At 59.5% G+C, this 57,671-nt stretch carries 48 protein-coding genes and 1 pseudogene (1 of these 49 running past the window's edge); 21 read left to right on the forward strand and 28 right to left on the reverse strand.

Going from position 1 to position 57,671, the window contains the following annotated elements:
• Positions 1-267: 267 nt before the first annotated feature.
• The 3 genes and pseudogenes from AB8B33_RS28345 to AB8B33_RS28355 form a co-directional block, all read left to right on the forward strand.
• A complete protein-coding gene (locus tag AB8B33_RS28345) occupies positions 268-1,038 on the forward strand; it encodes a siderophore-interacting protein (RefSeq protein ID WP_439017922.1) in 771 nt (256 codons plus the stop codon).
• A gap of 134 nt (positions 1,039-1,172) precedes the next feature.
• Complete coding sequence (locus tag AB8B33_RS28350; RefSeq protein ID WP_113320045.1) at positions 1,173-1,355, forward strand: hypothetical protein; 183 nt, start codon at positions 1,173-1,175, stop codon at positions 1,353-1,355.
• Positions 1,356-1,396: 41 nt separating this feature from the next.
• Positions 1,397-1,606: pseudogene (locus AB8B33_RS28355) on the forward strand (DUF2934 domain-containing protein); the annotation flags it as partial.
• A gap of 33 nt (positions 1,607-1,639) precedes the next feature.
• On the opposite strand, the gene AB8B33_RS28360 reads toward AB8B33_RS28355, so the two are convergent.
• The 7 genes from AB8B33_RS28360 to AB8B33_RS28390 form a co-directional block, all read right to left on the reverse strand.
• Positions 1,640-2,014, reverse strand: a complete 375-nt coding sequence (locus AB8B33_RS28360) for a hypothetical protein (protein ID WP_113320043.1) — start codon at positions 2,012-2,014, stop codon at positions 1,640-1,642.
• A gap of 66 nt (positions 2,015-2,080) precedes the next feature.
• Positions 2,081-2,299, reverse strand: a complete 219-nt coding sequence (locus tag AB8B33_RS28365; protein ID WP_439017923.1) for a hypothetical protein — start codon at positions 2,297-2,299, stop codon at positions 2,081-2,083.
• 170 nt (positions 2,300-2,469) lie between these two features.
• Positions 2,470-4,473, reverse strand: coding sequence for an aldo/keto reductase (locus AB8B33_RS28370; protein ID WP_439017924.1), 2,004 nt, complete (start codon positions 4,471-4,473; stop codon positions 2,470-2,472).
• A gap of 36 nt (positions 4,474-4,509) precedes the next feature.
• Positions 4,510-5,592 carry an ABC transporter ATP-binding protein gene (locus AB8B33_RS28375; protein ID WP_439017925.1) on the reverse strand — a complete coding sequence of 361 codons (1,083 nt, stop codon included), beginning with the start codon at positions 5,590-5,592 and terminating at the stop codon, positions 4,510-4,512.
• An 11-nt stretch (positions 5,593-5,603) separates the two neighbouring features.
• Entirely contained in the window at positions 5,604-6,440 is an 837-nt protein-coding gene (locus AB8B33_RS28380; RefSeq protein ID WP_310390172.1) for a carbohydrate ABC transporter permease, read from the reverse strand.
• On the reverse strand, positions 6,437-7,297 hold the full coding sequence (locus tag AB8B33_RS28385; protein WP_113320038.1) for a carbohydrate ABC transporter permease: 861 nt from the start codon (positions 7,295-7,297) through the stop codon (positions 6,437-6,439). The genes AB8B33_RS28380 and AB8B33_RS28385 overlap by 4 nt, the downstream gene beginning before the upstream one ends.
• 80 nt (positions 7,298-7,377) lie before the next feature.
• Positions 7,378-8,652 carry an ABC transporter substrate-binding protein gene (locus tag AB8B33_RS28390; protein ID WP_310390176.1) on the reverse strand — a complete coding sequence of 425 codons (1,275 nt, stop codon included), beginning with the start codon at positions 8,650-8,652 and terminating at the stop codon, positions 7,378-7,380.
• Between the two features lie 85 nt (positions 8,653-8,737).
• Here AB8B33_RS28390 and AB8B33_RS28395 point away from each other — a divergent pair, with 85 nt between their 5' ends.
• Positions 8,738-9,646, forward strand: coding sequence for a helix-turn-helix domain-containing protein (locus tag AB8B33_RS28395; protein WP_439018868.1), 909 nt, complete (start codon positions 8,738-8,740; stop codon positions 9,644-9,646).
• Positions 9,647-9,857: 211 nt separating this feature from the next.
• Positions 9,858-10,142 (forward strand): acylphosphatase, encoded by a 285-nt coding sequence (locus AB8B33_RS28400; protein ID WP_439017926.1) that lies wholly within the window; start codon positions 9,858-9,860, stop codon positions 10,140-10,142.
• Positions 10,143-10,145: 3 nt separating this feature from the next.
• On the opposite strand, the gene AB8B33_RS28405 is transcribed toward AB8B33_RS28400, so the two are convergent.
• The 5 genes from AB8B33_RS28405 to AB8B33_RS28425 all read right to left on the reverse strand — a co-directional run bounded on the left by AB8B33_RS28405 (position 10,146) and on the right by AB8B33_RS28425 (position 16,561).
• Positions 10,146-11,126 carry an ABC transporter ATP-binding protein gene (locus AB8B33_RS28405; RefSeq protein WP_439017927.1) on the reverse strand — a complete coding sequence of 327 codons (981 nt, stop codon included), beginning with the start codon at positions 11,124-11,126 and terminating at the stop codon, positions 10,146-10,148.
• 3 nt (positions 11,127-11,129) lie between these two features.
• Positions 11,130-11,954 carry a carbohydrate ABC transporter permease gene (locus AB8B33_RS28410; protein ID WP_113320033.1) on the reverse strand — a complete coding sequence of 275 codons (825 nt, stop codon included), beginning with the start codon at positions 11,952-11,954 and terminating at the stop codon, positions 11,130-11,132.
• Positions 11,951-12,814, reverse strand: coding sequence for a carbohydrate ABC transporter permease (locus tag AB8B33_RS28415; protein ID WP_439017928.1), 864 nt, complete (start codon positions 12,812-12,814; stop codon positions 11,951-11,953). The genes AB8B33_RS28410 and AB8B33_RS28415 overlap by 4 nt, the downstream gene beginning before the upstream one ends.
• A gap of 63 nt (positions 12,815-12,877) precedes the next feature.
• A complete protein-coding gene (locus tag AB8B33_RS28420) occupies positions 12,878-14,152 on the reverse strand; it encodes an ABC transporter substrate-binding protein (RefSeq protein WP_439018869.1) in 1,275 nt (424 codons plus the stop codon).
• A gap of 75 nt (positions 14,153-14,227) precedes the next feature.
• Positions 14,228-16,561, reverse strand: a complete 2,334-nt coding sequence (locus tag AB8B33_RS28425; protein WP_439017929.1) for a family 78 glycoside hydrolase catalytic domain — start codon at positions 16,559-16,561, stop codon at positions 14,228-14,230.
• 142 nt (positions 16,562-16,703) lie between these two features.
• Here AB8B33_RS28425 and AB8B33_RS28430 point away from each other — a divergent pair, with 142 nt between their 5' ends.
• The gene (locus AB8B33_RS28430) at positions 16,704-17,723 is read left to right on the forward strand and encodes a LacI family DNA-binding transcriptional regulator (protein WP_439017930.1); all 1,020 of its coding nucleotides are present in this window, start codon (positions 16,704-16,706) and stop codon (positions 17,721-17,723) included.
• A 27-nt stretch (positions 17,724-17,750) separates the two neighbouring features.
• Here the strand turns inward: AB8B33_RS28430 and AB8B33_RS28435 are convergent, their stop codons facing one another.
• Positions 17,751-18,170, reverse strand: a complete 420-nt coding sequence (locus tag AB8B33_RS28435; protein ID WP_439017931.1) for an RrF2 family transcriptional regulator — start codon at positions 18,168-18,170, stop codon at positions 17,751-17,753.
• A gap of 103 nt (positions 18,171-18,273) precedes the next feature.
• On the opposite strand from AB8B33_RS28435, the gene AB8B33_RS28440 reads away from it, so the two are divergent.
• The 3 genes from AB8B33_RS28440 to AB8B33_RS28450 all read left to right on the forward strand — a co-directional run bounded on the left by AB8B33_RS28440 (position 18,274) and on the right by AB8B33_RS28450 (position 29,006).
• Positions 18,274-18,963 (forward strand): DUF1971 domain-containing protein, encoded by a 690-nt coding sequence (locus AB8B33_RS28440; protein ID WP_439017932.1) that lies wholly within the window; start codon positions 18,274-18,276, stop codon positions 18,961-18,963.
• On the forward strand, positions 18,956-20,170 hold the full coding sequence (gene hmpA, locus AB8B33_RS28445) for an NO-inducible flavohemoprotein (protein ID WP_439017933.1): 1,215 nt from the start codon (positions 18,956-18,958) through the stop codon (positions 20,168-20,170). Before AB8B33_RS28440 ends, hmpA begins: the two co-directional genes overlap by 8 nt.
• A gap of 340 nt (positions 20,171-20,510) precedes the next feature.
• Positions 20,511-29,006, forward strand: coding sequence for a GH36-type glycosyl hydrolase domain-containing protein (locus AB8B33_RS28450; protein ID WP_439017934.1), 8,496 nt, complete (start codon positions 20,511-20,513; stop codon positions 29,004-29,006).
• 66 nt (positions 29,007-29,072) lie between these two features.
• On the opposite strand, the gene AB8B33_RS28455 is transcribed toward AB8B33_RS28450, so the two are convergent.
• From AB8B33_RS28455 to AB8B33_RS28480, 6 genes are all read right to left on the reverse strand, one after another.
• Positions 29,073-30,131, reverse strand: a complete 1,059-nt coding sequence (locus AB8B33_RS28455; protein ID WP_439017935.1) for an adenylate/guanylate cyclase domain-containing protein — start codon at positions 30,129-30,131, stop codon at positions 29,073-29,075.
• A gap of 88 nt (positions 30,132-30,219) precedes the next feature.
• Positions 30,220-30,666: an SRPBCC family protein gene (locus AB8B33_RS28460; RefSeq protein ID WP_439017936.1), complete on the reverse strand. Its 447-nt coding sequence runs from the start codon at positions 30,664-30,666 to the stop codon at positions 30,220-30,222.
• A 191-nt stretch (positions 30,667-30,857) separates the two neighbouring features.
• Complete coding sequence (locus AB8B33_RS28465) at positions 30,858-31,229, reverse strand: c-type cytochrome (RefSeq protein ID WP_439017937.1); 372 nt, start codon at positions 31,227-31,229, stop codon at positions 30,858-30,860.
• A gap of 1 nt (position 31,230) precedes the next feature.
• On the reverse strand, positions 31,231-31,818 hold the full coding sequence (locus AB8B33_RS28470) for a GXWXG domain-containing protein (RefSeq protein ID WP_439017938.1): 588 nt from the start codon (positions 31,816-31,818) through the stop codon (positions 31,231-31,233).
• A gap of 112 nt (positions 31,819-31,930) precedes the next feature.
• Complete coding sequence (locus AB8B33_RS28475) at positions 31,931-32,560, reverse strand: glutathione S-transferase family protein (RefSeq protein WP_439017939.1); 630 nt, start codon at positions 32,558-32,560, stop codon at positions 31,931-31,933.
• A 107-nt stretch (positions 32,561-32,667) separates the two neighbouring features.
• Complete coding sequence (locus AB8B33_RS28480; protein ID WP_439017940.1) at positions 32,668-33,084, reverse strand: DUF2000 domain-containing protein; 417 nt, start codon at positions 33,082-33,084, stop codon at positions 32,668-32,670.
• A 132-nt stretch (positions 33,085-33,216) separates the two neighbouring features.
• On the opposite strand from AB8B33_RS28480, the gene AB8B33_RS28485 reads away from it, so the two are divergent.
• The 8 genes from AB8B33_RS28485 to AB8B33_RS28520 all read left to right on the forward strand — a co-directional run bounded on the left by AB8B33_RS28485 (position 33,217) and on the right by AB8B33_RS28520 (position 41,921).
• Positions 33,217-33,684: an Lrp/AsnC family transcriptional regulator gene (locus AB8B33_RS28485; protein WP_439017941.1), complete on the forward strand. Its 468-nt coding sequence runs from the start codon at positions 33,217-33,219 to the stop codon at positions 33,682-33,684.
• A gap of 369 nt (positions 33,685-34,053) precedes the next feature.
• Positions 34,054-35,748, forward strand: a complete 1,695-nt coding sequence (locus AB8B33_RS28490; protein ID WP_439017942.1) for an ABC transporter substrate-binding protein — start codon at positions 34,054-34,056, stop codon at positions 35,746-35,748.
• A 19-nt stretch (positions 35,749-35,767) separates the two neighbouring features.
• Positions 35,768-36,748 carry an ABC transporter permease gene (locus AB8B33_RS28495; RefSeq protein ID WP_310390206.1) on the forward strand — a complete coding sequence of 327 codons (981 nt, stop codon included), beginning with the start codon at positions 35,768-35,770 and terminating at the stop codon, positions 36,746-36,748.
• Positions 36,748-37,650 carry an ABC transporter permease gene (locus AB8B33_RS28500; protein WP_037096740.1) on the forward strand — a complete coding sequence of 301 codons (903 nt, stop codon included), beginning with the start codon at positions 36,748-36,750 and terminating at the stop codon, positions 37,648-37,650. The genes AB8B33_RS28495 and AB8B33_RS28500 overlap by 1 nt, the downstream gene beginning before the upstream one ends.
• The gene (locus AB8B33_RS28505; RefSeq protein ID WP_439017943.1) at positions 37,647-38,462 is read left to right on the forward strand and encodes an ABC transporter ATP-binding protein; all 816 of its coding nucleotides are present in this window, start codon (positions 37,647-37,649) and stop codon (positions 38,460-38,462) included. Before AB8B33_RS28500 ends, AB8B33_RS28505 begins: the two co-directional genes overlap by 4 nt.
• Entirely contained in the window at positions 38,459-39,385 is a 927-nt protein-coding gene (locus AB8B33_RS28510; RefSeq protein ID WP_439017944.1) for an ABC transporter ATP-binding protein, read from the forward strand. Before AB8B33_RS28505 ends, AB8B33_RS28510 begins: the two co-directional genes overlap by 4 nt.
• Positions 39,386-39,398: 13 nt before the next feature.
• Positions 39,399-39,869 (forward strand): GNAT family N-acetyltransferase, encoded by a 471-nt coding sequence (locus tag AB8B33_RS28515; protein ID WP_007823411.1) that lies wholly within the window; start codon positions 39,399-39,401, stop codon positions 39,867-39,869.
• Between the two features lie 30 nt (positions 39,870-39,899).
• Positions 39,900-41,921: a beta-N-acetylhexosaminidase gene (locus AB8B33_RS28520; protein ID WP_439017945.1), complete on the forward strand. Its 2,022-nt coding sequence runs from the start codon at positions 39,900-39,902 to the stop codon at positions 41,919-41,921.
• A gap of 126 nt (positions 41,922-42,047) precedes the next feature.
• Here the strand turns inward: AB8B33_RS28520 and AB8B33_RS28525 are convergent, their stop codons facing one another.
• Positions 42,048-42,509 (reverse strand): winged helix-turn-helix transcriptional regulator, encoded by a 462-nt coding sequence (locus AB8B33_RS28525; RefSeq protein WP_025668273.1) that lies wholly within the window; start codon positions 42,507-42,509, stop codon positions 42,048-42,050.
• An 85-nt stretch (positions 42,510-42,594) separates the two neighbouring features.
• On the opposite strand from AB8B33_RS28525, the gene AB8B33_RS28530 reads away from it, so the two are divergent.
• Entirely contained in the window at positions 42,595-43,410 is an 816-nt protein-coding gene (locus AB8B33_RS28530) for an oxidoreductase (RefSeq protein WP_439017946.1), read from the forward strand.
• Between the two features lie 49 nt (positions 43,411-43,459).
• Positions 43,460-44,461, forward strand: coding sequence for an NADP-dependent oxidoreductase (locus tag AB8B33_RS28535; RefSeq protein WP_439017947.1), 1,002 nt, complete (start codon positions 43,460-43,462; stop codon positions 44,459-44,461).
• 216 nt (positions 44,462-44,677) lie between these two features.
• Here the strand turns inward: AB8B33_RS28535 and AB8B33_RS28540 are convergent, their stop codons facing one another.
• A complete protein-coding gene (locus AB8B33_RS28540; RefSeq protein ID WP_439018870.1) occupies positions 44,678-45,418 on the reverse strand; it encodes a helix-turn-helix domain-containing protein in 741 nt (246 codons plus the stop codon).
• A 277-nt stretch (positions 45,419-45,695) separates the two neighbouring features.
• Here AB8B33_RS28540 and AB8B33_RS28545 point away from each other — a divergent pair, with 277 nt between their 5' ends.
• Positions 45,696-46,607 (forward strand): DMT family transporter, encoded by a 912-nt coding sequence (locus tag AB8B33_RS28545; protein WP_439017948.1) that lies wholly within the window; start codon positions 45,696-45,698, stop codon positions 46,605-46,607.
• 100 nt (positions 46,608-46,707) lie between these two features.
• Here the strand turns inward: AB8B33_RS28545 and AB8B33_RS28550 are convergent, their stop codons facing one another.
• Positions 46,708-47,910 (reverse strand): ROK family transcriptional regulator, encoded by a 1,203-nt coding sequence (locus tag AB8B33_RS28550; RefSeq protein ID WP_439017949.1) that lies wholly within the window; start codon positions 47,908-47,910, stop codon positions 46,708-46,710.
• Positions 47,911-48,207: 297 nt separating this feature from the next.
• On the opposite strand from AB8B33_RS28550, the gene AB8B33_RS28555 reads away from it, so the two are divergent.
• Positions 48,208-49,122 carry a DMT family transporter gene (locus AB8B33_RS28555; RefSeq protein ID WP_439017950.1) on the forward strand — a complete coding sequence of 305 codons (915 nt, stop codon included), beginning with the start codon at positions 48,208-48,210 and terminating at the stop codon, positions 49,120-49,122.
• Here the strand turns inward: AB8B33_RS28555 and AB8B33_RS28560 are convergent.
• The 6 genes in view from AB8B33_RS28560 to AB8B33_RS28585 are tightly spaced (at most 33 nt apart) and all read right to left on the reverse strand, a layout consistent with a single transcriptional unit that may run on beyond the window.
• Positions 49,119-50,264 carry a glycosyltransferase family 2 protein gene (locus AB8B33_RS28560; RefSeq protein ID WP_439017951.1) on the reverse strand — a complete coding sequence of 382 codons (1,146 nt, stop codon included), beginning with the start codon at positions 50,262-50,264 and terminating at the stop codon, positions 49,119-49,121. The genes AB8B33_RS28555 and AB8B33_RS28560 overlap by 4 nt on opposite strands.
• 10 nt (positions 50,265-50,274) lie before the next feature.
• Positions 50,275-52,017: an ABC transporter ATP-binding protein gene (locus AB8B33_RS28565; protein ID WP_439017952.1), complete on the reverse strand. Its 1,743-nt coding sequence runs from the start codon at positions 52,015-52,017 to the stop codon at positions 50,275-50,277.
• Positions 52,014-53,105: a glycosyltransferase family 2 protein gene (locus tag AB8B33_RS28570; protein ID WP_439017953.1), complete on the reverse strand. Its 1,092-nt coding sequence runs from the start codon at positions 53,103-53,105 to the stop codon at positions 52,014-52,016. Before AB8B33_RS28570 ends, AB8B33_RS28565 begins: the two co-directional genes overlap by 4 nt.
• 6 nt (positions 53,106-53,111) lie before the next feature.
• The gene (locus tag AB8B33_RS28575; protein ID WP_439018871.1) at positions 53,112-56,123 is read right to left on the reverse strand and encodes a glycosyltransferase; all 3,012 of its coding nucleotides are present in this window, start codon (positions 56,121-56,123) and stop codon (positions 53,112-53,114) included.
• Positions 56,117-57,295 carry a glycosyltransferase family 2 protein gene (locus tag AB8B33_RS28580; protein ID WP_439017954.1) on the reverse strand — a complete coding sequence of 393 codons (1,179 nt, stop codon included), beginning with the start codon at positions 57,293-57,295 and terminating at the stop codon, positions 56,117-56,119. Before AB8B33_RS28580 ends, AB8B33_RS28575 begins: the two co-directional genes overlap by 7 nt.
• A 33-nt stretch (positions 57,296-57,328) precedes the next feature.
• On the reverse strand, positions 57,329-57,671 hold the end of the coding sequence (locus AB8B33_RS28585) for an NAD-dependent epimerase/dehydratase family protein (protein ID WP_439017955.1). Its footprint extends 656 nt past the window's final position; only the last 343 of its 999 coding nucleotides appear in the window; its start codon lies off the right edge, out of view — the gene reads right to left on this strand; it ends in the stop codon at positions 57,329-57,331.

Here is a 57,671-nt window from a genome sequence, read left to right on the forward strand (position 1 = left end):
TACCGATCGCTTGTGAAAATCGTGCATCCAACAACTTTAGGGTTACGGGCCGAATTTGAGGTCTGGGTAGCACTCAAAAAATGGAGACAATCACTCAAGTTTCTATTGCGTCGTGTTCCGGCCTTCGCTAGAGAAGGATTATTGGCCGGAGACGATCCAGCCACGTAAGCGTTAACGTCACTCAACGCGTATGATCGAACGGCTTTGCGGCTTCGATCTGCGCGACTGTGTCCTGCGGATCGTTTCCCGAAGCCCCGGAAGGACATGATGGATAACAACCATTCCACACATCCCCAGTTCCCTGCACCTGCTATCGAACGGGTCCGCCATGAATTGCGCCGCCGTTCGCCGACGGTCGAAAGCGTGGCCGATATCACGCCCGGGATGCGGCGCATCGTGCTGATGGGTGAAGACCTCGCCGATTTCACCAGCCTTGCACCTGACGATCACATCAAGATCATCGTGCCAGGCGCCGATGGCGCCGAGGAACGTCGGGACTACACGCCGCGCCGCTATGATAACGCTGCCCGCAGCCTGACGATCGACTTTGCCCTGCACGAGGCCGGTCCGGTCACGCAATGGGCAATCGACGCCCAGCCAGGCATGTCTCTTGAAATCGGCGGCCCGCGCGGCTCAGCGGTGGTTGCCGGGAGTGTGAAGACATGGCTTTTGATCGGCGATGAGACGGCTTTGCCTGCCATCGGCCGGCGCATCGAGGAGAGCGGGGCCGATACGACCATTGCGACAATCGCCGCAGTCGCAGGCCCGGAAGAAGAGCAAACCTTCGAGACAGCTGCAGCGCTCAGAACGCGTTGGGTTTACCGTCCTCTGTCCGATGCGACGAGCGCCGAACCGCTGATTGCTGCCCTGGCGGGGATCGATATCGTTCCCCAGACCTTCGTCTGGATTGCAGCCGAAGCGTCGGTGGTGCGGGCAATCCGTACCTATCTCGTCGAAGAACGCGGCTATCCGCTGAGCTGGATCAAGGCCTCGGGCTACTGGGTCAAGGGCAAGGCCGATACGACAGAGAAGTTCTGATAGCCGGGAAAAATTCCTCGGCTCCGCCATCTCGCTCCTGCCAGTCGGCCGGAGCGGCGTGGCAAGGCCCTCATTTGAACTCTGCGGCGGAACCTCGAACGAATGCCGGTGTTTCCTAGGAAAGGAGATGCGTCATGGGCACGAAGGATACCAACGCCAAAGCCGAACAGCGCCGTCCCAGGGATGTCGGACCGATTGTGGAAGCGCCAGATCGTGCGGACAAGGAAGCCAGTGCTCCACCGACGGTCCAGCCGCCGGGTGCCAGGGATGAAAGCGAGCGGGCGATCGTCGATCCGATCACCGGCGTCGCCCACTAACGAGAGAACGCCGGCAGATTGGGGCGATTGGAGGCAACAGAATGGCTAGGGACAAGGAAGAAGCAATTCGGCAGCGCGCCTACGAGATTTGGGAGCAAGAGGGCCGCCCGGAAGGGGCCGCACTTCGCCACTGGCTGCAGGCATCCGACGAGTTCAGCGAGGATGACGAACACGAGACGATGCAGGAATTGATCGATGAAGACGATCGCGACGATGCGGCTCTGCTGCAGGGCGCGGGTGAGAGCGGAGACATTCACACGCGACACTAGTCGCGCATAGGTAGATTATTTCTCGGTTCGCTCCAGGAGAATTCGAGCTTCCTCGAAGCGGCGTTTTCGATCGGCATCATCTTCACTTGGTGAATAACAGCTATTCGACACGCAGAACCGCGCAAGATGATGCGGCTTGTCAACCTTGTCGAATTCGCATTCGAACGTATCGGTCATCTCACCCGGTGCGGTTCCCGATCGCGTCGAATAGGTCATGCGAACGCCGGGTGGCTTGAGTTCGGGGAAGGATTGAACCGTGCCGATCGAAAGCTGATCGCTCATGAAGAAGCCCTTGGCGACTGATTGACATGTCGCCTCCAGATCCGGAGATTGCGCGAAAGCTGTCGTCGGAAACAGGATAATGCCGAATAATACTAGATATTTACGCAAAGGCGTCTCCTCATTGTATCGTTCAGAGTGAGGTAGCGCCAATACGGCAAAAACAAGTGGGGCGCCTCAGGCGGCGCCGGAAAAATCTTCCGAGAGCAGGCCGAGCAACTCTTCGCGATCCCGCACACCGAATTCGAACCAGTCGACCAGCGCTCTCGCCTTTGTCATTCCGAGATTGCTGCTACGGCTGCAACGCGCGGCCGAGCACCATTCCTGGTGAATGCCGTCGAGAAAATTCATCGTCTCTGACGTCAGCGCTTCCTTCGGCCAAACCGTTCGCGTCATCGCCTTGCTCCCTGCTGCGGCCCTACACTAGATGACCTATGGTTGAGGGCAATGGCGAGAATGCAACACCGATGGATTAGTTGTCATTGGCCGCTGCGCCGTCGCGCAACAGAAAAGCGGCAGGCGTTGAGGCCCGCCGCATGTCGTCACGTACTCTCTGGGCGAGGCAATCAGCCCTCCAGCCACTTCACCTGTTCGGGCGTCAGCGTGATGTTCAGTGCCGAAAGGCTGTCTTCCAGCTCGGCGATCGTGCGCGGTCCGATCAGCGGGATAACGGGGAACGGCTGCGCGATAACATAGGCAAGCGCGATATGGATCGGATGCCGGCCAAGCTCTTTGGCAAGCGCGATTGCCCGGTCACGGCGCACGAAGTTGCGATCCGAATACCAGCAGCGAACAATCTCCTCGTCATCGCGCTTGTCGCGGCCGGCCCGGTCGGTGAAGAAGCCGCGGCCCTGGCTCGACCAGGCGAAGTTCGGGATCTGCTTTTCGTTCAGCCACTTTTTCCACTCATCGTCCGAGGCAGCAACGCAGCCGGCCCAGATCGGATCGAGCATTTCGGCGAGCGAGAAGTTGTTGGAAAGGGCGGCAGGTGCTTGCTTCCCGTTCTTCTTAGCATAGGCGATCGCCTCGTCGAAACGCGCACGCGTCCAGTTCGAGCCGCCGAAGATGCCACGGATGCGGCCGCGCTTGACCTCGGCATCCATGGCATCGACGAATTCGCCGACCGGCACGTCGGTATTGTCGCGATGCATGAAGTAGATATCGACATAGTCGGTCTTCAGGCGGTTGAGAGACTGATCGAGTTGCCTGCTGATGACATCAGGATAGCAGAGCGGCGAGTGGGCGCCCTTGCCGATCACCACGATCTCCTCGCGCGGAACCTGCCGGCTCGTGTGCCAGTCGCCGAAAATGCTCTCCGTCTTGCCACCGCCATAGACGAAGGCTGTATCGAAGACATTGCCGCCAGCTTCATAGAAGGTGTCGAGCGTCAGCGAGGCGGCAGCGAAATTTGGGAAGAATTCGAAGCCGAGGGTGACGACCGAGGCCGGCTTGGAAATGCCGGGGATTTGGCGCTGCGGAATCGAGTTGCCGCGCCGGACAACGCCGCCGGCAATGTTCAGGGTGCGCTTGGCTGCTTTCTCGACGCCATATTCGAGACCAACCGAGGCGCGCCACTGGTCGAGCACCTTGAGGTTGTTGATGGAATCTGCCCAGCTCATGCCCGGCGAGCGGAATTCCTGTTCGCCAGCGCGGATCGCGTCACCGGCAGCGTCCGCTTCGAACGAGTAGAGCCAGCGGTCTTCCTTGACTTCGATCGTCTCCTGCTCGCCGTTCCTGAAGATCTCGATTTTGCCGACGCCGCCCTTGTGGCCGGAGGCAAACCAGAAATCCTTGACTTCGATGCGGCCTGCAGACCCGATGATGTGCAGTACGTTATCCTGCTGCGCCATGATCGAGCACGAAACTTCAGCGATTATGTCGTTCGGGAATTTGAGCACGGCCGACGCCCATTCGTCGACGCCGGATTGGCCGAGATGGGCGACACCTGAAACCTTCTCCGGATCCAGGAACGGCTTGCCGGCTGCTGCACCGGCAATCAACCGAGCCATGGAAACGGGATAGCCGCCAACATCGAGAATGCCGCCGCCCGCCGTTTCATTGGCAAAAAGGCGGTGTTCCGGCTTGTAGGTGCCCATGCTGAAGCCGAAGCTGGAGCGGATGATGCGGATTTCGCCAATCGTGCCACTCTTGACGAGCTCGACCAGCTTCTCGGTCTGCGGATGCACACGATACATGAAGGCTTCGCCGGCAAAAACGCGAGCCTTCTTCGCCTCGTAATAGATCGCCTCGGCATCATAGGCCGAGAGAGCGATCGGCTTTTCGACGAGCACATGTTTGCCGGCGCGGATTGCCTTGATGGCCCATTCGGCATGCCCGGTATGGGGCGTGGCGATATAGATCGCGTCGACCTCCTTGTCGGCCAACAGCGCCTCATAGCCATTGACGATGCGCGCACCCGGAAAACCATCGGCAAGGCCTGGCTTGTCGGGGTTGCGGGTGGCGATCGCCACGAGTTTGCCGGTGCGCGAATGCGCGACGCCATCGGCAAAAGTGCGGGCGATGGTGCCGGGGCCGATAATGCCCCAGCGGATCGGATTATCTGAAGTCATGACTATCCTCTTTCGTCTTTCTGTCTTGGGATTGCGTTATCGGAGCCGCTTGCCGGCTGCATCGAACAGGAAGGTGCGGGCGGCGGACAGCGACACGGTCAGCCGCTCAGTCTTGCCGAGGCTGCGGGATTCTGGCTGTTCGATGATGAGCTGCTCACCGCCAAAGTTTGCGTAGATGTAGCTGGTGTTGCCGAGGTGCTCGGCGACATCGACGGCAACCGTCAGATCCGCTTCGCCCTGACCCATCTCGCCGAAATGCTCTGGCCGAATGCCGAGCGTGACGGGCGTGCCCGATGTGATGAGGTCATGCAATGGTACCGCGAGGCGCACCGTTCTGTCGTCCGCGAGCACGACTGTCGCTTTGCCGGCCTGTATCTCGGTCACCTCGGCCTTGAGGAAGTTCATCTTCGGCGAACCGACGAAGCCGGCGACGAACTGGTTAGCCGGATCGTCATAGAGATCGAGCGGCGCGCCAATCTGTTCGATATTGCCGGCGCGCAAAACGACAATCTTGTCGGCGAGCGTCATCGCCTCCGTCTGGTCGTGTGTCACATAGATCATCGTCGTGCCGAGCTGCTTGTGCAGCCTGGAGATCTCGACGCGCATCTGCACACGCAGTTCCGCATCGAGATTGGACAGCGGCTCGTCGAACAGGAAGACCTGCGGTTCGCGCACGATGGCGCGGCCGATTGCGACGCGCTGGCGCTGGCCGCCGGAAAGCTGTTTCGGCCGGCGCTTCATCAATTCTGTGATCTGCAGGATTTCCGCGACATGGCGCACGCGCCGTTCGGTGTCGTCCTTCGGGTTGCCATTCATGCGCAGGCCGAAGCTCAGGTTCTCCTCGACAGTCAGATGCGGGTAGAGCGCGTAGGATTGGAAAACCATGGCAATGCCACGGTCGGCCGGCTCGACATCGTTGACGAGGCGGCCGCCGATCTTCAGCTCGCCGCCGGTGATATCCTCAAGGCCGGCGATCATGCGCAGCAGGGTGGACTTGCCGCAGCCGGAGGGGCCGACGAAAACGACGAACTCGCCGTCCTTCACGTCCAGATTGGCACCATGAATGATTTCAAGCGCGCCGTAACGCTTGACGATATTGTTGAGTGAAAGCTCTGCCATAGGCCCCTCGATTATTTGATTGCTCCGGCCGCAATGCCGGCGATGAAGTGACGCTGCAGAGCCACGAAGACGACGAGGATCGGTGCAGTCAGAAGCACCGCACCCGCCATGATGCCACCCCAGGAAACCTTGGTGAGGCCGATCAGCACGCCGAGCGCCACCGGAGCCGTCATCATGCCGGGCTTCGAATTGATCAGCAGCGGCCAGAGATAATTGTTCCAGGAGGCGAGGAAGAGGATGATTGCCAGTGCCGCCATGGTCGGCCGGGCAAGCGGCAGCGCGATGCGCAGGAAGATCTGCCATTCCTTGACGCCTTCGACGCGGGCTGCATCGAAGAGATCGTTGGGCATCATGGAGAAGGACTGCCGCATGAAGAGCACGCCGAGCGAATTGAAGAGCGGCGGCACGATAAGGGCGATCCAGGTATTGGCGAGCTTGAATTCGCGCGCGACCATGATGAATTGCGGAATGACCACGACGAAATAGGGCAGGGTGATCGTGCCGAGGATGATGGCGATGACCAGCGAACGGCCGACGAAGCGGTAGCGTGCGAGTGCCCAACCGGCCATGGAGGTCAGGAGCACGGATAAGACGGTATAGACGGTGGCAACAACGATGGAGATCACCATTGCGCCGATGAAATTCGTGTCCGCCTGCAGGTTCTGGAAGTTTGCGACGAAATTGGTCGAGGGCCAGAGCACGATCTGCGGGCTGAAGATGCCGTAATCAGGCATGGTCGAGAAAACGAACATCATCCAGAGCGGAAAGAGCCAGATGATTGCGAGCGGCAGCAGGAAAGCGTGCAGGGCGATCTGGCGGATGAGAAGGGATTGCGACTTGGATCTCATTTCGGCTCCCTCCCGACCCAAAGGTTGAGCAACGAGATCGCGACTGCGAGCGCTGCCATCGTATAGGCGATCGCCGAGGCATAACCGAAGTTCAGCGATGTAAAGCCTTGGCGATAGAGCAGCAGGCCAAGTGTCTCGGTGCCACCGCCAGGTCCGCCTCTGTTGGTAATGAGGAAAGGTTCGGCGAAGAGCTGCATCGTACCGATGACGGACAGAACCACGCAGAAAAGAATGATCGGTTTCAGGAGCGGCAGGGTGATGTGGAAGAACTGTTGCAGCTTGCTGACGCGGTCGAGCGTAGCCGCCTCGTAGACATCTTCCGGGATCGATTGCAGGCCGGCCAGGATGATGATGGCATTGTAGCCCGCCCATCGCCAGGTGACGGCAATAATAATGACGACCATGGCGGCATTGGCATTGTCGAACCAGGAAACGGGGGCGAGGCCTGCTGCGCCGATCAGCTTGTTGATGATGCCGAAATCGAGATTGAACATCAGCCGGAAGACAGCCGCATAGGCGACCTCGCCAACCACGACTGGCGCGAAAAATGCGAAACGAAACAGGACGCGTGCTTTCAGAAGCGGCGAATTGAGCAGCACGGCCATGATGGTCGCAAGGGCGATCATGACAGGCACCTGGATGACCAGGATGATGAGCGTGTTATAGACGGCGTTGTAGAAGGCCGGGTCGGCGAAGAGGCGCCCCCAATTGGCCTGAAGGCTGAATTTCCACGGATTGATGCGCGTGTTCTGGAACGAGATCAGGAACGAATTGATGATCGGCCAGACCCAGAAGGCGGCAAAGACCAGAAGATAGGGCGCGAGGAACGCATAGGCGCTGCGGTTTCTGATCGGCATGAATCCTCCTTACCGAAACGAATGTGCCGACCGCCTCCCGCGGCAGGCGAGGCCGGGCGCTTCGGCGCCCGGCTTGCCATTCATTGTGCGATCGGAAGACCGGTCGCCGATGCAATCTGCTTGGCGGCATCGTCGAGGGCCGCCTTCGCATCGGGATAACCGCCGGCGAAATACTTCGTCTGCGTCGTCTTGTAGATGGCATCTGCATCCGTCTGGAAGGCCGTACCGCGGCTCGGCACGATCTTCGGCAGGGTAGCCAGGATGTCGGCCCAGATCTTCTGGCCGCCCCAATAGGGCTGCGGCTCGTTGACGAAGGGATCCTGAACGGCCGACAGCAGCGACGGCACGAGACCGAACGACTTCAGCATGGTGACCTGGCCCTCATTGGTGGTGAGCGCATAAGTCAGATATTTGAAGGCTGCTTCCTTGTTCTGCGAGTTGGCATTGATGGCGAGCGAGGAGCCGCCGAGGTTGGCAGCATGGGGGCTGTCTGCGGTCATGCCCGGCATGGCGTAAACGCCCCACTTACCTGACAGATCGGGAGAGCCGGAACGGATCGTGCCTTCGTACCAGCCGCCGAAGACCTGGCTTGCCACTTTGCCGGCGGTGTTGGAGGAGATCTTCTCATCCCAGTTCGCCGCCGTCAGCGTGCCGGCATCCTTCATCGCCTTGACTTTTTCCAGCGTCTGCACGCAAGCGGGCTTATTGATGGTGATCGATTGGCCGTCGGTCGAGAAATAACCGCAGCCCTGTTCGTTGGCGAGCATGCGGAACCATTCGCTGTCGCCGTTGAAATCGCCCTGGCCCATGACGACGCCGGGATTGGCTGCCGAGACCTTCTTGCCGGCGGCAATGAAATCGTCCCAGGTTGCGATAGACTTCGGATCGACACCGGCCTTTTCGTAATAGTCGCGACGATAGAAGACGGTGACTGGACCGGAATCCCACGGCATGGCATAGGCGACATCACCGATTTCAAGCTCTGTACGCTTGAACTCGGGGAATTTCGCCTGCATGTCGGCGTTGTAGCCGAGGTCCTTCAGATTGGCGAAGCAATCCGGGAAGCGGCTCCAGAAGATTTCCGCCTCGAAATTCTCTATCGTGACGATATCGGGAAGGCCATCGCCGCCGGCAGCGCAGGCGGCGAGTGTCTTGTCGAAGACCTGCTGGTTGCCGAGATCCTGGACATCGACCTTGATGTCTGGAAACTGCTTGTTGAAGCCTTCGACCGTCGATTTGAGAGCGGAAGCTGCGACATTCCAGCTCCAGATGGTAAGTGTTGCGGACTGCGCGTAGGCAGATCCGGATGCAAGCAGCACAAGCGCTGTCGTTGCAGTGATGAGTTTAGAGCGCATGAAAATCCTCCCTTTTCAATTGCCGTCGCTGAGCGAACGTGGCTAATTTAGCGCGGCGGGAGCGGCTGTCTCATAAAAAGGGAATATAGAATTGGCGGAAAGTAAGGTCGTTGGTAAACCTGTTTACCAGCCTGGTGCCAGCACGATTGAAGGCATGCCGATGGCGCTGCAGATGTTTTATGCTCATCCGCCTGTTATGGCGATGCCGCATTGGCATGCCCAGGTCGAGGTCAATTACATCATGCGCGGCAGCGTCCATTATCGCATGAGCGACCATGACATCACGCTCAAAGCCGGCCAGATGTGCCTTTTCTGGGGCGGGCAGCCGCATCAGATGGATGAGTCCTCAGATGATTCCCTTTATGCGGGCGCGCATCTGCCGCTCGTCTATTTCTTCAGGATGCGCCTGCCTCCGACCATAGGCACCCGTCTGATGAAGGGGGAAATCCTGCTGACATCGGCGACCGATGCGGCGGATGAGGCAAATTTCCCGCGCTGGTATGACTATGCGAGATCCAATGATGTCAGAAAGACGCAGCACGCCGTCGATGAATTGCTTCTGCGCATCGAGCGGATTGCCCTGGAATCATATCTGATGGTTCCGGGCACCAGCACAGACGAGCTTGAGCAGCCCAATTCGCATCTTTCCCGCAGCGTCGCGCGTATGTGCGATTTCATAGCGAGCAATTTCCTGCAGGACATCGATACGGTCGAAATTGCTCGCACGGTCGATCTTCATCCGAAATATGCGATGAACCTGTTCAAGAAGACGACAGGCATGACGATCAGCAAATACATTAATTTGCTGCGCCTTTCGCATGCCCAGGCGCAACTGATGGGCGAAGGCGCGAACGTTCTCCAGATCGCGATGGATAGCGGTTTCGGCTCGATCAGCGCCTTCAACAAGTCCTTCCGCAATATTGCCGGCATGTCTCCATCTGATTTTCGGCGGGATATGCGTTCGATGATCGGCGCTATCTCGGCTGCTGGTTGAGACGCCCTGAATTTGCCTTCGAAGACCGATCTCGATCGCGGGCATGGATAGGGTCGGTCCAGTCGCGCCCGGGCGCTAGGTCGACTGCCGATCGTCAAGATCTGCCCCGCAAGAAGACGTGTTGAACGGGGTGCATCTTCCGCCGACGGAAACATGGCCCTTGCAAAGAGCGCTGGGAGCGACATCATCTGGTTGTCGGAGAGGAACCCAGATGACCGCGACCCAGGATGCTTTTCGTGTGCACATCACCGGCGGGGTGCAAGGCGTCGGCTATCGCGCCTGGACTCGCGGCCAGGCCCTCCAACTCGGCCTGACGGGCTGGGTGAGGAACGAGGCCGACGGCTCGGTCAGCGCTTTGATCGTCGGTTCTCAAGGCGCCACCGGCTCCATGCTCGAGCGTTTCTGGAGCGGTCCCGCCGGCTCCTCCGTGGCAGAGGTGAAAGCGGAGCCGGCAAATCTCGATGAGATACCGAGCGATTTCCGTATCGTACGATAGAGATCAGGAGAACCTGTGCTCTTTCCCGGCGAGCGGTGAGGCAAACTGCGTTTCACCGGTTGTCACCGGCCGGTCGCCGTCCGTACGCACGACAAGTGTCTGCAATTCCGGCACATCGAGGTAGACGACCGTATCGGCGCCGAGCCGCTCGATATGGCGCACCTTGCCTTGCCATTTGCCTTCCGTCGGCGAGAGCGTGATATGTTCGGGCCGGATACCGTAGGTCCGGCATCCCTCCCGTGCGGCGATCTCTCCCTCGAACAAGTTCATCTTCGGCGAGCCGATGAAGCCGGCAACGAAGGGGCTGGCCGGATTGTTGTAGAGCGTCATCGGCGTTCCGACCTGCTCGATCTGCCCGCCGTTCAGAACGACGATCTTGTCGGCCATCGTCATCGCCTCGACCTGATCATGGGTGACGTAGATCATGGTGGCGCCGAGCTTGGCATGAAGCTCGGTCAGCTCGATGCGCATCTGCGAGCGCAGCGATGCATCGAGATTAGACAGCGGCTCATCGAACAGGAAGACTTTTGGATTGCGAATAATCGCCCGACCAATCGCCACGCGCTGCCGCTGCCCGCCCGACAGTGCCTTCGGCTTGCGATCGAGCAGGTGCGACAGCTGCAGGATATCTGCGGTCTGCTTCACCCTTTCGGCGATTTCCGCCTTGGGTCGCCTGGCGAGCGACAGGCCGAAGCCGATGTTTTCCGCGACGGTCAGATGCGGATAGAGCGCATAGGACTGAAACACCATGGCGATCCCGCGCTCGGATGGTTCGGCATAGGTCACGTCCTTACTGTCGATGAACACCTTGCCCGAAGTCTGCGTCTCCAGTCCGGAGATGATGCGCAGCAGGGTCGATTTCCCGCAGCCGGACGGGCCGACGAAGACGCAGAATTCGCCCGGCTCTACAGTGAGGTCGACGCCCTTCATGACCTCCAGGTTGCCGAAGCTCTTGCGGACACTTTCGAGAACAACTGATGTCATGGTTTATCCCTTGACTGCACCGGCGGTCATGCCTGCAACGATCTGCCGGTTGAAGAAGATGAAGACGATCAGGGGCGGAATGGTCACCAGAAGGATGTTCATGAACAGCAGGTTGAACTGGGTCTGGAACTGTCCCTGAAAATTATAGAGCGTCAGCTGCACGGTGACGTTTTCCCGGCCCGGCAGATAGTAGAGCGGGTTGGTGAAATCGTTGAAGATGGCGATCGACTGGACAACGATAACAGTCACGGTGACGGGCTTCAGGAGCGGCAGGATGACGCGAAAGAAGATCTGGAATGGCTTTGCCCCGTCGATGATGGCGGCCTCGTCGAGATCCCGCGGGATCGTTGCGATGAAGCTGCGAAACAGGAGAACCGTGAAGCCGAGACCATAGGCAACCTGGATCAACACCATGCCGGACAAGGTCTTGAAAAGGCCGAGGAGTTGCAGCACCCAGATGGTCGGAACAATGGCCGGCGGGATCATCAAGCCGGCGAGCACGCAGCCATAAATGATAGTATTCCAGCGTGAGGGGCGGCGCTGCAGAACGTAGCCGACCATGGCACCGAATAGCACCAGCAGGGTGACGGCGGCCACCGTGATGACGGTCGAGTTGAAGTAGGCGAGCAGCAGCATGTAATTGCGGGTCTGCACGACCTCCATGAAATTCTGCCAGAGCTGCCACTCGACCGGCCAGCTGAATCTCAGCGTTGCCGCATCCTGTTTCGTCTTGGCTGCCGTGACGAAGATGAAGATGAACGGCAGCACGAAGATCACACCGCAAGCGGCCAATGCCGCAATCCCGGTATAGAGCTGGCGGCGGCTCATAGATCCACCTCCTTGCGATTGAACCAGGCCGTCAGCGGCAGGACAATGAGGCCGATGAGCAGGAAGAGGATGACATTCCCAGCCGTCGAAAGGCCGTAGAAGCCCGCCTGGTACTGCTTGTAGATGACGCTTGCGAGCACATCCGAGGAAAAACCGGGGCCGCCGCGTGTCATTGCCCAGATCAAGTCGAAGCTTCTGAGGCCACCGATCAACGAGAGCGTCACGACCGTCACCGTCGCGGGCTTGACCAACGGGACAGTCACGCGGAAGAACATCTGGGTGCGGGTCGCACCATCGATGCGGGCGGCCTCATAATAGTCGGGACTGATCGATGCGAGCCCGGCGATATAGATCACGGTCGCAAGCCCGATGCCCTTCCAGAGGTCGACGAAGACGATGGAGTAGAGCGCAAGATCCGGATCGGTCAGCCAGCCGGGGCCGTGGATGCCGATGGCGGCGAGCGCCACGTTGATCAACCCGCGTGTGGGATGCATGAGCACCGAGAAAGTGATGCCGACGCCGATCGTCGATACCAGAACCGGAAAGAAGATCACGGTGCGCAACAGGCCTTGTCCCCAGAGGCCGGAGGTCAACAGCACCGCGAGCAGGAGACCGAGAACGGTTTTCGTGCCCGAGGTCAGCACAGCATAGATGACGGTGTTGACCAGGCCCTGGATCAGAAAGGGTTCGCGGAAGAATTGCCGGTAGTTTTCCAGGCCGATGAACTGCATGGTGAACAGGTCCCAGCGCGTGAGGCTGAACCAGAAGGAGGCGACCGTCGGAGCCAGAAAGAGGACGGTGAATATCACCGCCGCCGGCAGGACGAACCAGTAGGGATAGGGTGACTTGCGTTTTATCATACGGACACCGTGAAGCGTCCCCCACCCAGGCTCCAAGAGGTGAGTGAGGGATCGGCTGGAAGGTTACCAGTTCGGCAGGCCGAGCTGCTTGGCCTGCTTCTCGACATCCTGGTCGTAGAGCGCGGCCGCATCCTTGGCGGAGCGTATGCCGGTTCCGACCTCGACCGTGATCTGCTCAAGCGCCGGTCCCTTGACGGGCGAGAGGAATTCGAGCGCCGGACCGTTGCGTCCCTCAGTATCGAAATAGGGCAGCATGTCGGAAACGACCGGCGGAATGTCCTTGGGAAGTTCACATCCCTTGACGAGGTAGGGACCCGAGGGAACGGCCTTGGCCATCAGGTCGCACGCTTCCTTGGAGCCGACGAAATCAAGAAATTTCTTGGCCTCTTCGAGGTTTTCGGACTTTGCGGAAGCATAGAGCGCGGAAGGCATCCAGACGGTGAGGCCGTTCTTGGCAGCGTCCGTTCCGGGCTGGGCGAAGAAGCCCAGATCCTTCAGGTTGTCAGGGAAATTCTGCTGGATGTTGCCGATACCGAAGGTAAGGTTCGGATAGTGAGCGGCTTCGCCTGTGGCGACCATGCGCATGCCGTCGTCAAAGGTCGCCGCGCCGAAGTCCGCGTTGAGGAAACCGCCTTTCGCGACCTCCTCAAGATGTTCGAAGCCGCGAAGCGCAGCAGCCGTATTGGCATATTTGATCTTGTTGGCGGTATAGTCGGCCGCGAAATTCGGAACCTCGGCCTGGACGTTATAGAAGTCGGCAAGCACGAAGAGTTGCGAAGTCCAGGTCGTGCCATAGGTCTGCGCCACGGCAACCTTGCCGGCCGCCTTGATCTTCTCGTTGTTGCTCATGAACTCCGCCCATGTCTTCGGCGGGGTCAGCCCGAGATCGGCGTAGATCTTTCTGTTGTAGAAGATGCCGCCGCCCATGGCGGGACCAAAAGGAAGGCCGCGGACATGGCCGTCCGGGCTGGTGACGACCTTCTTGAAGCTGTCGAGGATTCCGGCTTCCGACGGAAGATCGGAAAGATCTGCGATCGTTTCCTGCGGCTTCAAAGCCTGGAAGAGGGAGCCGCCGTTATACAGGAAGATATCGGCCATTTCGCCGGTGGCGAGCCGAGTCTTGATGATGTTATCGCCCTCCGAGCCTCCGGCACGCTGCTCGACATCAAATGTGACGTCGGGATGCTTTTCCATATAGGCTTTGGAAACGGCATCGAACGAGGCAATCGTCTCCGGATTGGTGTCGATCAGGACGCTGAGGGTCACATCCGCATGGGCCACTCCAGCGGCAAGAACCATGATACTGGCTGCAAGGATGCTGCACTTCGTCATTCGCATAGTCATTTCCTCCTCTTGAAGACCGGAATGCGTTGGGCTGCTTGCCCGCGGATCGAAAACCCGCGAGCAACCGCATCAGATAGAAAACGTAATCGTATGTTCTCCTGCGCCGAGCCTGGTCTCCTCACCTTGCTCGATCAGGGTGCCGTCTGCCTTCAGCGACTTGCGTTCGCCCCTGCCTTGCAGACGCGCAGTCACGCCCTGCGGCAGCACTAAGCGACACGTGACGGTCCCCCCCTCCAGTGTCCAGCCAGCTTCGATACGGCCAAAGCGGGTGTCATGCCAGGCTGAAACCGGCGAGAGAGCAGGCAGGATGGCGGGATCGAAGGCGACTTCCTCGAAGCCTGGCTTGTCTTCCAGCGGCTTGATGCCGGCGACATCTTCGAAGAGCCACTGGCATACCGCGCCATAGGCATAATGGTTGTAGCTGTTCATGTCGGGATCATAGATCGTGCCATCCTCGGCGAGCGCATCCCATCGCTCCCAGATCGATGTCGCGCCGCGCTCGACCTGATACAGCCATCCCGGAACCTTCCGGTTCAGGAACATCTTCTCGGCAAGGTCCAGCATGCCGAGCCGGGTCAGCGCCGGCAGCAGGGCAGGGGTGCCGATGAAGCCTGTGCCGATAACGCCGTCTGTTTCTTCCGCCACCCGGCGGAAATAGTCACGAGCAGCCGGTTCATATTCCGGCGGCACGAGGCCATAGAGAAACGCCAAAGACCAGGACGTCTGGTCGTTATGGGCAATGCGGCCGGAGGGCGAAAAGAATTCGTGCTTGAACGCGGCCTTGATTTCATTAGCGCGCTTATCGAGCCTTGCTGCTTCGACAGTCTCACCGAGAATGCGCGCGATCTTTGCCGTCAACTGGGTGGAAATGAAATGATAGAGGGTCGCTGCGCAATCGTCTGCCACGGTCGGGCGCGGCTTCCTGTTGTCTCCGACCGGTTGCAGCCAGTCGCCGAAGGTGAAGCCATGCGCGCCCCAGACTGCCGGGGGACGGATAATCGGTCCATCCGAGATGCCCCAGAGGTAATCGAGCCAGCGAAGCATTGCAGGGAAGCACTCTTCCAATACGGCGCTGTCGCCGTAATGCAGGTAAAGCTGCCAGGGAATGATGGTGATCGCATCGCCCCAGCCGGTTGAACCCGCCCAATCGCCGCGCCCGTCGATCGGGTGAAGCCGCGTCGGATCAGGTGAAAAATGTGGGACTGCGCCATCGGCACGCTGGTCGTGGATCACATCACGAAGATATTTCTTGAGGAAGGACTGGCTGTCGGCAAGCCAGCAGGCCGTGCCGGCAAAGACCTGGGCATCGCCGGTCCAGCCGAGGCGTTCATCGCGCTGCGGGCAATCCGTCGGCACTTCAATGAAATTGGAACGCTGCGACCAGATGGTGTTGTCGACGAGCCGGTTGACGGCCGCAACACCTGACGTGAAGCCGCCGGCACTTATTGGCACCGAGGTAATCGGCACCATAGTGATCGCGATCAGTTCAACCTGGCCTGTCAGGGTGATGCGCGCATAGCGGAAGCCCATGAAGGTGAAGAGAGGCGCGTATTCCTCTTCGGCTTGTCCAGAGAGCGTATAGATCAGTTCGGCACGCGCGCTGCGATAATTGCGATTGTCGAAGAAGCGGTCAGGGCCGAGCACTTCGGAATGCTCAACGCGCACCTGTGCTCCGGCTGCACCCTTAAGGCGCAGGCGGATATAGGCTCCGGCATTCTGTCCGAAATCATAGACAACCCGGCCATCAGCTTCCGTCCAGCGATCGATGGGGGAGCGTTCGTCCAGCTCCTTGACCGCGCCGGTCTCATGCGGAACGAGCAAAGCCTTGTCGAAGGAGAGGACATCGACGCCATGGCTGTCCTGCGGACGGATGCGAGCGTCATAATCTTCGCCATAATAGATCCCGTTGCGCACAACGGGAGTGAAGCCGCTCTTCCAGCTGTCATCCGTTTTCAGGAGCGTTTCGCCGCCGGTGCGCAATTCTGCAATCGCGGCCGTACGGTCGCCCCAGCAATTGATAATTGGATTGGAAGCCCACATCAGCTGGCTGCGATACCAGCCGTCACCGAGCCAGATCTCGATGCGATTGTTACCGGGCTGCAGGAGCTTCGCCACGTCATAGCTTTGATAGGCGATCCGGTCGTCATAGCAGGTCCAGCCGGGCGTCAGGAGGTCGTTGCCGACGCGCTTGCCGTTGATAAAGGCGCGATAGAGGCCGAGTGCCGAGATCCGCAGCGTCGTTTCGGCTGGAATGGCATCGAGGACGAATTCGCGCGACACGAAAGTGCCCGCGGTTGCCTGGCCGCCGTCACAGGAGGGGCCGATCATCGACGCTGCAAACTGGAAAGCAGAACCGGCGAGGCCGTCTTCTCCGGCGATGCCGTGGGCCGAAACAGTCTTCATTTAGAGCCTCCCTCAACCGCCAATCTCCTCAAGCGGCCGCTCAGTGTGTATCGTTCTATGTATATCATTCTACATTATCAATTGCCGCGCAAGAGGTTTTGTGCCTATAATTTCCCAACACTTGAGAGTGAGGCAATTTGGAATGAAAAATCAGACCGTTAACGCGACAAGGGACCGGATAACGATCCGCGATGTGGCACAAGATGCCGGTGTCTCCGTTGCTGCGGTATCGAAGGTCCTTCGCAACGCTTACGGCGTCAGCGACATCTTGCGGACAAAGGTCGAGACTTCGATTGAAAAGCTGAATTACCGGCCCTCTGTCGCGGCGCGGGCTATGCGCGGCCGCACCCAAACGGTGGGTATGCTGGTCATCGAATTGTCGAACCCATTCCTGGCGGGTGTTATCGAGGAGGCCAATGCGACCTTGTCCGAGAGCGGCTTCAAGGCGCTGATCGGGATCGGCCGCTCTACAAGTCCGATCGAGGCATCGATGATCGAATCGATGATCGATAACCGCATGGATGGCGTGTTGATCATCGCTCCGCGAATATCGGGCAAAATCCTTGAGCTCTATGCGCGGCAAATCCCGATTGTGGTGATTGCCCATCATGAGCCGCATGCCCAGACCTACGACACGGTCAATTCCGATGACCACAGAGGCGCCTATCTGGCAGTCCAAGCCGCCTTACAGCGGGGTTATCGAGACATCGCAATGCTCGGCTACGACCTCGGCGACTCGCCGCCGACCATCGTCGCTCTTCAGCGCGAGAAGGGGTACCTGGATGGCGCGAAGGCGGAGGGGCTGGAGGGCCGCATCATCCGCCTGCCGTTGGTAGGCGCTGACCGTCGGGCGGCAATCAATGATTTCCTGGCCTTAGAGGATCGCCCCCGTGCGGTCTTCGTCTGGTCCGATCTCGATGCCGTGCCCCTCATCAATGCCGCGCGCATGAGCGGCATCCGGGTTCCGGAGGACCTCGCCATCATCGGCTACGACAATTCGCCGATGGCGGCCATTCCCCTCGTCGGCCTGACCAGCGTGGACCAGAACGCCGCGGCACTCGGCAGAACAGCGGCAGAGACGCTGCTCGGCAGGATTGATGGCCGCGAAGAGGCTCGTCATCTGTTGATCGAGCCGCATGTCGAGATGCGCGGAAGCACCTGAAAGCTGACAGCCTTTCGGCAGTCTAGCCTATGCTGCGGCAAAGAGAGTTCTCAGCACGTCTTTCCGTTCTATGATGTCGGCGACGCTATACCGATCGAAGACGCCGACAAAAGCGGCCGTCGCCTCTCGCAGGATGGGCGGCATGCCGCAGCCGGCTCTGATGGAACAGGAAGAGCATTCGAGAATATCGTCAAGGCCCTCAGTATGTCTGAGCAGGCGACCAAGATTGATGGAGGCGGCCGGACGGCCGAGCCGGATTCCGCCGTTTCTACCCCTGATCGATTCCACGAAACCGGCTTTCGCCAGATCCTGAACCACCTTCATCAGATGGTTCTGGGAGATTTCATAGGCGTCAGCGACCTCCTTGATGGACGAGATCTCTCCCTCGTGTGATCCGAGGTAAATCATCACGCGGATCGCATAGTCGGTGTACCGTGTGAGCTTCATGGCACCTGCGTCAAAACGCCCAAAAAGAAATGATGCATTTCAATAGCATCTTTTACTGACGGCGTATACATGCATTGCAGATGCATGATTATGGAGTGACGCGATGGATGCGGCCAAGTTGCAGGAGAGTCAGATTCTGCCAGTATTGGAGCGGTTCTATGAGAAAGTCCGGCGCGATCTGATGCTTGGTCCGGTTTTCGCGGTGGTGGCGGATTGGCCGGAGCATTTGCAGCGACTGACTGAATTCTGGTCTTCGCTCATGCTCACGACTGGCAAATACAAGGGCAATCCAGTCGCGATCCACCTGATTCATTCGGACAAGATAGAACCTGCCATGTTTGAGCGCTGGCTTGCGATCTGGCGCGAGACGACAGACGAGATGCTGCCGCTCGCGGTCGCGCAAGAGATGCAGATCAAGGCGGGGCGGATTGCCTCGCGGCTGAACCTGGCGCTGACCGGCGAGATGCTTGAGTTAAGGGCCGAAAAGTCTGCACCACCACCTCTGAAGCCATACAAGACGACAAAGATCTTCGATGAAACGACTGTGCCAAATGCACTTCTCGAAAATCATCGGGTCAAATCCGGCGCCTGGGCACTCATCCGCGTTCTGACGGGCAGCATGCGCCTGGTGACAGGGCAGACGGTGAGCCCCTTAAGCCCCGATCACATCGGCCGGGTCCTGCCGGAGGTGGAGCATCACCTGGAGCTCCACGGCCCTGTTCAATTTCAGATCGAATTCTTCGATCGCGACCCTCTCCATATTGATAGCATTGAAAGGAAAGAACATGCCTAACCCACTTTCGGCACGCACCATTGAACTGGTGAAGCAGAGTGCTCCGGCGGTTGCCGCCCATGCGAGCGACATAACGAAGACGATGTACGGGCTGCTCTTCAAGGACGAGCACATCAAGGCGCTCTTCAATCAGGCCAATCACGGTGAAAATGGCTCTCAGGTTCACGCGCTGGCGGCGGCAATCGTCGGTTATGCGCAGAACATCGATAACCTCGCGCCTCTTTTGCCCGTCATCGAAAGGATCGCGCATAAGCACATCGGTTTTCATATCCTCTCCGAACATTATCCCTATGTCGCCAAATCACTGCTGGCAGCAATCCGCGAGGTATTGGGTGAGGCGGTATCCGAGGAACTGATTGATGCCTGGGGAGAAGCTTACTGGTTCCTTGCTGACACCCTGATCGAACGAGAGGAGCAGATACGAGCCGAGCTTGAAAAGCGGGCCGGGGGCTGGAACGGCTGGCGCGAATTCAGGGTTGCCGAAAAAATCAAGGAAAGCGATGTCGTGACATCGTTCGTCCTGCGTCCGGTCGACGGGCAAGGCGTCGCGCTTCATCGAGCCGGCCAGTATCTGACTTTCGATCTCAGCCTGCCCGATGGCAGCAAGATGAAGCGGAACTATTCGATCTCGTCCGGACCAAATCAGGATTTCTATCGCATCTCGGTCAAGCGGGAAGAGAACGGCAAGGGCGCCTCTCGCTATCTGCACGATCACGTCGCGGTCGGTACGGTGTTGAAGGTCACGCCGCCTGCCGGAGACTTCTACCTGCCTGAGGAGCCAACCAGCGAAATGGTTCTGCTGTCAGGCGGCGTGGGCCTCACGCCGATGGTCAGCATGCTGGAGGCGATCGCCGGCGACTATCCTGATGTCGAAGCCCATTTCGTTCACGGAGCGATGAACAGCTCGACGCACGCGATGGACAAGCATGTCCGCTCGCTCGCCCAGCGGCACGGTCGGGTATCGGTCAGCACCTTCTACAGCGAGCCCGCCGCCAGGGATGTTGCCGGTTTTTCTCACGACGAGGATGGTTTCATCACCAGAGGGTGGCTGGAAGCAAATACGCCGATCGATACGGCAAACTTCTATATTTGCGGTCCCAAGCCCTTCTTGCGGTCGATGGTCAGTGATCTGCGGGCGCTTGGCGTTTCCAGTGATCGCATCCATTACGAATTCTTCGGCCCGGCCGACGAATTGCTGGCGGCCTAAAAGCGTCCGGCTGCCAGCCTAAATCCACAGCACGAACAGATATTCGACTAGGCGAAGCCACCGTGGCTCCGCCTGGTCGATTGCATTTTCAGAGGCGGCGATGGACGCGGCGGCATGCCGATATGGGTTCATTTTACCCGGCCAACGGTTCGATTAATCGTCCGTTCATTTTGCGGCCGCTATTGACCACTATCCGCCATTTCGAACAATCCACGTTTGAATGTAAACTCCCGCTCAAAAGCAATGAAGATGCCCAATTCGAAACGTTCGTGCCCCTTCTCGCATCCAGTTCTGCAAGAATGCATCGGCCGGACACGAACCCAGTAGAAGAGAAAACACTATGTCCTCTCAAAATATTACGGGCGCTTCGGGCGCGAATGTTCATGCAACCGCCGCTGATCCCGATTTCGGCATCCGCGCCGCTCTCCTGTCGAATGATCAGCTGAGGGTAAAGGCCGCGCAGTTTGCGGAAAACCGCGCGCTTGACGTGGCGAGTTTCAAGAATTTCGATTTCTTCCAGCGGCACCGGGAGAACGAAGCCGAGATCCTTAGGGTCTATCGCGCTGCTGCAGCCGATGTCGATGCGGGCGAGAGCATCACGCCGGCGACCGAATGGCTGCTCGACAACCACTACATCGTCGAGGAAGCCATCCAGGAAGTCCGTCGTGACTTTCCGAAGAAATTCTATCGCGAACTGCGCAAGATCAAGCTTGACGGAACGGAAGTGCCGCGCACGCTGGCGCTTGCCTGGCTCTACATGGCGCATGCCCATAGCAATATCAGCAATGCTGGTATGGCCGCGGTCACGGAAGGCTTCCAGGACAGGGAGACGCTGCGCATCGGCGAACTCTGGGCGCTGCCCTCGCTCGTGCGCTACGTGCTGATCGACAATCTTCGCCATGTTGCGACGCATGTCGACAAGAGCCGCGAAATGCGCACCAGCGCCAATACAGCGGCCACCCAGGCGATTGCGCTCGGTGATGCCGGGTCCGCCGGTTTCCTGGAGACGCTGGTTGCCAATCTCGATGACACGACCTTCGTCACCCAGCTGCATTATCGCCTGCGTAACGCGCTGGAACCGACCGAAGCTGCGCTGAGCTGGCTCGAGGCCAAGCTCGCGGCAAAGGGGACCGATGCCGAAACGGTGATGTCGGCCGAGCAGGTGCGTCTTGGCGCGGCCAATACGCTGATGGGCAGCATCATCAAGAGCCTGCGCGAGATAAACGACACCGACTGGTCCGAATGGGTCGAAGAGGTCAGCACGATCGACAAGCTGCTCTGGCAGCAGACGGATTATGCCGAGCTCGATTCCGGCTCCCGCAACAGCTACCGCCGCCAGATCGAAAAGCTTGCCAAGCGCTCCGACAAGACGGAAATGGATATCGCCGAGGCGGCCGTGCGCCTGGCTGACCGCGCAAAGGCAGGAAGCCAGGATCCATCTTCCTCCGCTGGCAATGTCGGCTATTATTTCGTCGGCAACGGGCGTCCGGCGCTGGAGTCTGAGATCGGCTTCCGGCCGACGCTTGGCCTGCGGTTCATGCGCGTAATCCGCGAGCTGAACTGGCTGGCGATCGCCGTGCCGGTTCTCTTGCTGACGCTGCTGGCGCTGGTCATCACCGATGCGATTTTTGTCGATGCCGGCATGCCGCTTTTTGCGACGATCGTGTTGTTGCTGATGTTCGCGCTTCCCGCATCCGAGGGAGCGACTGGTCTCTTCAACTTCTTCGCCACCTTCTTCATCACGCCCGACCGTCTTGTCGGCTATGAATTCAAGAAGGGCCTGCCTGCGGAAGCCCGCACGCTCGTCACCATCCCTTGCCTGATCGGCAAGCGCGAACATGTCGATGAACTCGTTCGCAATCTTGAGGTCCATTATCTCGCCAATGCGCGCGGTGAAATCTATTACGCGCTTTTGAGCGACTGGCCGGACGCGCAGGAAGAACAGAGTGCCCGCGATATCGAAGTGCTCGACTATGCATTGAGCAAGATCGCCAATCTGGAGGCACGTTACGCCGAGGACGGCAAGCAACGCTTCTATCTGCTGCATCGCCGCCGCCAGTATAATCCGGCCGAAGGCGCCTGGATGGGCTGGGAGCGCAAGCGCGGCAAGCTGCATGAGCTCAACATGCTGCTGCGCGGCGAGCCGAACACGAGTTTCCTGCCAGGCGCCGATGTCGTGCCGCAGGACGTGAAATATGTCATGACGCTCGACAGCGACACGCGTGTCGTCCGCGACACCGTGACCAAGCTTGTCGGCAAGCTGCATCATCCGATCAATCGCCCGGTCTTCGACGCCAGGAAACAGCGGGTCGTTGATGGCTACGGCGTGCTTCAGCCCCGTGTGACGCCGTCGCTGACGACAGGCAAGGATGCATCGACCTTCCAGCGCGTCTTCTCGGTCAACCGCGGCCTCGATCCTTATGTCTTTGCCGTCTCCGACGTCTATCAGGACATCACCGGCGAAGGCACCTTCACCGGCAAAGGTCTCTATCACGTCGATGCCTTCGAAGCGTCGCTGAAGGGACGGATCAAGGAAAACTCGGTTCTCAGCCACGACCTGCTTGAAGGCTCGATGGCGCGTTGCGCACTGGTGACGGACTGTGAACTGGTCGAGGACTTTCCGATCCGCTACGAAGTGGAAGTCTCGCGCCAGCATCGCTGGGCGCGAGGCGACTGGCAGCTTCTGCCTTACATCTTCGACGATCGCCGTGGTGTCACTGCGCTCGGCTGCTGGAAGATGTTCGACAACCTGCGTCGCTCGCTGACGCCGATCGCCTGGTTCCTGGCATCCGTGCTCGGCTGGTACTGGATGGACCCGCTCGGCGCGCTCATCTGGCAGATCCTCTTGATCTTCAGCCTGTTCGTCGCACCGACCCTGTCGCTGATCAACGGCATCATCCCGCGCACCAGCGACATCATCCTGCAGGCCCATCTGCATACTGTCTGGAAAGATATTGAGAATGCCAACGCCCAGGTGGCGATGCGCATCGTCTTCATCGCCGACACCGCCTGCGTCATGGCCGACGCCATTATCCGCTCGCTCCACCGCCTGTTCGTCAGCCGCAAGCTGATGCTGCAGTGGCGCACCGCCGCAAGCGCCCAGGCCATGGCTCAGACGACCATCCTCGGCCATTACAAAGTCATGTGGCGGGCTCCGGTGCTCGCCGTCCTGGCATTGCTTTTCGTCATTTCCTCCGGCGACAGCGCCTGGATGGTCGGCCTTCCCTTCGTTATTTTGTGGGTCCTCTCGCCGGCTATCGCCTGGACGGTGAGCCAGACGGCGGAAACCGAAGACCGGCTCGATGTGCCCGACAATGTCCGCAACGAATTGCGCAAGATCGCAAGGCGTACGTGGCGCTATTTCGACCACTTCGTGGTCCCCGGCCAGCATTACCTGCCGCCGGACAATGTCCAGCAGACGCCGCATGCCGTCGTCGCCATGCGTACCTCGCCGACCAATATCGGCGTCTACCTTCTGTCGGTGATTTCGGCGCGCCGCTTCGGTTGGATTTCCTTCGAGGATGCGGTCAAGCGCATCGAGCAGACGATCGAAACCGTCGACAGGCTCGAGAAATATCGCGGCCATCTCTTCAACTGGTATCATACCGACACGCTGAAGCCGCTCGGTCGCCGATATGTGTCATCGGTCGACAGCGGTAATTTTGCCGGCCATCTGATTGCGGTATCGTCGGCCTGCCGCATCTGGGCGCAGGCTCCGCTTGCCCACATTCACACGGATCTCGATGGCATTGGCGATGTCGCGGCCATTCTTCGCGAGGTGCTGAACGAGCTTCGGGAAGAAGACAAGTCTGTCCTATCCCTTCACGATCGGCTCGATGGCCGGATCGCCGATCTCGAAACAGCGGTTGCCACCGGCAAGCGGGAGAAGGAATTCTCCTCAGGCCTGATCGAGCGATTTGCCGGACAGGCCCGCGAAATCCGCGAACTTGCCGGCAGCCTCGACCGAGAGGTCAAGACGGCGCAAAGCGACGAGATCGTCCAATGGGCGGAAAAGCTCGTGGCAACCTGCGAGCTTCATCTCACCGACAAGGCTTTCGATCCTTCGCAGGTGGATGCCATCAGCGAACGGCTGATCCACGTCGGCAATCGCGCCCGCGAAATCGCTTTCGACATGGATTTCAGTTTCCTCTATCGGCCCGAGCGCCGGTTGCTGTCGATCGGCTTCCGGGTAGAGACGGAGGAAGTCGATGCGGCCTGCTACGACCTGCTTGCCTCAGAAGCACGCCTGACCAGCCTGTTTTCCATCGCCAAGGGCGACCTTCCGACAGAGCATTGGTACAAGCTTGGTCGTCACGTCGTCCCGGTTGGCCCGCGCGGGGCGCTGGTTTCCTGGTCCGGTTCGATGTTCGAATATCTGATGCCGCCGCTCGTCATGCAGGAGCGCAGCGGAGGTATTCTCAACCAGACCAACAACCTGATCGTTCTCGAACAGATGAACTATGCCCGCAAGCTCGGCACGCCGTGGGGCATTTCGGAAGCGGCCTTCAATGCCCGCGACCACCAGATGAACTATCAGTACAGCAATTTTGGCGTGCCGACGCTCGGCCTGAAGCGCGGTCTCGGCCAGAACGCCGTCATCGCGCCTTACGCTTCGCTGCTGGCGAGCCAGTATCACCCGATCGCCGCACTCGAAAACCTCAACAGGCTGAGGGCTGTCGGCGCGCTTGGCATGTATGGCTTCCATGATGCCGTCGACTTCACGCCGAACCGCGTGCCTGAGGGCAAGCAGTGCGCCGTGGTCTATAACTACTATGCGCACCATCACGGTATGTCGATTGCAGCCGTCGCCAACGTCGCCTTCGATGGAATGCTGCGTGAGCTTTTCCATGCTGATCCTGTCATCGAGGCAGCCGAGCTGCTGCTGCAGGAAAAGGCACCGCGCGACATCCCTGTCATGGCGGCCAAGCATGAAACCGATGCGCCTGCTACCATCCAGGGCGACCTCATGCGTCCGGAAGTGCGTCGCCTGGAAGACCCGGCATCGCGCGAACGCGAATTGCTGCTGCTGTCCAACGGTCGCTATTCGACCATGCTGACAGCGACGGGTTCCGGCTACAGCCGCTGGAAGAACCTTTCCGTCAACCGGTGGCGGGCCGATCCGACCGAGGACCGTTGGGGTTCCTTCATCTTCCTGCGGGATACAGAATCCAACGAATGGTGGTCTGCGACGGCCGAGCCGCGCTCGATCGCCAACGAACACGTGCGCGTCAGCTTCAGCGACGACAAGGCCGAATTCGTCAAGACCGTCGGTGAGCTGACGAGCGAGATGGAAGTCTTCGTCGCGAGCGATCACGATGCGGAAGGCCGCCGTCTGACGATCACCAATACCGGCACTGAAGATCGCGTCATCGAAGTGACCTCCTATATGGAACCGGTCGCGACGCTCGATGTCGTCGATACCGGCCATCCGGTCTTTGCCCGCATGTTCCTGAAGACCGAGATTGCCGCGGCCGGCGACGCGATCGTCGTCGAACGCCAGAAGCGCGGCCTGACCGATCCCGATGTCACCATCGCGCAGCTTATCGTCGATACGTCAGGCGAAAATGGCCCGACGCAATATGAGACCGACCGCATGCGCTTCCTCGGCCGGGGCCGCACCCTGACCGAAGCCGCTGCGTTCGATCCGGATGCCAAGCTGTCAGGCACAGACGGCTTCACCATGGATGCCTGCGTGTCGCTGCGCCGTACGCTTCGCGTGCCGGCCGGCGAAAAGGTCAGCGTGACTTTCTGGACCATTGCGGCGGCCGAACGCGCCGAGCTCGAAGCGGCACTGGAGCACTATCGCCAGCCGGAAAGCTTTGCCCAGGGTCTCGTTCAGGCCTGGACGAGGACGCAGAGCCAGCTGCGCCAGATCGGCGTCAACTCGAAGGAGGCCGCCGCCTATCAGCGGTTCGCGCGCTACATCATCTATCCCGATATGGCGCTGCGCGCCGACAGCAAGGCGGTTCGCGAGGGTCTTAAGTCGCAGTCCGTTCTCTGGGGTGCAACGCTATCAGGCGATGCGCCGCTGATGACGCTGCGCATCACCGACGAACTCGGCACCGATCTTGTCAAGGAACTGCTGCGGGCTCAGGGTCTCCTGCAATCGCGCGGCGTCGAAGTCGATCTCGTGATCTTCAACGAGCGTGCCGGCGAGGCGGCTGCGGAAATGCAGCGCACGATCGACCAGCTCTGCGACGCGGCGCGCCATGCAAGCGAAATTGCCGGCATCCAGCGCAACATCTATGTGCTGCGCAAGGACCTGACGACACCGGAAGCATATGGCGCCATCATTGCTGCCTCGCGCGTTGTTCTGCGTGGCCGCGACGGCAGTCTCATCGACCAACTGCAGAAGGCTCGTTCCGTTGCCGGATCACCCGCGCTGCTCGGTCAGTGGGGTGATTCCACGCTAGTGCCGAGGATGGTCCGCGGTACTGCTGAGCCGGTACAGGCCGATGGCGGCGATCTCGCCTTCTGGAACGGCTATGGCGGCTTTGCGGCCGATGGCAGCGAATATGTCGTGCGCCTGTCGGGCGGCGAGCAGACGCCGCAGCCGTGGGTCAACATCATGGCCAATGATAGTTTCGGCTTCCATGTTTCGGCCGAAGGTGCTGCCTTCACCTGGAGCCAGAACTCTCGCGACCATCAGCTGACGCCCTGGACCAATGACATGGTCACCAACCGGCCGGGTGAAGCCTTCTACCTGAAGGACCTCGATCGCGGCTCGGTCATCGTTCCCTATGCGTCTCTGGCGCAGCGCTCCGACACGCGCTTCGAAGCCCGTCATGGCCTCGGCTACTCGGTCTTCTCAACGGTTCAGGACGATATCGCCCTGGAGGTGACACAGACCCTGCATATGGAAAAGTCGGTCAAGCTGACACAGCTGCGCATCCGCAACGATGCGGGCGAGGCACGCAAGCTGCGTCTTTATGGCTATGCCGAATGGATCCTCGGCAACAACCCGACGAAGAGCAAACCCTTCATCATCTCCAGCTATGACAGCACGAGTGGGGCCGTCTTCGCGAGCAATCCGTTCAGCGTGAGCTTCGGGACGCGTGTCGCGGCATTTGCGGCAAGCGAAACACCGTCGAGCGTTTCCACCAGCCGTCGCGAATTCATTGGCCGACACGGAACGATCCAGCAGCCGCGCACCGTCTCAGCGGGCTCGCGTCTCTCCAACGCTTTGGACCTCGATGGCGATCCGGCAGCCGCCATGGCCTTCGATCTGACGATCGCGCCTGGCGAGGTACGCGACATCTGCTTCTATATGGGCGATGCTGCCTCGCAGGAAGACGCCGCTGCTCTGATTGCTGAGATCCGCTCGGTCAGCTTCGAAGCTGTTCTTGGTCAGACCCGCGACTTCTGGAAGAACTTTACCGGCAAGACGCGTGTTTCTACGCCGGATCAGCGCCTCGACTTCATGGTCAACAGCTGGCTGCCCTATCAGACCTATGGCTGCCGTATCATGGCCCGCACCGCCTTCTACCAGTCCAGCGGCGCGTGGAACCTGCGCGATCAGCTGCAGGATTCGCTGGCCTTCTTGCTCCACTCACCGGAAATCGCCCGCAAGCAGATCCTCGATACCGGCCGGCGCCAGTTCCCGGAAGGCGACTTCCAGCACTGGTGGCTGGCAGACAGCGGCGCTGGCGTTCGCACGAACATCTCCGACGATCCGGTCTGGCTCGCCTATGCGGTAGATCAATATTGCACGGCGACCGGTGATGCCGCGATCATGGACGAGATGCTCCCCTTCGTCGAAGGCGCGCAGCTCAGCCCTGGTCAGTACGACGCCTTCCTGCAGCCGCGAATCTCGGACACGACCGCATCGCTCTACGAGCATGCCGCCCTCGGCCTCGATCTTGCGATTAAGCGCACCGGGGTCAACGGCCTGCCGCTGATGATGAGCGGTGACTGGTGCGACAAGATGGATCGGGTCGGTATGGCCGGCCGCGGCGAGAGCGTCTGGCTCGGCTGGTTCCTGGCCGGCGCGCTACGCCGCTTCATCGCCTATGCCGAGGCGCGCGGCGATACTAAACGTGTCAGCCACTGGACGACGCATCTTGGCAAGCTCAAGGAAGCGATCGAAACGGCCGGCTGGGACGGAGAATATTATCGCCGTGGCTACTATGATAACGGTGCGCCACTCGGCTCCAGCCAGTCCGAAGAGGACAAGATCGACTCGATCGCCCAATCCTGGAGCGTACTGTCGGGCGAGGGCAATCCGGAACGCAGCGACATGGCGATGAAGGCGGTCCTTGGCAAGCTCGTCGATGAAGAGGGCAAGTTCATCCGTCTCTTGACGCCGCCCTTCGTCAAGCCGGTCAACGATCCTGGTGTGATCAAGGCCTATCCGCCTGGCGTTCGCGAAAACGGCGGTCAGTATACCCATGCTGCCACCTGGACAGTCCTGGCTCTCGCCCGCATGGGTCGTGCCGAAGACGCCTGGCGGGCCTTCGAGATGCTGAATCCGATCAATCATTCGCTCGATAAATCGTCTGCGGACGTCTATCGTATCGAGCCCTATGTGATCGCCGGTGACGTCTATGGCGAGGGTGCGCTCAAGGGCCGCGGCGGCTGGAGCTGGTACACCGGTTCGGCTGGCTGGCTCTACCGTGTGGCAGTCGAAGGTATCCTCGGCATCCGCTCGGAAAATGGCCGCCTGCATGTCAAGCCGGCCCTGCCGGCCGGATGGAACGGCTTCTCCGCCGAACTCGATCTGCCGAGCGGGAAATATCAGGTTTCCGTTTCGAAGGTGGATGCGGACCGCTGCTCTGTGACGATCAACGGCACGGCGCTCGATGATTTGAGCGAGGGATATTTGTTGGCGGCCAAATGAGAACTCACTGCCGGGGCAGATTGACTGGTGTCACTGCCCCGGCGATTGCCCCGATCTGCGCGTCGTTCAATCCGTTGGCAGAGTGAAGACCGCGCAGGGATCGGCGATGCCTCGCAACCGGTGTTCACCCAGGGGAACCAGTTGCGTCGAAACCTCCGCAGCGAGCGCACCTGATATCAGCACACGATGGCCAAGGGATTTGCAGAGCCCTTCCAGCCGGCTGACCAGGTTGACCGCGGGGCCGATGGCGGTGAAGTCTAGCCGGTCGGCCGCACCGATATTGCCCCAGAGCATTTCACCGAAATGCAGCGCGACGCCGAAGGGTAGCGGCGGCAGGCGCTGTGCTTGCCGTGTAATGTCGAGATGCGCCATGCCGGCACGGGCGGCTGCGACGGCGCGTAGCGACGCTTCGCAAGCCTCACCGGGCGTTCCGGTAACGGGAAAGATCGCCAGAACACCGTCACCAATGAACTTCAACACCTCACCCCCGAAAGCGTGTACCGCGCCTGCAACACGATCGAACCAGGCATCGAGGGTGGTGATCATGAGAGAGGGCTCGGTTGCTTCGGATAGGGCCGTGAAATCGCGCAGGTCAGCACAGAGCAAAGCGGCGCGAATTGTTTCACCGCTGCTGCGGCCGAGCGCTCCGGCCTGCACCTGCGCGGCACTGCGTTTGCCGAGATAGGCCTCTAAAAGGGTTGTCAGCGCCGTTCGTGCGGTCAGAGCCGCCAAGGGTGCCACTGCAAAGCGGGCGGCCTGGTGCAGCCGGTCCGCCTCGTCCGGATCGAACGAGCGGGATCCAGCCCAGCCCAATGTCGGACTGTCGGAGCCTCGACCGATCTTTCCTTCGTATACTGGCCCAAGCCCGGCAAGCCAGTCGCCCGCAGCCTTGTTGAGCGAGCTGCCGGCAAAGTCGAGCGCCTCGATGACGGTGCCGGTCTCGGCCCGCCACAACCAGGTGCGACGCGCAATGATCGGATGTGGAACGGCAAGGGTGAGGGCTCCGCCGGCGAGCGGCAGGCCATCGGCAAGCAACTGGCGGCCAAGCTCGGCTATGAAGTGTTCGGGGCCGGACGAGGCGCCGGCCTCATCGATCAGCCAGGCGAGGTGGGCGGGCAAATCCATGCCTCGATCATGCCATAGCGGTCACCGGATGTCAGCCAGACGTAGCCTTCCTCGTGAATTCGGCTTCTCTTTCAAATGAGAATCTTGGTCATTTCCTGCCATAGAAGGGATCGGGTCCCGGGTCGCGTCCGGCCGCCACGGTGCTCAGCCGACCAAGGTAGTGAGCCCAGCCCTCGGCATGGCCGGCGCATTGCTCGGCATTGGGCAAGCCGGTATGCGTCAGACGCAGGAGCGTTCCATCATGTTGTTCGATCAGATCAATCTCGACCAGGCTGGAGCCCGGCGGCACCACTTCGCTCCCATCCCAGCCGAAACTATAGGCCAGGCGGTGGACCGGCACCACTTCGCGGAAAGAGCCGCGAGCGAAACGTGCGCCGGTAACGTTGACGAGATAGAGCCCTCCGGGCTGCGGCTCGATCTCTGCTTCCGTCCCCATCCAGCGGAGGATCTTTTCCGGATCCGTCAGCAGGGCGAACACGGCCGCAGGCGGCGCTGAAAGATGCGTTTCGCGGCGAACGACGAGGGCCTCTTGCATCGCTTTCTCCCAAGTTTGGTCCGCGCCGACCGAGGGCACGACGCGGTATACTGAACTAGAGGGAAGTTCACCCGCAGCAAGGGTGTCATGCGTTACGAGCGGTTGAATTGTGGAGGGCGCTCATCCTGCGAATTCACGTGGAGGAGGTGACAAAGCTCTTATAGGCCTGCCATCGTCCGCCGCCTGCGCTACTACGGATTTGCCTTCAGGAAGGCGATAAGGTCGTCGATCTCGAAGCTCCAGAGCCCCCAGAAGCGCATCTTTGTGCCGGGGATTTTTCTGCTCGGGCTTGCCAGAAATTCCGCAAGTTCATGCTCGTTCCACACAAGCCCGTCTTCGCCGGCTTTCTTCAGGGCGGGAGAGTAGGCATAATCGTCTATGATAGCTGCCCGACGTCCCACAACACCCTTCAGGGAGGGGCCGAATGTACTCCGGGTGTCATCGATAATGTGACATGAAGAACAGGCCCGGTAAATTCTCGCACCACGATCCGCATCAGCGGCGAAACCGTTGCCCGCAACCGAAGCTGCCGTGATTGCCCAGGCGATTGTTCGCAACATCATTCTAGGCCTGAGCGTCGATCTTCGTGAGTTTGAAGAAGAACCGCCTTTCGTCGTCGCGCACGCACATTATTCCGGCCAGCGTATTTTCATCCACCCGTCTGAAGTGGTCGACGATCGGCTGCTCGTTGTAGACCATTGCAGCGCTTGCGATGTACTCGAATGTCCGAACCTCCAGTGCGGCTGTCGTGCCTCGTGCGCGGAATACCTTATGAAAATACGAAAACGTGGTTTGGGCGAGGGCGGTCCGTCCGAATGGCGCCAGCTTGATCGCAAGCCCGATAGGGACGAAGCGCGGATCGATGGCCACGAGCCGTCCCGGATGCCACTGAAAGAGTAGGGCGTCGGCCCGCATGTCAGGATGAAAGCGTTTGCCGAACCATCGCAGGTTTTCGAGGACGCCATCGAGCGGATGCCCCGATGGAACGCCAGCGCCTCGCCATAATCCGACCATCTCAACGGGCTTGACGGACTCCAGCGACTGGAACCAGGCCGTTATATCTTTCTGCAGGTCCGCTTGCACGGGCTCACCTTCTCGCACGATCACATCAGGAATGAAGTAGCGATTGCCGGCGAAGATTCCGAGACCCAATTGGATATCTCTGTGCGGAACCTTCAAAATCGATGCCGGATATCTGCTCTTAACCGCCGTGGCTCGCCACTAACGCCGACATCGCGAGCATGCGGTATTTAAACACCAGAGCTCACGGCACCGCATCGTAACCGCCTCGCCGGAAGGACGGTCGTTCCTGGAGGCGATCGAAGTAGGCTATGACCGCCGACAGCGCGGGTCGTTCGATCGGTGTGTGAAACCAGCGATTGATCGACAGGCCAATCAAAATATCGGCCAGCGTGAAGTGATCTCCCGTTACGAAAGGTCCGCCCGTCGAGAGGGTATTTTCCAGGATCGCCATCTTACCGTTCCAATCCCTGGCGCTTGCGGCAATGATCGAGGGGTCCGCATAAGCGGCGTCCTTGCGCACAAGCCCCTGGAACGCGCCGCGCCAGGCACTGTTCAGCTCTGTTGCCTGCCAATCCATCCATCGCTCGACCAGTGCCCGCCTCCAGGGGGACGACGGTAGGAGATCGTCGCGGCTGTGTCTGGACGCGAGATAACGGCAGATCGTGTTGGATTCCCACAAGATGCCGTCATCGCTTTCGATGACCGGCACGAGACCATTCGGATTGAGTGCGAGGAATTTCGGTGTCCTGGTCGAGGCAAACCCCGTTCCCCAATCCTCCTGCACGTAATCAATGCCGATCTCTTCGCAGGTCCAGAGCACCTTGCGAACGTTGATGGATGATTGCCTGCCAAGAACTCGAAGGACGCTCATGATCCACTCCTAACCAGTCGGTCCCTGGGTATCGAACGAGACGTCACTTTGCACCACCAAACATGTCCCGGCGACAACAAAGCCCTTTGTTGTGCTTGCTCGGCGATCTAGCGCAGTAATTTAAGGGAACCGGTCAGCGACCTCACCCATTTCGCTGGCCCTGCAAGGCCTAATCCATCGATCTCTTCTTCGCTGAAGTCCCTGTCCGGGAAACTGCGCTGATAATCAGCATAATCATGCAGTGACCGCGCAAAAGCGGGAAACGGTACGATGGCATGTTCCTCCGGCTGGTTCAGCGCCTTCAACATGATCTGGTGGATCGTCTGTCCGTCGGCCTGCAGAATCGGCACTGGTCGGTTGGAGATGATATCGGTGGTCCTTCCGGTGCGGTCGCTGAGCCTTTCGGCGCCGAGAAGGGGCATCTTGGCGCCCATGCCTATGCCGATGGCGCTGACGGTATTTGCAATAAGAGCTGGCGGGAGTTTGGGATCGACGACAATGGCAATGCGGATATCTGAGAGCATGGAAAAGACCTGAGATTGCGATGGCCACAGCCTAAGCGATCCCGGCAGAAGGATCCTATCTAGTATTGCCGTTCAGCGTGGATATTTGGTAGGTTTCACCCAGTCGATGTGATTTTTGGGTAGATATTACCGATGACGACATTTGAGCCAGTTGAGCTGAAAATTCTTTCAAGCCTACAGGCTGAGGGGCGGCTGACAAATCAGGAACTGTCCGAGCGCGTCGGCATGTCGACGTCTCCTTGTTGGCGAAAGGTACGTCAGCTCGAAGAGACGGGCGTGATTCGGAGTTACCGAGCCGATCTCAACCGGCGCAAACTCGGGCTTGGAGTCCTTGCCTTCATCCGGGTGAAGATCGATGGCCATAACGAGGCGGAGGCGGACGCCTTTGCCGCCGAAGTTGCACGGCTGCGGGAGGTTGTTGCCTGCTACAGCATTGCCGGAGACTCGGATTTTCTGCTGCAGGTCGTCTCTCCTGATCTCGATTCCTATGCCGATTTCGCGATGTCCGTCGTGCGCCGTCTGCCGCGTATCAAGGAAATGCAGACCACCTTTGTTCTCAAGGAAATCAAGCCGTTCGAAGGTTTTCCGGTAGGTCTTTAAGAGGCTGATCTGAACCGATAATCGGTGAAATAGCCGCCCAGCAGATGCTGGACGGCTGATCGTGCTGAAAAGTAGGCCGTCATGGCTTCAACATAGGCTGGATCAAATAGTCACGCCTTAACGATTTCAGTCTGACGAATGGCGCTTGCGCCAGGCTTTTCGCGACGCACAATAAGTATGACAATTCAGTTTTCCCGGCGAAGCCGCGGTTGGCGAGCAATCTGTCGGCATCTGCGCCGACGCGATCAAGTTCAAATGTTGGAGCCGAAATTTTAGTTTCCACCCGATTGACCGGATCGGAAATCTTGCGTTAGCTTGATTAAATCAATTTGATTGAATCTAAAAAATAACAAGCAAGGGAACGTAAAAATGGGACTGGATAAGAGCGTAATCCGCAGTGTTTCCGCGCGTGCCGGCTGGGCGGCGGCGACCGCCTTGACGGCGGTGATGGCGTTTGGCGCATCGGCTGTTTCGGCCGCCGAAGCCGTTCTGACGATGCATATCGAAGAGCAGACGAGCTGGGTGCAGAACTTCAATCCATTCGACCTTGCCGGCCGCCGGCAGAGCACCATGGATTTCATCTATGAGCCGCTCGTCATCTTCAACGCACAGGACGGTGGCAAGCCGGTCTGGCGCCTTGCCACGAACTACAAGTTTTCCGACGACATGAAGTCGATCACCTATGAACTGCGCCCGGGCGTGAAATGGTCGGACGGCCAGCCGCTGACATCGGCGGACGTCAAATATACGATCGATCTGATGCTGAAGAATGCCGCGCTCGATACCGTTGGTGTCGGCGAAACCGTGGCATCCGTCGAGGCGCCTTCGCCGACTGAGGTGACGATCAAGCTCAAGGCCGTCAATTCCGACTTCCCGGAATCGCTGGCCGACCTCGCCGTCGTTCCCGAGCATGTCTGGAAGGATGTTTCCGATCCCGTGGCATTCAAAAACGAGAAGCCGGTTGGCTCCGGTCCGATGACGGAAGTGCGCCGCTTCACACCGCAGGTTTATGAGCAGTGCCGCAACCCGAACTATTGGGATGCAGCCTCTTTGCATGTCGATTGCCTGCGCCTGCCGCAGATTTCCGGCAACGACCAGATGCTCGCGATCCTGCCCGAGGGCAATATGGACTGGATCGGCTCCTTCATTCCCGAGATCGACAAGACATTCGTGGCGCTCGACGCCGAACATAACGGCTATTGGCAGCCGCCGGCCGAGACCGTTGCCTTCCAGATGAACTTCAAGACCAAGGATGAGGGCAATCTGGAAGCCTATAAGGACCTCAACTTCCGCCACGCCTTCAGCCTTGCCATGGACCGCAAGTCGATGGTCGATATTGCGGGCTTCGGTTATCCGGTTGTCAACGAGCACGCCTCCGGTCTGCCGCCGCGTTTTGAAGGCTGGAGCAACAAGGCGGCTGAAGGCGACAAGGATGCCTTCATGGGCCTGGATACCGACAAGGCCAACAAGATCCTCGACGATGCCGGTTACAAGAAGGGTGCGGACGGTTTCCGCACGAGCCCCAGCGGCAAGCCGATCACTTTTCCGATCATCGTCCCGAATGGCTGGACGGACTGGATCGACGCCGTGCAGATCGCCGTTGAAGGCTTGCGTGCGGCCGGCATCAATGCCTCGGTTGCCACTCCCGAATACGAACAATGGCGCAAGCAGATTCTCGATGGCAGCTTCGAGGTCGTGATGAACTCGCGCGCCGATGGCGCCACACCTTTCCGCGGCTATTACCAGAACCTCTCGACCGCCTATGGCGGGCGCATCACCGGCGCTCCCTCGCGCTACTCGAACCCGAAACTCGATGCGCTTTTCGACCAGTATCTGAAGGCGACATCGGATGAGGATCACAAGAAGATCTTCAACGATATTCAGCTGCTGGTTGCCGATGACTTCCCGGTCGTGCCTGTCTTCAACGGACCGACCTGGTATCAGTTTTCGAGCAAGCGTTTCACCGGCTGGGTGACCGACAAGGATCCGGTCATGAACCCGGAAGATCATGACAACAACCGGATGCGCCTTATGCATCTCCTGCGCCTGAAGCCGGTCCAATAAGACCGCCGAGGGAAGGGATATGCGTGTTTCCGGACGGCGCCTCGGCGTCTATGCGGTCGCCCTGGCGTTCGCCATCGTGATGAATTTCATTCTTCCCCGGCTCATGCCGGGGACACCCGTCGATGCGATGGTCGCCCAGCTCGGCCCGCGGGCCACACCCGCAGCGGTTGAGGCGATCAAGGTTCGCTTCGGTGCCGTCGATCAGCCGATGCTTCTGCAGTTCGTCGATTATCTGAAGGGGCTTGCGAGTTTCGATCTCGGCGTCTCGGTCAAATATTATCCTCAGACCGTCGTTCAGGTTCTCGCCCGCTCGACGATCTGGACCATTTTCCTCGTCGTGACCGCCATCATCTTTTCGCTCTGCATCGGCGTCGTGCTTGGCGCGGTCTCGGCATGGCGCCGCGGTGGCCGCTTCGACACGATCGTCTCGCCGCTATCGGTCATCATGATCTCGGTGCCGCCTGTCATCATCGCGCTGACGACGCTTTTCGTCTTCGGCGTCTCGCTGCGCTGGTTTCCGGTCGGTTACGCCTATGACCCGAATCTCGATCCTGCGTTCAACTTCACCTTTGCCGGCAGCGTCTTCATGCATGCCATCCTGCCGGTACTGACGCTGTCGCCTTTCCTGATCGGTGAATTCCAGACGACCATGCGTTCGTCGATGATCTCGATCCTCGGCGAGGACTATGTAACGATGGCCCGCGCCAAGGGTCTCAGTCATCTTAACGTGATGTTCGGCTATGGCGCGCGCAACGCCATGCTTCCTGTCCTGACAAACCTTGCCCTCATGCTTGGCGCTGTTTTCGGCGGTTCGATCGTGACCGAGATCGTCTTCAATTATCCGGGGCTCGGCCTGACGCTCTATACGGCGAGCATTGCCCGCGATTATCCGGTCATCCAGGGGCAGCTGCTTCTGATGACGCTCGCAACGCTCGGGGCCAACTTCCTCGTCGACATCATTTACGGGTTTATCGACCCCCGACTGCGGGATGCTGTGTAATGGGCTTCACGCTGAGATCCATCCTTCGCCAGAAGAAGGCCGTCGCCGGCCTCATCATTGTAGTCGCTCTCTGGCTCATGGCGCTATCTGCACCGATCATTGCGCCCGGCGAACCCGGCGCCCGTGTCGGCCGCTCTCACCAGCCTCCGTCCATCGAGCATGTGCTCGGCACGACGAAGATGGGGCGCGACGTCTATCGCCAGTTCGTCTGGGGTGCGCGCAGTTCGCTCACCGTCGGTTTTGCGACGGGCATTGCGATCACCGTGATCGGCACCGCCATCGGCCTCGTCGCCGGCTATGTCGGCGGCAAGACGGATGCCGCCCTTGATCTCGCAACGAACGCGGTACTCGTTGTTCCGAACATGCCGCTCTTGATCCTGCTTGCTTCTTTTGCCGGCACGGTCGGGCCGATGACGATCATGACGATCATCGCCCTGACCTCGTGGCCATGGGGTGCCCGCATGACACGGTCGCAGACGATGGCGCTGCGCAATCGCGATTTCGTCACCGCATCGAAAATGATCGGCGAGCCCGCCTGGCGGATCATCTTCGTGGAGATCCTGCCGAACCTCACACCGCTGATCGGTATCAACCTTGTCGGCAGCATCATCTATGCGATCGTCGCGCAGACGACGCTCGAATATCTCGGTTTCGGCGATCCGCTGAAAGTGTCCTGGGGCACCATGCTCTATAATGCCCAGAACGCTTCGGCGATCATGGTCGGCGCCTGGTGGGATGTCGGTGTCCCGGCGGTCGGCATTGCCGTGACGGGCCTTGGCCTCGCACTGCTCAATTTCACCTTCGACGAGATCGCCAATCCGCAGCTTCGCTCCGGGCCGGCGCTGTCGCGCTGGTTCCGCCTGACCCGTGCCCGCAACCGTCAACTGGAGGCCGGCCGATGAGCGACAATCTGCTGGAAATCGAAAAGCTCAACGTCGACTACCTGCTCGACAAGGGCGAGTTCCGCGCCGTCAAGGACGTGTCGTTCAGTATCGGTCGAGGCGAGATCTTCGGGCTGGCGGGTGAATCCGGTTGCGGCAAGAGCACCATCGCCTATGCCATCACGCGGCTTTCCAAGGCTCCGGCCTGGATCAGCGGCGGCAGCATCCGGATGGACGGGCGGGATCTTCTCAAAATGCCGGAGCGGGAGCTGCAGAGGATCCGCTGGAAGCGCATCGGCATGGTCTTTCAGAGCGCCATGAACTCACTCAATCCTTTGATGCGCGTTGAGGCACAGTTCCACGATGTGCTCTACCGGCACACCGGCTGCTCGCGCCAGGAGTCACGGGCGCGCGGCGAGGAGATGTTCCGGCTCGTCGGCATACCGCCGCAGCGCATCAGCGACTATCCGCACCAGTTTTCCGGCGGCATGCGCCAGCGCATCGTCATTGCCATCTGCCTGGCGCTGCGGCCGGAGCTCATCATCATGGACGAGCCGACGACGGCACTCGATGTCGTCGTGCAGCGCGAGATCCTCGAACAGGTCGTCGATCTGCAGCGGACTTACGGTTTCTCGATACTGTTCATCACCCACGACCTGCATCTGATGGCGCAGCTTTGCCAGCGTATCGGCATCATGCTGAAGGGCGAACTGGTCGAAGTCGGCGATGTCAGGCAGGTCAGCCAGGCGCCGCTGCACGACTATACGCGCAAGCTCTGGAACGCCATTCCCCAGCTTCCGAGCAAGCCCCATCTTTCAGGAGCATTGGCATGAAGTCCGAGGCACACCTGTCCCCGGCCGGAGCCGTCATACGGCTTGAGGAGATCAGGCGCCAGTTCGGCCCGGTACATGCGCTGAAGGGCGTCTCCTTCTCGCTCTTTCCCGGCCGTGCGCTGGCACTTGTTGGCGAATCCGGCTGCGGCAAGACGACCTGCGCCCGCATCATCGCGCGTCTCGACCGGCCGACCGGCGGCAAGCTGTTCTTTCACGGGCAGGATCTGACCGCTCAGGGGACGGCAAAAGACGAGCGTCTTTATCGCAGGGACGTGCAGATGGTCTTTCAGGATCCGTTCTCGTCGCTCAACCCCGCCTTCACCGTCAGCCATCATCTTTCCCGGCCGCTGCAGCTTCACAGCCAGAACACGTCGCGGACCGCCCTTGAGAATGGCATTACGGGATTGCTGGAAAGCGTCGGCCTAGACCCGGCCGTGTCGAAACAGAAGTTTCCGCATGAGCTGTCGGGCGGCCAGCGGCAGCGCGTCAACATTGCCCGGGCGCTTGCGGTGTCGCCGAGCGTGCTTGTCGCCGACGAGCCGACCTCGATGCTCGATGTTTCCATCCGCAAGGATATTCTCGATCTGCTCGCCCGGGTGAAGCAGGAGAACGAGCTGGCGATGCTCTATATCACCCATGATATCGCGACGGCGGCCCACGTGGCCGAGGAAATTGTCGTGATGTTTGCCGGTCAAATGGTCGAATGGGGCGACACCGAAACGGTGCTCTCCAGTCCGCGTCATCCCTATACCCAGCTGCTGCTCTCCGCAGTGCCTGACGGCGGACGGCCCTTCGTAACCGGCGGCAGCGCGCGCTTCCTTGAACAGGCAGAGCGCGTCCGGTCACTCAGCCGCCCGGAATCCACCGTGATCGAGCAAATCGGTCCCAATCATTTCATGCGCGCGCTCGGCGCGCAGAGCTAACAGGACGTCTTTCATGGATTATCTCGTCAACCTGTCGACCCTTCCGCAGGACACAAAGTCACCGGACGCCATGGCAAAGGCAGGTGTCACCATCCGCCGGGCACTGCCGCCCGAACTGAAGCTGATTGTCCGCTGGATCGACGAGCATTTCGGCGAAGCCTGGGCAAGCGAGGCAACGGTTGCGATGACGCGCCAGCCGCCGACCTGCTTCATCGCCACGCGCGAAGGCAAGCTCGTCGGCTTTTCCTGCCACGAGGCAACCGCACCCGACTTCTTTGGACCGACCGGTGTCGACGAGAGCCTGCGCGGGCTTGGCATCGGCAGGGCGCTGCTCTTTGCCAGCCTCAATGACCTGAAAACCATGGGCTATGGCTACGCGATCATCGGGGATGTCGGCCCATCCGCCTTCTACGAAAAAGCCGTCGGCGCAACTGCGATCCCCGATTCCGCTCCCGGCATCTATGCCGGCATGCTGAAGTCCTGATTTCGACAATACGAATAGAAAGAAACGATCATGTCCACACCGCGACCTCAGGCCCTGCGGCTCGAAACAGTCTGGAATCCGCCGGCCGAGGGCAAGGATTTTTCCTATGTCCTGCAGCTCAAGAACCTCAATGGCGAGCCGCTATCCGGCTTCTCACTCTGTGTCAGCGGCCCCGGGCGGGTCGATCCCGCCGGTCGCGTCGAGGGTGCGACGGTTTCAAAAAGGCTGTCAAATTTCACCGAATTTCATCCTCCGGAAGGCTTCGTTCTCGATAGGGGCGAGACCTGGACGATTTCCGTCCATGCATTGAGCTGGCAGTTCCGTCATTGGACGGATGGTGCAACGAGCGCCTATCTGGCCTTTGCCGACGGCAGCACAGTTTCGCTTGGGCTCGAGCCGACGCGGTCTTCCGCCAGCAATGCACCATTGAAGCGTGGCGCGGAGATCTTTCCGGTACCTGCCACTGTGCCCGTTCAGGTTTCAATCATTCCCTGGCCGAACCACGTCGCCGTCGGCTCGCGCCAGCCCTTGCCGGCCGGGTTTTCGCTGCAGGCCGACGATCCGGACGCAAAAGCGGCTGCCGACAGCTTCAAGGCGCTGGTCGACCATCTCTTCGCTGTCGAGGGCATCATCCGCACTGCCGCGGAAGGCGCTTCAAGCGTCAGCTTGAAGAAGACTGCCGGTTTCGGCCCCGAAGCCTATCGGCTGAGCTTCGAAGGCGAGGCGATCACCATCGAGGCGAGCAGTCGCGCCGGTTTTCTCTACGGCCTTGTGACGCTCGGGCAGATCTGGCGCGGTGCGCGCCTGCATCCGAGAACCTTCCAGTTCCCCGCCTCGGGCGAGATTGTGGATGAGCCGTCGATGGGCTGGCGCGGGCTGCATCTCGATGTTGCCCGCCAGTTCTATAGCGAGGCAGAAATCAAGAAGCTGATGGCGGTGCTAGCTTGGAACAAGCTCAACCGTTTCCATTGGCACCTCTCCGATGACGAAGCCTGGCGCGTCGAGATCGATGCCTATCCGGCACTGACCGAAATCGGTGCGTGGCGCGGTCACGGTCTTGCCCTGCCGCCGCTGCTCGGCTCCAGCCCGGCCCGCACCGGCGGCTACTATACCAAGGCTGCCATTCGCGAGATTGTCGCCTACGCACAAGGGTTCGGCATCGAAATCGTGCCGGAGATCGACATACCAGGCCATTGCTACGCCATGCTGCAGGCCGTACCGGAACTGCGCGATCCGCAAGAGGCCGGCAGCTACTATTCGGTTCAGGGCTTCCCGGACAATTGCATCAATCCCGCCCGAGAAAAGACCTATGAGGTCATCGAAACGATCTTTTCGGAACTCATCGATCTTTTCCCCTTCAAGACCATCCACATCGGCGCCGACGAAGTGCCGCTCGGCGCATGGTCGGGCTCGCCGGAGGCGCTCTTGGAGCTGCGTTCCCTCGCCGGTGATGAGGTTGCCGATGCGCATGCCAAGCGCCTGAACGTCATCACCAATACGCATGGCGCTGATGATATCCATGGTTCGGGTGCGGCCTTCCTGCAGGCAGAGTTCCTGAAGCGCATTCAGAGCTTCCTCGCCTCCAAGGGCTGCATTACCGGCGGCTGGGAAGAAGCGGCGCATGGCGACGTCATCGACAAATCGAAGAGCTATCTTTGCAGCTGGCGCAATGTCGAAGTCGCGGCCGAACTTGCCAATCGTGGCTATGAGATCGTCGTCTGCCCGGGGCAGGTCTATTATCTCGACATGGCGCTGCGGCCCGACTGGGATGAACCGGGCGCCAGCTGGGCCGGCACGTCGGATGCCGAGAAGATCTATACGTTCGACCCGGTCGGCGGCTGGACGGAAACCCAGAAGCAGAAGCTTCGCGGCATTCAGGCCTGCATCTGGTCCGAACCAATGACCGATCGCGCCGTCTTCGATCGCCTGGTCTTTCCGCGCCTGTCCGCGCTTGCCGAAACGGGCTGGACGAAACCGTCGTCCAAGTCGTGGGAGCGTTTCAGGGCGCTCGCAGGGCTGATGCCGCTGCTCTACGGGCTGCAGCAGTCGTAAGCTCAGGTTAGGATTGAAGACTATTTTTGCCATCACCGGAGACGGTGATGGCAATGGATACGGACATTGCTCTCAAGCTGCGAGCTTGAGCGTCGCAGACCCACCGAAGCAAGCCTGCGCCGGCAGTCAGTCCTGTTGATCCTGCGGTGGAGCGGCGCATCCGGGTTCGGCAATGCGAATGGGGCGGGTTCCAACAGGAGCGCCGGTTGCGCGATCGATGGTGACGGGATCGATCTCGGTTCCGGTTTCAGCATCGAAGAAGCGGGTGACTTCGCCGCCGCCGCGGTGCTTGCGGCCCCATGCGCCGATCGCAAACAGAACTGGTAAAAAGTCGCGGCCGGCCTCTGTCAGCACATATTCGTCGCGCGGCGGGCGCTCGGAATAGCGACGTTTTTCCAGCAGCCCTTCCTCCGTCAGCGATGACAGCCGCCCCGTCAGCATCGTCGGGGCAATGCCGAGGCTTTTTCGAAAATCATCAAAACGGGTCAACCCGGCATGTGCGTCGCGCATGATCAGCATGCTCCACGCATCGCCCACGAGCGCCAGGCTGCGAGCGATCAGGCAGGGCTGATCCGAAAGTTTTTTCATGTCGATATCTTTTTAGTAGTGACTTGCTATCAATTTAATAGTAACAGAAAGCGCATCGATGTTCCATGACAAAACGAAGGCAGAGATGAGCAAGAGAGAACGCGGCATTGCCCTGGTCACCGGGGCGTCCTCCGGCATCGGGCTGGTGACGGCGAAAGCGCTGCGGCGCGACGGTTACCGTGTGTTCGGCACCAGCCGAAGGTCGATGCCCGATACCGCCGACGGGATCACGATGCTGATCTGCGATGTCATCGACGATCAATCCGTGCAGGGCGTCGTTGACGAGGTTCTGAGCCGGGCAGGGCGGATCGATCTTCTCGTCAACAATGCCGGGATCGGCCTGCTTGGTGGCGCCGAGGAATCGACGACGGCGCAGGCGAAATCCGTATTCGACGTCAACGTCTTCGGCACCATACGGATGACGAATGCGGTGCTGCCGGTGATGCGGCGGCAACGTAGCGGCCGGATCGTCAACCTGAGCTCGATCCTCGGGCTGATCCCGGCACCCTTCAACGCGCTCTACGCAGCAACCAAGCATGCGATCGAAGGCTATTCGGAATCCCTTGATCACGAAGTGCGCACGCAAGGCGTCCGCGTGGTGCTCGTCGAACCGGGCGTCACCCGCACCTCCTTCGAGGAGAACATCACGCGGCCGGACCGGCCGCTTGCCATCTATGATGAGGTACGCGCCGACGCCGAAAAACTGATGCGCGAAATCGTCTCGAAGGGCGATGCACCAGAAGTGGTGGCCGCAATTGTCGTCCGAGCCGCTAATGCGCCATCGCCAAAGAGACGCTACACGGCCGGAAAAGCCGCGGGACAGGTGCGCTTTATCCGCCGCTTTCTGCCCGAGTCCTTCGTCGACAGGAACCTCAGGAAATTCAACAAGCTTCCCGACTGAGCCTTCCTTGTCGCTGTGTCGGCTCACCACAGAAACGAAAGTTCGTCCAATGAAAGCATTCCTGATCGATCGCTACAAGAAAGGCGGCGCCCTCAGGCTCGGCGACAGCCCCGAACCGCAACTGCATGAAAACGACGTGATGGTCGAGATCCATGCCGTCAGCGTGAACCTGCTGGATGCCAAGATCCGGGACGGGGAATTCAAGCTCATTCTGCCCTATCGGCTTCCGCTGGTGCTCGGCAATGATGTCGCGGGCATCGTGGTCCGGGTCGGGGCGAATGTCCGGCAGTTCAAGCCGGGCGACGAGGTTTACGCGCGGCCTGGCCAGGATCGCATCGGGACGTTCGCCGAGTATATCGCCATCGATGCGGCCGATGTCGCACTGAAGCCCGCCAATCTCAACATGGAAGAGGCCGCGTCGATTCCGCTGGTGGCGCTGACCGCATGGCAGGTTCTGGTCGAGCGTGCCAAACTACAGAAGGGACAGAGGATACTGATCCATGCGGGATCCGGCGGCGTCGGCACGGTTGCCATCCAGCTTGCCAAACATCTCGGCGCCCATGTTGCGACGACCACGAGCACGGCAAATATCGATCTGGTGAAAAGCCTCGGCGCCGACGTGGTGGTTGATTACAAGAAGGACGACTTCGAAAAGGTGCTGAAGGGCTATGATGTCGTGTTGAACAGCCTGGGCAAGGACACGCTGGAGAAATCGCTCGCCGTCCTGAAGCCGGGCGGCAGGTTGATCTCGATTTCCGGTCCGCCCGATCCGGATTTCGCCAGGGAGAACGGCTCCGGCTGGCCGCTCCGGCAGGTCATGCGCCTCTTGAGTTCGGGTATCAGGCGGAAGTCGAAACGCCGGGGGATCGCCTATTCTTTCCTCTTCATGACCGCAAACGGCGCTCAGCTCGGCAAGATCACCTCGCTGATCGAGGCAGGCGCCATCCGCCCCGTCATCGACCTGGCCTTTCCATTCGAGAAGACCAACGAGGCGCTGGATTATGTGGAAACGGGCCGCGCGAAAGGCAAGGTCGTCATTGCGGTGAAGTGAGGTCTGGAAGGCCGAAGAGCGCTCGGTTTAGCCGAGCGGCTTTTGCAGGCGTCGAGGCGCGGATTGGTTTCGGAAAAAAGAAGTGCGCAGGCATCCGCGTCGATAGCTATGGGTACCCGGCCGAAAACAGCGGAAGTACCAGCGCCGGCGTTATCCGTCGGAGATCAAGGCTGCCGTCTCGCCACAACGAACAAACACTTGTCAAGCGAAGGGACTTCACTGTCGTTGCCGGTAGGCGGAGGGTGTGACGCCTGTGCCCAGCTTAAATGCCCGTGTCATTTGGCTCTGGCTGCTGAAACCGCAGGCCGAAGCGATCTGCGCGATTGGGTCCGTGCCGCACAACATCGATTTGGCGCGCTCGACACGCCGGTGGGCCACCCAGCCATGCGGGGATACACCATAGCTTGCCCGGAACATCCGCTGAAAATGAAAGGCGCTGAGCTGTCCGATCGCCGCCAGATCCTGCAAGCGGATTGCCTCATCGAGATGAGCCTCGATATACTCCAGACTCCGGCGCCGCACATGAGGAGCGAGCCCGCCGCTGATCGCGCAGGGACGCATCCCTCCATAACGCGGATCAACGAAGAAATCGTTGATCGTCTGTGTCATCGCTTCTTCAGCCTGCAGATGACTGCCCGCCACCATCGCTTTCGTCATCTGAAGAAGCGTACGCGCCAAGGCGGGTGCATCTGCGAAGGTCACTTCGGGAAGGGCCATAAGCCGAGCATCGCGGTCAAACATCTCCGCAAACATCCGGCGCATCTGATCGTCGGGAACATACAGATGGACGAATTGGGAGAAGTCGGTGATTTCCCATTCGGAGGAGTGCTCCTGTGGCATGATGCACAGGACTCCCGGACGGCCACGCGCTGCAGGGCTGCCATCCAGACGACGCGTTCCGGCGCCGCCCCTGAGATAGAGACTGAACGTATGACCGTTCGGCCGCTGATAGCTCATCCTGTCGTGTGCATTGCTCCAGATGGCAGCTGATCGCCCGAACCCCAAATCCATAGACTGTGACATCCGCGCAGTGGGAGATGCGGACAAAAACCTGAAAACCGACGGGTGATTATATTTCACCAATTCTTCCCCACACCTGACCATGCCGTGTGAATAGTACCGGCGGACGACCCGCATGGCGAGCCGGAAGTCCGGGCAGATCGATTTCATAGCAAGAATCTGCAAGAGGCCTGCTCACGGTTCGCCTATTGGTCGGGAAAACGAGGATCACTCCATGGCAAATGCCGCTCTCTTCATCGCGACCGTCCTTATATGGGGGACGACATGGATCGCCATTGCGATGCAGGTCGGCCCCGTGTCGGTCTTGGTCTCGGTCTTTTACAGATTTGCGGTCGCAGCAGTGATCCTCGTCACCATCCTGGCTGTCATGCGGCGGCTCAAGCTCCCTGCCTTGCGCGATCAGCCTTTCATTCTTGCGCAAGCGCTCTGCCTGTTCAGCCTCAATTTCATATGCTTCTACAACGCAGCCGCCTCTATCCCGTCCGGGCTAATTTCCGTGATCTTCTCGCTCGCAACGATCTACAATGCCGTCAATGCGCGCCTCTTCTTCGGCGACCGCATTACAGGCCGCACGCTTCTCGCAGCCGCGCTCGGAGCAACCGGCCTTCTCCTCCTTTTCGGACAGGACGTTGTCGTCGATTTCGATATGGGTACGTTGAAAGGGATCGGGCTCGCGGCGCTTGGCACGCTGTTCTTCTCGCTGGGCAATATGGCATCGCGTCGAAACAGCGCTGCCGGAATCTCACCGCTTGCCGCCAATGCCTGGGGCATGACCTATGGCGCGATCATCCTCCTCTTCCTCATTGCCGTGACGAAAACGCCGATCGTGGCGCCGCCCAACATCACCTATCTTGCCGCACTGCTCTATCTCGCGGCGATCGGATCGGTGATCGGCTTCACCACCTATCTCATGCTGGTGTCGCGCATCGGCTCCTCACGCGCTGCCTATGCCACCGCCCTGTTCCCAATCGTCGCTCTGTCGCTATCGACTGTTTTCGAGGGTTACCACTGGAGCGGTCTAGGCCTGATCGGCCTGGCGCTGACGCTTCTCGGGAACGTGGTCATCTTTGCGCGACCTCTGGCCCGTCGCCCGCACCAAGCCGATGCGAGGCCGTCTGCCTCCTGAGGGCGCCGATAGGGTGGTCATCGATACTTTCGATGACCACTGCGTAAACATCTTCCTTTCGAACGGAGCTGTGGCGGTGACCTGACCAATGAGCCTCAGCTCAGCCGAGCGGCTTTTGCAGAACGTCGAAGCGCGGATTGGTTTCGGAAAATATCGGCAGGGCGGCGGCGCCGAGAATTGCCGTATCCTTGCCGGTCATGCCGATCATGACGCGAGGAATGGTCCGCTTCTGGCTGGGGTCGATCGGAATGTGCAGCGGCTCCAGCCGCTCGGCGAGCCGCCGCATCAGTGATGTCGATATGCTGCCCCCAAGCACGATGGTCTGCGGATCAAAGGCCAGTTCCAGAAAATCGACGGTTTGCCGCAGCGGCTGAACTGCCTGATCCAGCCAGGCATCCAGACCTTCGCCGCCTTTGGCGATCAGGGCGTTAAGATCTTCCGGCAAAAGCTCTTCAGCATTCGCAATGCCCATGAATTCATAGGCGACAGTCGGCGACACGTAGCGGTCGAGGCACCCGCGCTTGCCGCAGCTGCAGAGCCGGCCATGCGGCTCGACGATGATGTGGCCGATCTCGCCGGCATTCTGCCGGCTGCCCTTGTAGAGGTGCCCATCGAGAAACATGCCGGCGCCGATGCCGCCGCCACCGGCAAGAAAAAGATAGACGAAGCTGCTGAAGCCGCGGGCAACACCATGCAGGCGCTCGCCGATGGCCGCCGCCGTTGCGTCATTCTCGACAAGAACCGGCACCTTGACGCGCCGTTCAAGCTCATAGCCGACTGGGAAGTCCTGCCAACCGGGCAGGTTCTGCGGGCTGAGCGACGTGACACCTCCCTCCGCATAGCGGCCGGGTAAGGCCATGCCGACACCGAGCAGCCTGTTGCGATCAAAGGAGAAAGCTTGCTGCAGATCCTCGACAATAGAACCGAGGACAGGCATCGCCTGTTCGGGATCGGGATGTTCGACATGACGCTCGATGCGTGCACAGACAGCGCCCGAGAGATCGGTCAGCACGCCACTGGCACGCTGGCGGCCAAGTTCGAGGCCGATCGAATAGGCCCCATGCGGGTTGATCGAGTAGGGAATGATCGGCTGGCCACGCGCAAGCTTCTGCGCTTTCGCTGGCACGAGCAGGTGAGAACGCTGCAATTCCTCGACGATGTTCGAGACCGTCTGCGCCGTCAGCGCGGTCATACGGGCGATCGCGGCGCGCGACAGCGGACCGTTGGTACGGATAGCCTCAATCACGACACGTCTGTTGTGTGACTTAGCCTGCTCGAGATTGGTGCCTGAAATCGCTTTCATGATGTCTTTATGGAGTTTGAATATCACCATTGCCACAAGACGACCATGTGGGGAAGGGGAGAAGTGTGCAGTCTTTTCAATGTGATCGCGACGACAATTGATACCGATTGTTTCGCCGGTTCTTAAAGTATCACTTTAACGGCTGTGTCGCGGAGATCGATGCTGTTGACGGCGCCGGACAGGCATCGAATTCCTCGGAATGATAAGAGATCCGTCATGAAAATCGCCTGCCAGCAATCGACGGCGCCAGGATGACGTTCTATGGCAGGTGGAACGCCTAACCAATTGGGACGAATCATGAATTTGCGCGTCAGCCGCACTGCAGGAAATACGGTACTCCTTGGCGTGCTGCTGATGCTTCTCGGCGATTTCCTGTTTTCGCTCAACGACGCCATGGGCAAATGGCTGGTGGCGAGCTTTGCGGTCGGTCAGGTCCTGGTGATCCGTTCGCTCGGCTCCTTTCTGATCCTTGCGCCGATGATTGCCGGGCAAGGACCTCGCTCGCTATTTCAGGTCGAGCGTGTGCCCCTGCAGATCCTGCGGGTGATCCTGACGACAGGGGATGTCGCGTTTTTCTATGCCGCGGTCGCCTACCTTCCGCTCGCCGACGTCATGACCTTCTACATGGCCGGCCCCATCTATGTAGCCGCCCTTTCGCACTTCTTCCTCGGCGAAACGATCGGCTGGCGCCGCTGGCTCGCCGTCATCATAGGCTTTATCGGCGTCGTGATAGCGCTGAGACCCTCGACGGCGATGTTATCCTGGCCGTCGATCTTCGGCCTGATCGGCAGCCTTTCCTTCGCGCTGACGCTGATCCTCGGCCGTCGGCTGCGACAAACAGGTGACGCCACGCTTGTGACATGGCAGACGGTCGGTGCCCTCGTCACCGGTCTAATCCTAAGCGTGAGCGACTGGCGTTCCATGTCCGCCCTCGACTTCGTCGCGATGCTGGCGCTAGGCATCGTCGCAGGCAGCGCCCATATGATGATCACGCGTGCGCTGAAGCTTGCCCCAGCCTCCCTGCTTGCACCACTGCAATACAGCCTGCTCTTATGGGCAATCGTGCTGGGCTATATTTTCTTCGGCGAATTGCCGGACAGCCAGATTCTGGTCGGCTCCGTCATCATTGTTCTCGCAGGTCTCTTCATCTTCCATCGCAAGAACATCGTGGACATCACGCCCAAGGCCGACGTTCCGCCCGACGGGCATTAGGGATTACACGGTCTTGTGGTGATTTCACCGCTGGGGAGGTCTATCCGCTCATCGCTTTCGCGGATTGAACTCATCATGGCATCCACCGCAGTCAGCCGCCTCAGATGACGTCGTGACGACAGGGTCTCTTCCGGGCCTTCTACAGGCGAAGGGATGATCTGTTCGTCGAATTTCGATTTGCTCAACATGTCATGCACCGTTCCTGGCTTGGGAGCATGGCGCTGCTTCATGACAAGCAGGATGGCTTGCCTTACGAGACTGAGCATAAAACGCGGGTTTTGAAAAATCCGCCAAGCGGTCACCATTGACAGATGCAGATTCCCCGCCTTTCTGTACTGCCGGAATGCGTATTTTTGAGTAAGCGCGATAGCGCTTCTGGCTGCGTATCTCGGAAGCTGCGGATTTGCGGCGATCGAGCGCTTGATTACTTCCAGAAGACCTTGAGCCATTCGCGTGTAATTGGACGACATGTTGCCGGGATATTTTCTGTATCCCACTAGGCGTTCGGGAACGACTTCCATGCAATAACGCGCGGCAAGCCTGAGTTCGAAATCGACGTCTTCGCAGCCTCCAATACCTGCTGCTGCGTATGAGCTATCAAACCCACCGATCTCAAGCGCAACGTCCCGTCGCACGAGAAGCGCGCTTCCGTTACCTATATATTTGAAATTCAGATGCCGGGCATAGATATAGCCCCTTGCGATTTTGGATCCGCCGAGCCCAATGATCTCGTCATGCTGATCGATAATATAATGCAGCACATAGACCGCGGCCCATTGTGGGGATAAGCGACTGAGAGCGTTGACCTGCTTCTCGATTTTCGTCGGGTGCCAGAGATCGTCGGCGTCGAGGAATGCTACAAATCGACCTGATGATGCGTCGATTCCAGTATTCCTTGCGGCAGCGACACCGCGGTTTGGTGTGGACAGGAGGCGGATGCGTGAATCCGTCATCGCTATCTGCTCGACAAGTTGGGCCGTGTCATCCGTGGAGCCGTCATTGACAACAATGATCTCCAGGGCGGTATAGGTCTGGCGTACAGCGGATCGAAGCGTGCGCTCAATATACGCGGAAGCGTTGAAGGCCGGAATGACCACCGAAACGAAAGGCTGGGTGGAATAAAAAGCATCTCCTCGATCCATTGATTATTCCTTATACCGCTGGCGGGACGAGACAGATCTGATACTTCATCAGGCTGGCAACGGACGATCTATGGCTGACGATAATCAGTGTTCGGCTCTGATATTCCCTAAGCAGAAGGGAAAGCACCCGCGCCTCGGTCGCTTCGTCAAGCGCGTTGGTGGCTTCGTCGAGGAGCAGTATCTCGGGCCGGCCGGCGAGTGCGCGTGCCAGGCCGATGCGCTGCCGCTGGCCGCCCGAAAGCCTTATTGCCTCATCGCCCAGCCATTCATCGAAGCCGGAAGGCAGTTTCTCGATGAACTCAGTCGCGCAAGCCACATCTGCAGCCCAGCGGACATCTTCCTCGGTAATTTCGCGGCGGAACCGGATGTTGTCGAGGACCGTTCCTTCCATCAATTCGACGTCCTGGCCCGAGACTGAGAATAGTCGCAGCCAGCTCGATCGTTCGATGGTTGAAAGATCCCTGCCGTCGAAGGTTATGCGCCCCTCACTCGGCTGGATGAGATCGAGCAGCATGTTGAGGATGGTTGTCTTGCCGGAGCCGCTTGGCCCGGTCAGCGCGGTCGTCTCTCCTGTCCTGATGGAGAAGCTGGCTCGGCTGACGGCAGGAACGCTGCTGCCTTCATATGAGAAGGAGACATCATGGAAAGCGATTTCCTTCTGCAGATGTTTGAGTTTTTCTCCGCAGGCGACCTGTCTGACATCGTCCGCCTCGGAAATTATCGCCAGCACGTTCTGTAGAGGTGCCTCCAGGGCATGCAGGCCAAGGATCTGGGAATCAAACTCCTTGATATACGGTTGAAGCCTGTAAAGAAGGATGGTCGCCGACAATGCTGCTCGGAAGTCTACCGGCAGAAATTGCGAAGACAGGATAATCGTCAGGATAACCCCGAATGTCAGCACCTCGCTCAAAAGCGAGGTTGCCGCACTCATCCGGTCGGAATGGGACCAGGTTTTCCCGACATCCGTGGAAAGCGCATCGAAAATGCTTTCGTGGCGCTTTTCCAGGCCGAAGCTTTTCACAGCCTTTAAGGTCTGCAGCGTGGTCCAGGTTAGTTGTGTCAGGTCCTCCACTGCCGAAATGGCGGCCGCGCCTGTACGCCGATAGGCGTCGGCAAACAGGCCGAGGGTCAGATTATGGACAACGCCGAAAATAAGCCCGAGCACGGCGATCGGCCATGCCATCACGAGCATTCCGGCACCGAAGATGACGATGGTCCCGAGATTGATACCAAGGCGAACCAGGCTCGCGTGAGCCGAAGCGACCGCATAGGATTCCGTCGCGATGACATTCATGAGGTCGCTGCGTTCGTAATGCTGAAAGCGCTGAAATGGGATCGTCAGGATTTTTGAATAAAGACGATGCCGAATGCTGCCACTGATTTGATGGCTGACGGTGCTCGCGATGATCGAATTGGCGAAACCCAGAACGATCCTGAGGATGATCGCGCAGATCAGGATGGTGACCAGCATCGATTTCGATATCGCGGTTTCAAACCCACCGAAAAATGCAGGAAGTCCGGTGATTGCAGCACTGGAAGAGGAGCCCTGCTGGCCGAGAACAAAAACGAGGCTCACCAGGAAGGTGATCCCGACCATTTCCATCAGACCGCTCAGGATCCCGACCACGACCATCACCGACGTCTTGAGCCAAAGCGACGGCACGAGTTTCAGAAGCTCGCGGAAGCGGGCTGCGACGATCATATTGAAGGCGCCTGTCGGCTTGGCGGAAACGGATTTTTGCAGTGTCATCATGCACCACCTCCGCGCGGTTCCATGAACACGCCAGCCTGTCCAACAGCCGCCGCTTCAAAACGGTCACGGAATGACGAGCCATTCTCGGGGAAAGCGATGACTGTCATTGCTTCCCGCATCGGCGCGGCAGGCCGCTTTCCGGTCACGCGTCCCGACAATCGATTTGCCAATCGTCGTCCGCGGCCTTTGACTGAGCGCCAGACAAGACCGGCGCCATGAATGGCGAGCCTCAGAGGGAAGCGCCCAGCCATCATCGGCGCCAGCTTTCTGACCTGATCATGGTCTTTGCTGGAAAGCGCCTTGCGGAAATACCACCGTGCCGTATCGAATTCCGCGGTAGTGGCGGCGGCGGCAAGATGCGGGTGGCGTTTTTTGACCTCTGCCATCACCAGGGCGTGAGATCTCAGCATGCGACAGGCATTGCTCGACATGTTTCCCTGAGTAAAACGATATCCCGTCAGAAAATCAGGGACCGGGGCGAAAGGCAGCCTTTCGGCCAGCGCCAGATAGAGCTTCTGATCTTCGCATCCCTCCGCCTTCTGATCGCGCAGTGACGGATCGTAGCCGCCACATGCCAGGACATCCGCACGCGGCATGAGCGGCGTGCTGCCGTTACCGATAAAATTCTCCCGAACCATGATTTCGAAGACGTCGCCCTTGTACAGCACAGGTTTTGAATGGGCGAAAATCACGTCATTCACATCGATGGCCGCGTACCAGTTGTAGGCGACCCCATGCCCTTCGGGGAGGCTTGCGAGCGCTCGGAGCTGCAATTCGATTTTGCGGGGATGCCAGAGATCATCGGCATCGATCGGGGCAATATAGCTGCCGGTCGCTTCGCGGATTGCCAGGTTGCGGGCGCGAGCCACGCCGCCGTTTTCTTGTCTCAGGACCCTGATGCGTGAATCTTGAAGGCGATATTCGTTTGCCAGTTCGTAAGTTCCGTCCTCAGAACCATCGTCGACCACGAGAATTTCGAGGCATTCATGGGTCTGGTTCGATACGCTGCGAAGTGTATTCGCGAGTGTTTTCGCAGCGTTGTAGGCAGGAATAACAACCGTGACCAAGGGGAGCGAATCGACGTTCATGGTTTGCTATCCAATGAAGGCGTCGGGTTGGCTCATCAGCTCGGCGAAGGCCTGGAGAGGACGGTCCCCGCGAACTTCAAGGCGTGGCAGGGATAAGGGGTGGTCCGAGAAGCTCGTCCTCGCGGGTTTTGTTGAAAAGCCGATCTCGTAACCGGCTTGAGCAAGAATGCCAGGAACGCGGAAATCGGTGGAACCGAAGGGAAGGGCGATGGACATCACGGCCTCGCCCAACCGGCTTTCCAGCGCATCGCGCGAAAGGACCGCTTCGCCCATCAATGTAGCATTGTCCAGCGAACTTGCCGGCCTGTGAGACGCAAGATGGGACCCGAAGCGGATTCCTTGTCGGTGCAAGCTCTGGATATCGGCCCAGGACATCAGCGGTGCCGTATCCCCGTAACCGGCATCCCAATCCGACCTGCCGCCCACCTTATCCGTTACCACGAAGACGTCTGCGCTGAACCCGCTTTCAGCCAGGATCGGGAAGGCATCGGTGAGAAAATCGAGATAGGCATCGTCAAAGGTCAGAACGACGGGTCGCCCCTGGATGGGCTTGCCCTCACGCAACAGGTTGGTCAGGCTCTCGGCCGTCAGCGCATAATAGCCCTGCCGCCGGAGGAACTGCATCTGTTTACGGAAGGCTTCCGGTGCGACCCGAAAGCGATGGAGCGAGGCCGGTCCGTCGAGTGCGATTCTGTGATACATGAGCACCGGAACCGAGGTGACGACCTCATTCGTCCTTGCGGTCTCGCTATCGACGCCGGCGGGCCCCCAGATAATGTATTTGGCGACGTTCGCATCGAGCGGTACACCATGGGGCTCGATATGCACGACCGGTATTGCCGCATTGCGCTTTGCGAACCGATGAATGGCATAAAGCTCCGTCTCGATCGTTTCTTCCAGAACGAGATCAGGCAAGGTTGACAGGACCTTCCTGATCGTGCCCATGCCAAAGGGATTGTTCCAGTCGAAACCGGTTCTGCCGGGCTCGTCGCGCCGGAGATGGGCGTGGGCCGTGACAAGATAGCCGCCCGGTTTCAAGGAGGCCGCGATTTTCCGGCATACCTGCTCCAGGCTTGCCTCGTCGTCTATGAAGTAGAGGACCTCAGAACAGATGATCAGATCCTGTTCGGGCGGAAGTTCGTTTTCGACGAAATCCAGGACGCGAAGCTCCACGTTTGGAAGATCGCGGCATCTCTCGGCTGCCCTTTCCACAGCGCGGCTGGAAATGTCCGCAGCCATCACGAAGCCGACCTTTTGCGCAAGCTTTGCCGTGAACAGCCCTTCCGCGCAGGCAAGCTCCAGGGCTTTTTCGACCCCGTCCGGAATGAGGCTCAGCGTCTGCTCGTATTTGACCTGTTCGTATACCGAGACATAGTTCCAGGGATCCGGGCGCTCGAAAAAACGTTCCCAATATTCCTTTTTCGTCGTTGCCTCAGGCAGGGCCGTTTGTTCGCCTCTCACTTCAGAGGACTCGTCGGTCCTCGCGACGACAGGGGTGGCAAGCCGTTGCTGATAGTCGGATTCCGTCTCCAGCAAGGATGCGTCATTATTCCCTCGTCTTCTAGCTGCAGTTTCGACGAGCGCGGTCAGATGTAGCTTTTTGAAGAGATATTTGATCTGCCGCCGTCGCCCGCTGCGCTGTCGGACAATTTTGCCGAAAGCTCCCATATTGCGAACGGCTCCGGCCGTCCAGGAGCGGGCATAGGAGAACGTTAAAGGTGTGGGCAACCGATCTTCGGCCTGCAATTCATCGATAATCAGGCGAACTTGAGTGCGAACCGAGAGATCTCCCCACAAGGGGCCGACATGCGATCCGATATATAGTCCTCTAGCAAAGACGTGCAGCAGCAGCGTATCGGCCCCATTAACCTTGGTGATCCAGGTCAGCTTGTCGATGTCGATGGCAGCCACCTGCAGATGGCCGAGCGCGAAGGAGCGAGACATGTCGGGTGCCGAGATTGACCAGACAACGAGCTCTTCCACCCGGCGCCCGGTTCCGGGCAGGGAGTGCCGCTCAAGCAATTGTACGAGATCGAGGAATGCCGGCTTCCAACGCTCCAGCAAATCGACGAGATCGGCGGGACGCGCTACTTTCAGGCCGATCTGCAATCCATGCAATATCACTTCAGTCAGGAAGTTCTCATAACCGGAAGCGTTGGGAAATTCGGGCAGAAGCTCTGCAAGCGCGGCAAGTTCGTCTCCCGCGCAGAGGTTGACTGAGGCGGCCCAGGCGAGCATTCGCAATTGACCGAGCGCAGGCGCCGTCCATCGGGCGTCCTCACCATCCGGCGACAGCCCCTCTTTCGAGCGCAGCGCTTGCGCCCTGCTGGTGACACGGACTGCATCCCTCAGCATTTTCAGCGGATCACCAGAGAGAGAGCCGGTCTTCATGCGATAAAAGGCAAGGCACCTTTCGACCTGCCGGAACGAAACTCCCGCAAAAGCCATACGGAGCCAGAGATCCCATTCCTCGCAAGTCTGCAGTTCGACATCCAAGCCGCCCAGCCGGATGAAAAGGTCTCTGGGAAAGACCACCGTATGAATGGCCAGGGCACAGAAGGACGAGAATTCCCGCTTTGCCTTGTCGCCTGCGAGGTCAGGGGGTATTTCGACACCCAGCATCCGGCCATCAGGCGTGACACGGCGATGGCTGCAATAGGCAATGATCGGTTGCTGGCCATCGGCGGCAACTGGCAGCATGCTTTGGATGAAAACAGGGTCCAGCCAGTCATCCGCATCAAGCATGCAAAGCAGGGGAGCGGTTGCAAATCCGGCGGCCACGTTACGCGCCGCGGATGCGCCGGCATTCGGCTGACGGTGGATCAGGATCCGGCTATCCGCTTGCGCAAAGCCCTCGAGCACTTCCCAGGTATCGTCTTTCGAACCGTCATCGACGACCACCGCCTGCCAGTTCGACACCGACTGTTTTTGCAAGCTGCCCAAGCAGTCGGCCAGAGTTTCTGCCGCGTTATAGGCGGGGATAAGGAACGATATGTCCGGCTTCGATACGGTTACCATGCCGGCATCTTCCAGCGGCGAAGGACATACCAGGCGCCGTTCAGGCATCCCAGCATTTCCTCCTTCAGAAAGAAGTTGTCCGAGGTTGCTCCCCTCGGCAGCCGTTTCCTCAACTTTCGAAGATAATACCGGGGCAGGGCGACAAGGATGCGCCGCAGATTGCCCCGGTTTCCGGTGTTCTGGTACTGGACGAGCAGGGCCGCCACATGGCCGCTCATATATTGGCGGATCTGCTTGGCGAGCCCCTTCATCTCCTTGCGATGGAAATGCCAGGAAACCGCGGTCGGCTCGTAGCGACAGGTGCCGCCGTGGTGGAGAAGTCGATTCCAGAGTTCGGAATCGCCCGAGCACCCTGCCGCGCCCATATCCAGCCGCACGTCGAACAATCCGATATCGTCGAATATCTGGCGGCGGAATGCCTGGCTTGCGCCCGCGCCTATCAGCCAGGCAGGCGCCCCGTATGATGCGCTCTGGCGATAGAAGTCTTGACCGAAGTCCTGACGCGTATAGCCTCTGCCAAATCCCCAATGGGTTTCGAATATCAGTTGCGCGGGCGTGGAAAGCTCTCCGGGAAGGACAAGGCCGGTAACGCATCCAATCTCGGGCCGGTCAAAGGCCTTCATCAGGTTCTCCAGCCACTGTTCATGCAGCACCACGTCGTCATCCGTGAACGCCAGGAACTCGGTCTTTGCCGCGCGCACGGCGGCATTGCGGGCGTAGTCCAGCCCGACCCTATTCTCGCGTACGTAGGTCGCGCCGGCGGCCTCCACGACGCGGCGCGTACCATCACCGGCTGAGGCGTTGTCGACGACGATTACCTCAACTGGAGGCAGGGACTGCTTGGGGATTGACGCGAGACATCTAGCCAGTTCGTCCGGCCGATCCTTGGTGCAGATCAGAAGGCTGACGTCGCGGTTCCTGATCGGCGCCTGCATCACATTCCGAACGTGTTCGATGGTCTCCGGCAACACGGCGCGCGCAGCCAGAGCGTTCGGGATTTCTGACCCCTCGATATAGGCCTGACCGACGGGAAGGCCTGCGGAGACGAAGACGACGAGCCCGGCGCTGATCGCCGGGGCATTCGGACCAACGTCATCCGACGAAAGATCCAGGTATCGGATGGGCACAGGAAAGACATTGTCTTTCATGTCACTCGGTATGGCGTCACTCATTAGTATACTCTGCGCCAGATGCCGGGGAACTGTTCAGCGTCCTGCCTTGGCCAGCCGGTGGGAGCCCGCCTGAGCTGCCTCCGTCGCGGTAATTTTCATCTCCTGCCTGAACCACTCCAGAGTCTTTGCAACGCCTTCTTCATAGCTGATCGCGCACGACCATTCGGGCATCACGTAGTTCGCATTCGTCAGATCTGGCCGTCTGTTTGTCGGGTCATGCGGCGGCGAGGGCTCGAAGACGATCGGAATGCCGCCCATCAGGCGCGAGACATACTGCGCCACTTCCAGGACTGAGATCTCCCGATCGTTCCCGATGTTAAGCGGACCCCTGTAATCCGTTTCGTTCATCCAGAAGTAACGTGCAAAGCCATCAATG

It is taken from the genome of Rhizobium sp. 768_B6_N1_8, assembly GCF_051811225.1.
Lineage (GTDB): Bacteria > Pseudomonadota > Alphaproteobacteria > Rhizobiales > Rhizobiaceae > Rhizobium.

What these genes read in the sequence shown, in the direction of transcription:
- AB8B33_RS28345 (WP_439017922.1), top strand. Translation starts at nt 268, where the DNA reads ATGGATAACAACCATTCCACACATCCCCAGTTCCCTGCACCTGCTATC.
- AB8B33_RS28350 (WP_113320045.1), top strand. Translation starts at nt 1,173, where the DNA reads ATGGGCACGAAGGATACCAACGCCAAAGCCGAACAGCGCCGTCCCAGG.
- AB8B33_RS28365 (WP_439017923.1), bottom strand. Translation starts at nt 2,299, where the DNA reads ATGACGCGAACGGTTTGGCCGAAGGAAGCGCTGACGTCAGAGACGATG.
- AB8B33_RS28370 (WP_439017924.1), bottom strand. Translation starts at nt 4,473, where the DNA reads ATGACTTCAGATAATCCGATCCGCTGGGGCATTATCGGCCCCGGCACC.
- AB8B33_RS28375 (WP_439017925.1), bottom strand. Translation starts at nt 5,592, where the DNA reads ATGGCAGAGCTTTCACTCAACAATATCGTCAAGCGTTACGGCGCGCTT.
- AB8B33_RS28380 (WP_310390172.1), bottom strand. Translation starts at nt 6,440, where the DNA reads ATGAGATCCAAGTCGCAATCCCTTCTCATCCGCCAGATCGCCCTGCAC.
- AB8B33_RS28385 (WP_113320038.1), bottom strand. Translation starts at nt 7,297, where the DNA reads ATGCCGATCAGAAACCGCAGCGCCTATGCGTTCCTCGCGCCCTATCTT.
- AB8B33_RS28390 (WP_310390176.1), bottom strand. Translation starts at nt 8,652, where the DNA reads ATGCGCTCTAAACTCATCACTGCAACGACAGCGCTTGTGCTGCTTGCA.
- AB8B33_RS28400 (WP_439017926.1), top strand. Translation starts at nt 9,858, where the DNA reads ATGACCGCGACCCAGGATGCTTTTCGTGTGCACATCACCGGCGGGGTG.
- AB8B33_RS28405 (WP_439017927.1), bottom strand. Translation starts at nt 11,126, where the DNA reads ATGACATCAGTTGTTCTCGAAAGTGTCCGCAAGAGCTTCGGCAACCTG.
- AB8B33_RS28410 (WP_113320033.1), bottom strand. Translation starts at nt 11,954, where the DNA reads ATGAGCCGCCGCCAGCTCTATACCGGGATTGCGGCATTGGCCGCTTGC.
- AB8B33_RS28415 (WP_439017928.1), bottom strand. Translation starts at nt 12,814, where the DNA reads ATGATAAAACGCAAGTCACCCTATCCCTACTGGTTCGTCCTGCCGGCG.
- AB8B33_RS28420 (WP_439018869.1), bottom strand. Translation starts at nt 14,152, where the DNA reads ATGCGAATGACGAAGTGCAGCATCCTTGCAGCCAGTATCATGGTTCTT.
- AB8B33_RS28425 (WP_439017929.1), bottom strand. Translation starts at nt 16,561, where the DNA reads ATGAAGACTGTTTCGGCCCACGGCATCGCCGGAGAAGACGGCCTCGCC.
- AB8B33_RS28430 (WP_439017930.1), top strand. Translation starts at nt 16,704, where the DNA reads ATGAAAAATCAGACCGTTAACGCGACAAGGGACCGGATAACGATCCGC.
- AB8B33_RS28435 (WP_439017931.1), bottom strand. Translation starts at nt 18,170, where the DNA reads ATGAAGCTCACACGGTACACCGACTATGCGATCCGCGTGATGATTTAC.
- AB8B33_RS28440 (WP_439017932.1), top strand. Translation starts at nt 18,274, where the DNA reads ATGGATGCGGCCAAGTTGCAGGAGAGTCAGATTCTGCCAGTATTGGAG.
- hmpA (WP_439017933.1), top strand. Translation starts at nt 18,956, where the DNA reads ATGCCTAACCCACTTTCGGCACGCACCATTGAACTGGTGAAGCAGAGT.
- AB8B33_RS28450 (WP_439017934.1), top strand. Translation starts at nt 20,511, where the DNA reads ATGTCCTCTCAAAATATTACGGGCGCTTCGGGCGCGAATGTTCATGCA.
- AB8B33_RS28455 (WP_439017935.1), bottom strand. Translation starts at nt 30,131, where the DNA reads ATGGATTTGCCCGCCCACCTCGCCTGGCTGATCGATGAGGCCGGCGCC.
- AB8B33_RS28460 (WP_439017936.1), bottom strand. Translation starts at nt 30,666, where the DNA reads ATGCAAGAGGCCCTCGTCGTTCGCCGCGAAACGCATCTTTCAGCGCCG.
- AB8B33_RS28465 (WP_439017937.1), bottom strand. Translation starts at nt 31,229, where the DNA reads ATGATGTTGCGAACAATCGCCTGGGCAATCACGGCAGCTTCGGTTGCG.
- AB8B33_RS28475 (WP_439017939.1), bottom strand. Translation starts at nt 32,560, where the DNA reads ATGAGCGTCCTTCGAGTTCTTGGCAGGCAATCATCCATCAACGTTCGC.
- AB8B33_RS28480 (WP_439017940.1), bottom strand. Translation starts at nt 33,084, where the DNA reads ATGCTCTCAGATATCCGCATTGCCATTGTCGTCGATCCCAAACTCCCG.
- AB8B33_RS28485 (WP_439017941.1), top strand. Translation starts at nt 33,217, where the DNA reads ATGACGACATTTGAGCCAGTTGAGCTGAAAATTCTTTCAAGCCTACAG.
- AB8B33_RS28490 (WP_439017942.1), top strand. Translation starts at nt 34,054, where the DNA reads ATGGGACTGGATAAGAGCGTAATCCGCAGTGTTTCCGCGCGTGCCGGC.
- AB8B33_RS28495 (WP_310390206.1), top strand. Translation starts at nt 35,768, where the DNA reads ATGCGTGTTTCCGGACGGCGCCTCGGCGTCTATGCGGTCGCCCTGGCG.
- AB8B33_RS28500 (WP_037096740.1), top strand. Translation starts at nt 36,748, where the DNA reads ATGGGCTTCACGCTGAGATCCATCCTTCGCCAGAAGAAGGCCGTCGCC.
- AB8B33_RS28505 (WP_439017943.1), top strand. Translation starts at nt 37,647, where the DNA reads ATGAGCGACAATCTGCTGGAAATCGAAAAGCTCAACGTCGACTACCTG.
- AB8B33_RS28510 (WP_439017944.1), top strand. Translation starts at nt 38,459, where the DNA reads ATGAAGTCCGAGGCACACCTGTCCCCGGCCGGAGCCGTCATACGGCTT.
- AB8B33_RS28515 (WP_007823411.1), top strand. Translation starts at nt 39,399, where the DNA reads ATGGATTATCTCGTCAACCTGTCGACCCTTCCGCAGGACACAAAGTCA.
- AB8B33_RS28520 (WP_439017945.1), top strand. Translation starts at nt 39,900, where the DNA reads ATGTCCACACCGCGACCTCAGGCCCTGCGGCTCGAAACAGTCTGGAAT.
- AB8B33_RS28525 (WP_025668273.1), bottom strand. Translation starts at nt 42,509, where the DNA reads ATGAAAAAACTTTCGGATCAGCCCTGCCTGATCGCTCGCAGCCTGGCG.
- AB8B33_RS28530 (WP_439017946.1), top strand. Translation starts at nt 42,595, where the DNA reads ATGAGCAAGAGAGAACGCGGCATTGCCCTGGTCACCGGGGCGTCCTCC.
- AB8B33_RS28535 (WP_439017947.1), top strand. Translation starts at nt 43,460, where the DNA reads ATGAAAGCATTCCTGATCGATCGCTACAAGAAAGGCGGCGCCCTCAGG.
- AB8B33_RS28540 (WP_439018870.1), bottom strand. Translation starts at nt 45,418, where the DNA reads ATGAGCTATCAGCGGCCGAACGGTCATACGTTCAGTCTCTATCTCAGG.
- AB8B33_RS28545 (WP_439017948.1), top strand. Translation starts at nt 45,696, where the DNA reads ATGGCAAATGCCGCTCTCTTCATCGCGACCGTCCTTATATGGGGGACG.
- AB8B33_RS28550 (WP_439017949.1), bottom strand. Translation starts at nt 47,910, where the DNA reads ATGAAAGCGATTTCAGGCACCAATCTCGAGCAGGCTAAGTCACACAAC.
- AB8B33_RS28555 (WP_439017950.1), top strand. Translation starts at nt 48,208, where the DNA reads ATGAATTTGCGCGTCAGCCGCACTGCAGGAAATACGGTACTCCTTGGC.
- AB8B33_RS28560 (WP_439017951.1), bottom strand. Translation starts at nt 50,264, where the DNA reads ATGGATCGAGGAGATGCTTTTTATTCCACCCAGCCTTTCGTTTCGGTG.
- AB8B33_RS28565 (WP_439017952.1), bottom strand. Translation starts at nt 52,017, where the DNA reads ATGATGACACTGCAAAAATCCGTTTCCGCCAAGCCGACAGGCGCCTTC.
- AB8B33_RS28570 (WP_439017953.1), bottom strand. Translation starts at nt 53,105, where the DNA reads ATGAACGTCGATTCGCTCCCCTTGGTCACGGTTGTTATTCCTGCCTAC.
- AB8B33_RS28575 (WP_439018871.1), bottom strand. Translation starts at nt 56,123, where the DNA reads ATGGTAACCGTATCGAAGCCGGACATATCGTTCCTTATCCCCGCCTAT.
- AB8B33_RS28580 (WP_439017954.1), bottom strand. Translation starts at nt 57,295, where the DNA reads ATGAGTGACGCCATACCGAGTGACATGAAAGACAATGTCTTTCCTGTG.